Consider the following 53593-nt stretch of genomic DNA (forward strand, 5'->3'; position numbering starts at 1 on the left):
GGGGTGACGTAACCGGGGGCGCACTCGGCGTCAGTGAGGCGGTGAGGGCACAACTTTGGAGGCTTACCGGGGGGCGCGACTTTGGGTGGGGCTTAGTGGGAGGGGTGCCACTTTGGGTGGGGGTTGTTGGCGGGTTTGTCTCCGGGTGTTAACGCGCGGGACTGGTTGGGGCGATACAACGTGCGGTGTGCCGCGTAGGCACCGCAGACCACGCGACACTCGTGCGAGCGAGTAGCGCTTTCCAGAGGCCGCCCCGGGTGTCTTACCCCGGGGCGGTTCTTCATTTCCGGATCGGGACGTTCGGCGCGGGGCAATCAGGGCAGGGCGATGTACTTGGTGTTGAGGTACTCCTCGATGCCCTCGAAACCGCCCTCGCGACCGAAGCCGGACTCCTTGACCCCGCCGAAGGGTGCGGCCGGATCGGAGATGACGCCGCGATTGACCCCGACCATGCCGGTCTCCAGGCCCTCGGCAATGCGCAGCGCGCGATCCAGGCTCTGCGTGTAAACGTATGCGACCAGCCCGAATTCGGTGTCGTTGGCGGCGGCCAGGCCCTGTTCCTCGGTATCGAAGCCGATGATGGGCGCGACCGGGCCGAAGACCTCCTCGCGCAGGATGCGGGCCTGCGGCGGGAGGTCGGTGAGCACGGTGGCCGGGTAGAACCAGCCGGGGCCGCCGGGTGCCTTACCGCCCAATTCGACTCGCGCACCGGCGGATACGGCGTCCTCGACCAGTTCGGTGACGGTGTTCAGCTGATCCTCGTTGACCAGCGGGCCGAGGGTGGTCTCCGGTTCGGTGCCGGGGCCGAGCTTGTATTCGGCCATGGCGGCGACCAGTTTTCGGGTGAACTCCGCGCGCACCGAGTTCTGTACGTGGAAGCGATTGGCGGCCGTGCACGCCTCACCGCCGTTGCGGAGCTTGGCCAGTACCGCGCCCTGGACGGCGGCATCGATATCGGCATCGTCGAATACCACGAAGGGCGCGTTGCCGCCGAGCTCCATCGACGTGCGCAGCAATCCGTGCGCGGAGCTCTCCACGAGCTTCTTACCGACCGGAGTGGATCCGGTGAAGGTGAGCTTGCGCAATCGCGGATCATTCAGCAGCGGGGCGGTGACGGCACCGGAATGCGATGTCGTGATCACCGACAGCACCCCGTCGGGGAGTCCGGCGTCGCGGCAGAGCTGGGCCAGCAGCAGCATGGTGAGCGGGGTCTCACTCGCGGGCTTGACGATCATTGTGCAGCCGGCGGCCAGGGCGGGCCCGATCTTGCGGGTGCCCATGGCGAGCGGGAAGTTCCACGGCGTGATGGCCAGGCACGGACCGACCGGTTGTTTGGTAACCAGAATGCGACCGGTGCCCGCGGGGGCGGCCTGATACCGGCCGTGGATACGGGTGGCCTCCTCGCTGAACCAGCGGAAGAACTCCGCGCCGTAGCGGACCTCATTGCGGCTCTCGGGCAGCGCTTTACCCATTTCCAGGGTCATGAGGAGGGCGAACTCCTCGGCGCGGGCGGTGATGGCCTCGAAGACCGCGCGCAGGATCTCACCGCGTTCGCGGGCGGGGGTGGCGGCCCAGTCGGCCTGGACGGCGACGGCCGCGTCGAGGGCGCGCACCGCGTCTTCCGGAGTGGCGTCGGCGATTTCGACCAGGGTCTCCCCCGTGGCCGGATTGCGCACCGGGAAGGTCCCGCCCCCGGTGGCATCGACGGGTCCGCCGATCCACAGTCGCGTAGGTATGGAATCGAGTAGTTCGCGTTCTGACACCATGACCCGAGCCTAGGCTCTGTCCCTTTCGCCCACCCTGTGCTTCGCTCGGTTCAGGCCGTCTTCCTGCGCGTTCTGCCTCGAGATACCCGGGGTTACCTGCGCGTAGGAGGCGCTGGTTGTAACCTCGGCGAACGTGAGCAGCGACATCACCGCATCGGCGGCCTGGCGGAAACTGCACGACCATCATGCGTCCATCGCCGGGCGCCACCTGCGTGAATTCTTCGCGGAGGATCCCCAGCGCGGGCGTGAGTTGACCGTCGAGGTCGCCGACCTGCACATCGACTATTCCAAGCATCGCATCACCCGCGAGACGGTGGATCTGTTGATCGAGTTGGCCGATACCGCTGGCGTACAGCGGTATCGGGACGCCATGTTCGCGGGCGAGCACATCAACACCTCCGAGGATCGCGCGGTCGAGCATGTGGCGCTGCGGGTTCCGGCCGGGGAGGTCGTCATGGTGGACGGCACGGACGCGGGCGCGCAGGTGCACGAGGTGCTCGACCGGATGGGCGAATTCACCGATGCGGTGCGTTCGGGCGCGTGGCGCGGTGCCACCGGTGAGCGCATCAGCACGGTGGTGAATATCGGTATCGGTGGGTCGGATCTGGGTCCGGCCATGGTGTACCTGGCGCTGCGGCACTACGCCGATGCGGGCATCTCGGCGCGTTTCGTCTCGAATGTCGATCCGGCGGACCTGGTTTCGAAGCTGGCCGGGCTCGATCCGGCCACCACGCTGTTCATCGTGGCGTCCAAGACCTTCTCCACGCTGGAGACGCTCACCAATGCCACGGCCGCGCGGCGCTGGCTGGTCGCGGCGCTCGGCGAGGAGGCGGTGGCCAAACATTTCGTCGCGGTCTCCACTCACGCGCGACGGGTCGCGGATTTCGGTATCGACACCGCGAATATGTTCGGCTTCTGGGATTGGGTGGGCGGCCGGTACTCGGTGGATTCGGCCATCGGCCTGTCGGTCATGACGGTGATCGGCAAGGAGCGGTTCGCCGAATTCCTGGACGGTATGCACCGGGTGGACGAGCACTTCCGGACCGCGCCCTTGGCGCGGAACGCGCCGGTACTGCTCGGGCTGCTGGGCGTCTGGTACTCGAACTTCTTCGGCGCGCAGTCGCGGGCGGTGCTGCCGTATTCCAATGATCTGGCGCGGTTTCCGGCGTATCTGCAGCAGTTGACCATGGAGTCCAACGGCAAATCGGTGCGCTCGGACGGCACCCCGGTGACCACCTCGACGGGTGAGATCTTCTGGGGCGAGCCGGGAACCAATGGCCAGCACGCGTTCTATCAACTGCTGCACCAGGGTACGCGGCTGGTACCGGCCGATTTCATCGGATTCGCCCGTCCCACAGACGATCTGCCGACGCTGGACGGGTCGGGCAGCATGCACGACATCCTGATGAGCAATCTGTTCGCGCAGACCAAGGTGCTGGCCTTCGGCAAGACCGCGCAGGAGATCGCGGCCGAGGGCACCGATCCGAAGCTGGTGCCGCACAAGGTGATGCCGGGCAATCGGCCCTCCACCGCGATTCTGGCGCCGCGCTTGACGCCGTCGGTGCTCGGGCAGCTGATCGCGCTGTACGAACATCAGGTGTTCGTCGAGGGCGCGATCTGGGGTATCGACAGCTTCGACCAGTGGGGTGTGGAGCTGGGCAAGGTGCAGGCGCTGGCGCTGGAGCCGCTGCTCACCTCGGCCGAAGAGCCCGAGCCGCAGGATGATTCGTCCACCGACGAATTGATCCGCTGGTATCGGGAACGCCGCGCCTGATCAGCCGATGCGCAGGCGGGCCAGCTCCACCCGGTTGCTGACGCCCAGCTTCGGGAAGGCGCGGTAGAGGTGATGGCCGACGGTCTTGGGGCTGAGGAAGAGCTGGGCGGCGATCTCCTTGTTGGTGGCCCCGCCCGCGGCCAGCCGGACCACCTGTAGCTCCTGCGGGGTGAGCAGCGCCGCGACGTCGTTCTCGGGTTCGGGCACCGAACCCTCTCCGGCGGCGCGCAATTCGATGCGGGCGTGTTCGGCCCAGGGCGTCGCGCCGATGCGGTCGAAGGTCTCCAGGGCCTGGCGCAGGTGTACGCGGGCCTCGTTCATCCGGCGTTCGCGGCGCAGCCATTCGCCGTAGACGAGCGCGGTGCGCGCGTGATCGTAGCGGCGGTCGGCGATGAGATGCAGTTCGAGCGCCCGCGCGAGCATATCGCCGTCGCCGCGCAGCATGCCCTTACAGCTGAGCATGATGCCTTCGGCCCAGGGTGCGTCCAAAGCCGCTGCCCAGGTTTCGATCTCGGCCATGGCGGCCTCGGCGCGTTCGGGCTGGCGCAGTCGCGCCGCGGCCTCGATGAGATCCGAGAGCAGATCGAGCCAGTGTCCGCGGGCCTGTGGGGGCGCCCGGTGCAGCGCGTCGAGGCGGGCGAAAGCCTGTTCGTAGCGGCCGGTTCCCAGATCCAGCAGGGCCAGCGCCCATTCGCAGTGCGTGACGTCGATGGCATTGTGATCGCCCGGCGCGTTGCGCAGATTGCGTTCGGCGAGTTCGCGACAGCGCGGCTCGTTGCCCTGCACGGCGGCGATGAGCGCGAGCACCGCCTCGGCTCCGGCCACCCGGGACGGCTGTCCGATATCGGCGGCGATGCGGACGGTGGCGACGGCCATGAGTTCGGCCTCGCGCATGTGCCCGAGAATGAATTCGGCGGTGGCCAGCGTGCTTCCGATGGCCGGAAACCAGCCGATCATGCCGCGGTCGCGCGCCATATCGGCGAGTTCGGCCAAATGCTCACGCGCGATGGGCATATCGCCGATGAGCGCCGCCTGCAACGCGAAAGCCAATCGCACGGAGATCATTTCGAGTGGCACGTTCACGCTGAAGGTGACATTGGCGCGGATCACCGCGATGCCTTCGGCCAGTTCGCCCTCCAGCAGCGCCAGTCCCCCGCGCAGCGCGGCCTGCAGCGGTCCGGCGATATCGCGCGGCAGTTCGGAGAGTCGATCGTTGGTGGCCTGCACCGCGGCGATATCGCCCGAGGTCCAGGCGATTCGGCCGGCCTCGACGAAGAGCCAGGCGGCCCGCTCGGGTTCGATCTCGGCGACCTGCGCGGCGGCGTCCAGCATGAGCTGCTGTGCCTTGCGCAGTGATCCGTGCTCGAATTCGAGCAGTCCGCGGGTGCCGCCGATGCGCGCGTGTTCGCAGGGTCCGAGCGGGAGCAGTTCGGCGGCGTCGGCGAGGCGGCGCGCGCGTTCGGTATGCCCGGCTTGGGCCGCGGTCTCGACCGCCAGCACCAGTCGCCGGGCACGGTTGCCCGGGTCGGGGGTGAGGGTGGCGGCGCGCTCGAGCGCGATGGCGGCGGAGGCGTGCCCGGTGCGTTCGCGGGCCCGTTCGGCGGCGGATTCCAGTGCGGCGGCGACGGTTTCGTCGGGTCCGGTGCTGGCGGCGGCCAGATGCCAGGCGCTGCGGCTCGGATCGTCGGCGAGCACCTCGGCGATGGCGGCGTGTACCGCGAGCCGCTGGGTGAAGGAGGCGCCGTGGTAGGCGGCCGAGCGTTGCAGCGGATGCCGGAAGGTCACGGTCTGTCCGGTGACGGCCACCATGCCGGAGAGTTCGGCCTCGTCCAGTGCGGTCGCGGTGTAGCCGAGCAACTCCAGCGCGCGCAGCACCACGCTGAGATCACCGGTCTCCTCGGCCGCGACGACGAGCAGCGCGGTGCGCGTATGCGGGGTCTGCGCGGCGATCTGACGTTCGTAGCCGCCCTGCAACCGCAGCGGTAGCGGCAGCGGGGCGGCCGGTGAGGTGTCCCGGCGCATATTCGGGAATTCCATCAGCGCGAGCGGGTTTCCGGCGGCTTCGTTCAGCACCCGGTCGCGCTGGTCCGGGCTCAGGCCGGGGCTGGAGGCGGTGAGCAGGGCGACGGCGGCGGAGGCGTCCAGCGGTCCGAGTCGCAGTTCGGACAGCCCGCCGGGATCGAAGCCCTTGCGCCCGGCGAAAAGCATGACGATGCCCTCCGCGCCGAGCCGCCGGGCGGCGAAGCGCAGCACATCGGCGGAGGGCCGGTCCAGCCAGTGCGCATCGTCGATGAGGCACAGCACCGGTCCGTCGGCGGACAGCTCGGCGAGCAGGGTCAGGGTGGCGACGCCGATGAGGAAGCGGTCGGCCCCGTCCGCGGGGCAGAGTCCGAGGGCGCCGCCGAGCGCCCGGCGCTGCGGTTCGGGCAGCGTATCGAGGCGGTCCAGGGCGCTGCCGAGCAGCAGATGCAGTCCGGCGAAGGGCAATTCGGATTCGCTCTCGACGCCGGAGCAGCGAAGTATCCGCCAGTCGGCGGCCTGCGCCGCGGCGTATTGCAGCAGTGCGGATTTCCCCTCGCCCGCCTCGGCGGTGAGGGCCAGTGCGCCGCTGCGACCATGGCGCGCTGCGCGGAGCAGAGTTCCGATCTGCTGCACTTCGGAAACGCGACCGTACAGCACATGCGACAACCTATGCATCGCGCGACGAATCGGCAAACCCGATACGCGCGGAAATCGGACATAACCGTCAACGACGCCGATCGAGGGGAGCACCCGGAGCGGTCGGGCGGTGGGTCATCGCGTATGCCGCCGCAGCACGTCGTAGGCGCGCACCGCGTCCTCGGGGAAGACCAGGATGTGCAGTCGGTCGCGGGTGGCGCGATATCGGGGAGGGCGCGACCGACCGGTGGTGGCCCGGACGCCGTAGGCGTACAGGAGTTGGCGCACGGTGCGGGCGGCCCGTAGGTCCGGCACGGTGGCGGCGCGGACCAGCAGCCCGAATTCGCCGCTGTCGTGTTCGCGCCGCCACCATCCGATCATGGGTCTTCTCCCGCTGTCCCGCTTCGACATCCGAGCCTGTCGCGTGTCGAGGATCTCACGGTCGCCGCGGGTCTCCGAGTGTGAGGGAGCAGACATTCCCCGGGTGCGGGTGACCCGATCCGAATTACGTTGGGAGGCATGTTCTACGGCCGGTCGGAGGAATCGCTGCGAATCGGGGCGCTGCTGGACGGGGCCCGAGCGGCGCGCGGTGCCGCGCTGGTGCTGCTCGGCGAACCGGGTGCGGGCAAGTCGGCGCTGCTGGATCACACCGCCGAACAGGCGGGCTCCGATTGCCGGGTGCTGCGCTGCGCGGGGGTGGAGACCGAATCGGAATTGCCGTTCGCCGGATTGCAGATGCTGTTGCAGCCGGTGCTGGATCGGCTGGACGCGCTGGCGGATGCGCCGCGCAACGCGCTGCGCCGCGCCTTCGGGATGAGCGCGGAGCCCGCGGCCGATCGGTTCGCGGTCGGTATGGCGACCGTCGCGCTACTGGCCGAGTTGTCGGCCGCGGGTCCGGTGCTGTGCCTGATCGATGACGCGCAGTGGCTGGACACCCAGACGGTGGACGCACTGCTGTTCGCCGCGCACCGGATCGAGACCGAGGGCGCGGTGCTGTTGTTCGCCGCGCGCCCGCCCTTCGACACCGTGGCCGTGCCGTCGATCCCGCTGGCACCGCTCGATCCCGCGAATTCCCGTGCGCTGCTGTACGACCGGTTCCCGGAGCTGACCCTCGAGGTGCGCGATCGGGTGCTGGCCGAGGCGGACGGCAACCCCCTGGCCGTGGTCGAACTGCCCCGGATGGGCGTGGATTCGCGGCCGGTGGGCCCGCTGCCGCTGCCCGACCGGTTGATCAGCGGATATCGCAAACACATTGCGGCGCAGCCGGAGTCGGCGCGGGTTGCGCTGCTGGTCAGCGCGGCGGAGGAGACCGGATCGCCGGAGTTGATCCGCGCGGCGCTGGCGCGGCTGGGCTGGGATGAACGGGCATTGGCGGCCGCGGTGGAGTCGTGCATGATCACCGTCACCGATCGGGTGCTGTTCCGGCATCCGCTCAAGCGGGCCGCGGCCTACGAATTCGCCCCGTTCACCCAGCGATTGGCGGCGCACGCGGCGATCGCCGCTGCGCTGGTGGATGATCCGGATCGGCGGGCCTGGCATCTGGCCTTCGCCACCCCCGTCCCGGACGAGAGTGTCGCGGCCGCACTGGAGGCCGCGGCCGAGCGCGCGCTGTGGCGGGCCGCGCACGGCGCCGCCGCGACCGCCTACGAACGCGCGGCGCAGTTGTCGCCGGATCGAATCACAAAGGCCCGGCGCATGATTCAGGCGGTGAGCGCATTGGTCGACGCCGGACGGCCGGAGCAGGCGCTCACCCTCGCCGAGCGGATCGATCCCACGGTCGCCGAGGCCCTCGAGCGGGCGCGATTGCGAGATCTGCGGGCGCATATCGCCTTCGAGAGCGGGGCGCTCGGGGTGGCGTACACGCGCTGGCTGGGGGTGGCAGCCGAACTCGCCGCGACCGAACCGGAAGGCGCGGCACGGGCGCTGCTGGATGCCGCCCGCGCGGCCTGGACCGCCGGCGATCTACCGGGCGCGCAGGTGGCGCAGCAGCGCATGTCCGCACTGGCGCTGAGTGATTCGTGGCAGCCGCTGCTGGCCGCGGTGCGGGGCCCGAACCTGTTGTACGCCATGGAGTTGCGGCCGGGCATCGAACTGATTCGGGCGGGCGTGGCGGCGACCCGGGACACCCCGGATCCGGCCACGCGATTCCTGCTGGGCCTGCTCTGCTCGCTGACGGCGGATACCGAGCAGGCGCACGAACTGCTGACGGGGGTCGCCGCCGACTACACCGATCTGGGCATGGTCGGCCGCCTGCCCGCCGTCCTGGCCTCGCTCGGCACCCTGCGCATGCTGCTGGGCCGGTTCGAGGAGGCGGAGTCGATCTGCACCGAGGCCGCCCGCATCGCCGAAGGCTCCGGTCAGCCCAATCGGGTATCGCAGGCGGAGTCGATCCTGGCGGTGCTCGCGGCGGTGCGCGGTGATCAGGAGCGCTGCCGCGCGCTCGCCGATGTTCAGACGGCCGGTCCGGGGCGCGCGGAGAACACCATCGATTTCGCGCATCGCGAATGGGCGCTGTTGCTCTCGGATCTCGCGCAGGGCCGGTACGAGGCGGCGGTGCATCGCGGTGAGGCGCTCACGACCGGTCCGATCCGTCCGCTCGGTCAGTGGCCGCATCTGCTCGCGGACCGGGTCGAGGCGGCGCTGCGGTGGCGCGATCCGGGCCGCGCCACGGTTCCCCTGCAGCTCCTGCGCCGCTATGCCGAGGCCGCCGACACGCCCTGGACCACCGGGCTGCTGCTGCGCTGCGATGCCCAGATCACCGGTGACCCGGCCCTTTTCGAGCGGGCATTGATCGCGCACGATGACGCCGATCGTCCCTTCGACCACGCCCGCACCGCACTGCTCTACGGCGAGTGGCTGCGCCGTGAACGCCGCCTGCTCGATGCGAGGACCCAGCTGACCCGCGCCGCGAGCACCTTCGAAGCCCTGGGCGCGCACCCCTGGGCGGCTCGCGCGCACGCCGAATGCCGGGCCGCCGGTGATCCGCTGCGGCCGGACCGCGACGTCCCGGCCGCGGGCGATCCGGTGCGGCTGCTCACCCCCCAGGAACTCCAGGTGGTCCGGCTGGCAGCCCAGGGTGCGACTAATAACGAGATCGGCGCACAGCTGTGCCTCAGTCCCAAAACCGTCGGCCATCATCTCTACCGGGCCTTCCCCAAACTCGGGGTGCGCAGCCGGGTGGAATTGGCCCGCTTTCCGCTCGGCTGATCCGCCGGCCGCGCACCGGTAACCGGGGGCTCGCCGGGGTGCGGATCGTTGCGGCCGATAGGTTTTGAGGATGCTGTACGGCCGGATGAGGGAAGAACAGCGGGTCGGAGCGGTACTGGCCGAGGCCGGGCGGGGGCGAAGCGGGGTGCTGGCGGTGGTCGCCGGGCCCGGGGAGGGAAAGTCGGCGCTGCTGGCGCGGGCGGCGGAGCTGGTGGGGCCGCAGTGGCGGATTCTGCGCTATACGGGTGTGGAGACCGAGGCCGAATTGGCCTTCTCGGGTCTGCGGCAACTGCTGACGCCCGCGCTGGCGCTGCGCGATCTGCTGCCCGAGCCGCAGTGTCTGGCCCTGGGCGGAGCGCTCGGGTTGGCGCCCGCGGCGCATCCGGAGCGATTCCTGGTCGGACTGGCCACGCTGTCGCTGCTGGCGGAATTGTCGGCGCAGGGTCCTGTACTGGTGCTGGTGGATGATGCGCAATGGGTGGATCAACCCTCCATCGACGCATTGCTGTTCACCGCCCGCCGCCTCGAGAACGAGGGTGTGGCCATGCTTTTCGCGGGTCGCCCGGATTTCGCCGCGCCGGGTCTGCCGCAGCTGGTGCCCGCGCCGCTGGACGCCGAGGCGGCCCTGGCGCTGCTGGCCGATCGAATGCCGCAGTTGCCCATGGAGATTCGGGATCGGGTGATTGCGGAGTCGGCGGGTAATCCACTGGCCCTGCTGGAATTGCCCGGGATGAACCTGGATTCGCTGCCGGTGGGTCCCTTGGCGCTGTCGGATCGACTGCTGTCCGGGTACGAGGGGCATATCGAACACCTCTCGGCGGCGGCGCGGCTGGCGCTGCTGGTGGCGGCCGCCGAGGCCGATGAGGATCTGGGTGTGGTGCTGCGGGTGCTCGACGACCTGGGGATCGGTGCGGAGCCGCTCGCCGAGGCCGAGCGCAGCACCATGGTCTCGGTGATCGGCCAGTCGGTGGCGTTCCGGCATCCGCTGCTGCGCGCGGCCGCCTATCGCTGCGCCACCGATGCCCAGCGCATCGCGGTGCACACCGCGCTGGCACGGGCCTTGGTCGCCGATCCGGATCGCTACGCCTGGCATCTGGCCGCGGCCACCGTCGGCACGGACGAGACGGCCGCCGCCGCGTTGGAGGCCGCGGCCGAACGGGCCTGCGTGCGCACCGGGCACGGGGCCGCGGCGACCGCCTGGGAGCGTTCGGCGCAGCTCACCCCCGACCCCGCCGATCGCGCGCGCCGCTTGGTGGCCGCCGTCGAGACCGCCGCGGACGCGGGCCAATTCGCGCGGGCGCGGCGCCTGGCCGCACAGGCCCGCGAACTCACCTCCGATGCGGTGCACCGGGCCCGGCTGGCCAGCGTGCTCGCCCATATCGAGTTCGAGCACGGCTCCCCCGCCACCGCTCAGCGCCTGCTGCAGGAGGGTGCGGCCGAGACCGCGCTCGCCGATCCGAAGCGAGCCGGGGAGATGCTGCTGGACGCGGGCCGGGTGGCCTGGACCGTCGGCGATATGCCGGGCATGCGGGAGTCCCGGGCCATGCTCACCGAACTGCCCGCCAGCCCGGATCGGGACAGATTCCTGGGCGCGTACGAGGGCACGCTGGGTTTGATCGAACCCGATCCCTCGGCGGGAATCACCCTGCTGCGCGGCAATCTCAGTGTGCCGGAGCAGATTCGGCATCACGAACCGGCGGTGCGTTTCGTGCTGGCCACCCAGGCCATCGTGATCGGCGACGTGGCGGTGGCGCGCGAGATTCTGGCGGACCTCAGCGAAACCTGCCGCATCCAGGGCAGATTGGGCTGGCTGGCCCCGGTCGAACTGTGGTTGAGTTCGGTGGAGTTCCTGGCGGGTCGTTTCCGGGACGCGGAGCTGCTCGCGACCGAGGGCAGGCGGATCGCCGAGAATACCGATCAGCCCATCCGAATCTTCCACGCCGACAGCAATCTCGCGGTGCTGGCCGCCGTCCGGGGGGAGGAGCAGCGCAGCCGCGAACTGGCCGACGCGGCCTTCGCCCACCCCGATCTGACCTCCATCCATCGGGCCCAATTCGAGTGGGCGCTCACGCTTTCGGATATGGGGGCGGGTCGCTACGCCGCCGCCCTGGACCGGATGGACGAGCTGCTCACCATCCCCACGGCCCGGAATGCGCAGTGGCTCACGGTGCACGCCGATCGGGTGGAATGCGCCGTGCGCGTGAATCAGCCGGAGCGGGCGGCGGATTCGCTCGAGCACCTGCGCATCTGGTCGGCGGCACTGCGGGCGCCCTGGGCGCAGGCCCTGTGGTCGCGCTGTCTCGGACTGGTGCGCGGTGATCCCGAATTCCTCATTCGCGCACTGGATCTGCACGGCGAGCAGACGCGCTGGTTCGATCGCGCCCGCACGGGTCTGCTGTACGGCGAATGGTTGCGTCGTGAGCGCCGTACCGGGGACGCGCGCACCGAATTGCGGGAGGCGCTGGATATTTTCGAGCGTTTGGGCGCGCGGCCCTGGTCGCAGCGGGCGCGCGAGGAGTTGCGGGCCTCGGGCGCGGGTGCGATTCCGGAGGGTTCGCGCGGTCCGGCCGCCGACCTCACCCCGCAGGAATTGCAGGTGGCGCGGCTGGCCGCCACCGGTGCGACCAATAAGGAGATCGGCGCGAGCCTGTTCCTGTCGCCGAAAACCGTTGGGCACCACCTGTCCCGCAGCTTCCGCAAACTCGGGGTGTCGAGCCGGGTGGAGCTGGCCCGGCTGGAGTTGGAGTGAGGAACCGAGCCGGGAACATGCCCTACGCATGACCGGTGTAGGGCTTGCGGGTGGCGAGGCCGCCCCTGGACATACCGGTGCGCCGGAGCAGCCCGAAGATTTCCCGGGTGCCGACCACGAGTTTCAGCGGGCGCGCGCCGACCCGCTCCCGGTAGCGCGCGGCCGCGGCGCCGGTGCGCACCCCGCGCTTCGGGGTGTCGTCCGCGCGCACGAATTGGACGATGCCATCGTGGCGGCCGAGGCTGATCGACCGGTGGTGGTAGCCGAAGCGAAAAGGCTTGGGCTCCGCCCCGTTCAGCTGCCGGGCGATCGAATCCGCCACGTGCGCTCCGGCGGGAATCGCACTCTGGCAGGTGCCGTGCGGGCGGCCCCAGCGCTGGCGGATGGCCGCGGCATCGCCCGCGGCGTAGATGTCCGGATGGGTGCGCGACCGCAGACTCGGATCGGTCAGGACGAGTCCCCGTGCGTCCGTGCCGATTCCGGCCTCGGCGGCCAGCGTCGGTACCCGCATGCCGGTGGTCCAGAGGGTGATGGCGGAGGCCAGCAGTTCGGTGCCGTCCACTTCCACGGCGTCGGGAAGCACCTTGGACACCGTGCCGACCCGCACCGTGACGCCCAGCCGGTCGAAGGCCGCGCGCAGGTGGGCGCGCGCCTCGGTCCCCATCGTGGCGCCGGGCTCGTCCCGGCTGATCAGTGAGACCCGCAGTCCCGGATAGGCTTCCGCGATCTCGGTGGCGGTCTCGACCCCGGTGAGCCCGCCGCCGCAGACGGTGACCGGACCGCCGGCGGCGGCCAGTTCGGTGAGCCGCTGGGCCACGCGCGCGGCCTGCTGGACCGAATCGAGGGTGTACGCGTGCGCCTCGGCTCCCGGTACGACGCCGGTATCGGTGACGCTGCCCAGGGCGTAGACCAGGGTGTCATAGTTCAGCACCCGCCGCCGTCCGAGCGTCTCCACGGCCACCTGCCGGGTCTCCACATCGATGACCGTCGCTGTACCGCAGATGAATTCGACCCCGGTGCCCGCGAGCAGTTCCTCGATGCGGAAGTCGCCGATCCGCTGTCCGGCGGCGAGCTGATGCAGTCGCAGCCGTTCGGTGAAGCGGGGTGAGGGGTTGATCAGCGTGACGTGGACGTCCCGCCGGGCGCGCATCCTGCGGGCCAGCCGCACCGAGCTCAGCACGCCCGCGTATCCGCCGCCCAGCACGAGGATGTGGTGATTGATGCTCATGATCGGCTCCCTCTCATAGCGGTAAGGGCGGGCTCTCCTTCTCGCCGACTGCGGCTCAGCTTCGTACGCTAGGGCCCGGGAGCGCCCGGGGGTATCGGGTATCCGCCCTAATCCGGCAGGTCAGTCCCGATTCCGGCCGGGGCTACAACCGGGTGAGGCCCAGCGCGAGCGAGGCGGCGGCGAAGGCGAGGAACAGCACCGGGAAGGCGATATTGTGCAGCACCCGGGTGCGCAGGTGCACCGCCACGGCGCAGACGAAGAACAGGGTGAGCCCGGCCGCCGCGGCGACCCCGAGCGGGCGCGGGCCGAACAGTCCGGCGGTGAGCCCGAGCGCGCCCGCGCCCTTGAGTGCGCCCAGGTAGGGCAGCATTCGGACCGGGATCCGCACCTCGGTCATATTCTCGATGACGCTCTGCGCCCGCCGGAAATTGAGTACGGCCTCGGCGGCATTGGCCACGATGGTGATGAGCGTGACGACGATATAGACGACGAACATTTCGGATTCCCTGTCTCGGCGGTTGATTCCGGCTTGATCGCAAGCCTGGCGAATCCCGTCGAAACCCTCCAATACCTGTCGCCATAACCGATAGTTATGGAGGCGGCAGCGGTCGAATCCCGCTCGGGTGCCTGGGATTCCGGCCGCCTTCCCCGAAACCGGAACGCCCCCGGACGTCTCGGACGTCTCGGGGGCGTTCTGGTATTGGGCGCGGACCTACCCGGTGCGCGCGGGCAGCAGATTGCCCAGGGCCTCGTCCAGGGTCGGATAGCGGAAGCGGAATCCGCTGTGCCGCAGCACCTCCGAGGTCGCATGCCGTCCGGTCAGGCCGAGCGCGGGATCGGTGCGCAGCAGCACCGCGCCGAGGGTGAGCGCCACGGCCGGGGTCGGCGGCGACCAGGGGCGGCGCAGGTGACGGCGCAGCGCGGTCATGAGCTCGCTATTGCGAACCGGGAAGTCGGTCGCCGCCACCAGGATTCCGTTCGGCAGCGTCACCGTCGGATCCAGCCCGAGCGCCGCGCGCACGATGGCCAGCCAGTCGTCCCGGTGAATCCAGCTGAACCACTGCGTGCCCGGGCCGACGCTACCGCCGAGCCCCGCCTTGGTCAGCGCCACCAGGCGTTTCATCGCGGGCGCGTCCGGATCGAGCACGATGGAGGTGCGCAGGACGATCCGGTGCACGGCATTGGCCCCTTCGAACGCCTCCTCCCAGGGCCGGGCGACCCCGGTCATCTGCGGCAGTCCGGGATCGGGCAGGGCGGTGCCCTCGGTGCAGCGGATCTCACCCGCGTCGGCCCAGATGGCGGTGGTGCCGGCCTGTACCCAGTACTCGATCGGCCGGTCCAGGGTCTTGGACGCCTCCACCAGCGCACGGGTGGAATCGACTCGGCTGCTGCGCAATTCGGCGATATTGCGGGCGGTGGGGCGGCAGTCGACGAGTTTGCCCGCCAGATTGATCACCGCGGTCGGCCCCGGATTGCGCAGTGCGGTAACCCATTCGCCGCTCGTGCGGCCGTCCCATTCGAATTGGGCGTAGGGCAGTTCGGCCACCGCGCGCCGGGTGAGAATGCGCACCCGCTGCCCGCGGCAGGTGAGGTCCGCGGCGAGCGTGCGCCCGAGCGCACCGGTGCCGCCGGCGATCACGACGGTGAGAGCGTCCGCGGTGGGCCGCAGTCCGGCCAGGCGGGCCAGGCGCGCGAAACAGGTGTGCGCGTCGGTCTGCAGCAGCGCGCCGACCATCTTGCGCGCGACGGCGGCCGAGGCGCCGCCGAAGGTGAGGTGCTGCGATACCTCGGTGCCGCCGTCCCGCGGGGTGAGTGTCCACCGAATACGCATGGTGCCCGCGGGTTCGGGCTGTTCCAGGCCGATCTCGCGGTCGGGGACGAAGGTGGCGATGGTGAACGGTTTCGCGAAACGCCCGTGCACCGCCTCGTTCGCACGCCCGCGCGGCAGATAGTCACCGGTCGTGCCGATGCCCGGCGCGGCATGCAGGATCACCGAGGTGACGGCCGGATTCCACTCGGGCCACCGGGCCGGATCACCCAGTACGGCCCAGATCCGCTCGGGCGGGAGGGCGATCCACTGGCTGTACGTCGTTGTACGAGGCATACCCCGACGCTATAACCGCTGGAGTCCGGCGGGAAGCGTGGGCTTGGTCGCATCGGGGACTTGGCGCGTATCGGGGCATGGCGCGCGTCGGGGGATGGCGCGCGTCGGGGGATGGCGCGCGTCGGGGCTTGGCGCGTATCGGGGGCATGGCGTGTACCGGGAGCGGACGGACCGCGATCCCGTGCCCATGCGCGATCGCGGCCCGCCCGCCATTCAGGAGGTCGATGGGCCGCTCTCGACCCTAGGAAGGGTGGGCACCGGTCGGTATCGGGCGGATGCCCCCATTCGCGGAACACCTTTCGCGCACCGGTCGGCGACGCTGCCGCGAGGATCGGCCGGTCCATCGCGGAACCCCAATATCCTTGGAATAGAACATGTTCCAGAAAACCCGCCAGGTGCGGTTCGGCGAATCCGATCAGGCCACGAAGCCGCGCTCCAGGATGGCCTCGGTATCCACCCCGGTCGGCAGGGTGCCGAAGGCGATACCCCAGTCACCGCCGAACCGGGTGGCGCAGAAGGCATCCGCGACCGCCGGATGGCCGTGCCGCACCAGTTGCGAACCCTGCAGCACCAGGGCCATCAGCTCCACCACGCGCCGGGCGCGGTACTCGATATCGCTGAGATCGGTGAGCTCCTTGCCGATTCGGTCGATGGCGGTGTCCAGCGCCGCGTTCGCACCGCGCGCGAGGGCGACCTCGTCGAAGTAAGCCTGCACGGTCTCGGGCTGACGGGCCATGGCGCGCAACGCGTCCAGCGCCGCCACATTGCCCGAACCCTCCCAGATCGACATGAGCGGGGCCTCGCGGTACAGCCGCGGCAGCCCGGACTCCTCGACATAACCGTTGCCGCCCAGGCATTCCAGGGCTTCGGCGGCGTGCGCGGGCGCGCGCTTGCACACCCAGTACTTGGTGATGGCCAGGGCCATGCGCCGGAACGCGGCCTCGGATTCGTCACCGGCGGCGGCGCGATCGGTGGCGCCGGCCAGGCGCATCATGACCGTGGTCGCGGCCTCGGATTCGACGATCAGATCGGCCAGCACATTGCGCATGGCGGGCTGGTCGATCAGGTTGGCCCCGAACGCCTTTCGATGCCTTGCGTGATGCACCGCGTGGACTACGCCCGCGCGCATGCCGGTGGCCGAGCCGATCACACAGTCCAGCCGGGTCATATTGACCATCTCGATAATGGTCTTCACGCCCGCGCCCTCCGCGCCGACCAGCCAGCCGATGGCGTTCTCGTACTCGATCTCCGAGGAGGCGTTGGACTTGTTGCCCAATTTGTCCTTGAGCCGTTGCAGCCGCAGGGTATTGCGCGAACCGTCCGGCAGCACCCGCGGCAGCAGGAAGCAGGACAGGCCGCCGGGGGCCTGCGCCAGGGTCAGGAACATATCCGACATGGGCGCGGAGGTGAACCACTTGTGCCCGACGATCCGGTACGTGCCGTCGGAAAGCGGTGTGGCGGTGGTGGTATTGGCGCGGACGTCCGAGCCGCCCTGCTTCTCGGTCATCGACATTCCGGCGATGAGACCGGTCTTGGCCGAGGGCTCGCGCAGCCCGTAGTCGTAGACCCGCGAGGCGAGCAGCGGCTCGAATCGGGCCGACAATTCCGGATTGTGCCGCAGTGCGGGCACCACCGCGTAGGTCATGGAGATCGGGCACATATGCCCGGCATCGGCCAGGCCCCAGGTGTAGAACTTCGCCGCGCGCGCCACATGCGCACCCGAGCGCTCGTCCTGCCACGGCGAACCGTGCAGGCCATGTGTCACAGCGACATTCATCAGATCGTGCCAGTGCGGGTGGAACTCCACCTCGTCCACCCGATTGCCGAACCGGTCGTGGGTGTGCAGTACCGGCGGATACGCGTTCGCCAGCCGTCCCCACTCCTGCGCCTCGAATCCGCCCGCGAGGGCACCGAGTTCACGCACCTCGGCCTCGGCCCAGCCCGCGCCCTCGCGATGCAACCCCTCGATGAGCGCGGGATTGCGCGAGTTGTCGAACGGCACGATATCCGGGACCTGATTGAACACATCGTGGGTATGCATGCGGAACTCCTTATTCCTGAGGCACGCCGAGCGCGCGCAGCGCGAAGGCGACGAGTTCGGGCACCACCGATTCACTCTCCAACTGTTCGGCGAGCGGGCCGACCAGCACCTCGCCGATGGCCCCGACCAGTGCGGTGGCGGTGGTGCGCGGATCCTGCGGCGGCAGTTGCCCACCGGCCACCCCGTCGGCGATCGCGGTCTCGTAGATCTCCGCGAAGGCCCGCCGGAAGCGCAGCCGCTCGGTGTCGACGGCGGTGTCCACCGGCTCGGCGAGCAGCACATAGGCCAGTTTCGGATTCTTGAGCGCGCGCCCGGCGAAGGTCTCCACCGCGGCGGTGACCCGCTCGCGAGCGGTTTTCGGGGCCGTGTCGGCCGGGACCGGAACGTCGCCGAGTCGCGCGGAGTCGCCGGCGGCGGCCACGGCCGCCACCTCGCGGGTGACGACCTCACGGAAGACCGCGGTGACCAATTCGGCCTTGCCGCTGAAGGTTTTGTAGACGGTGCCGGTGGCCACCCCCGCCTCGGCGGCGACCGCGGCCATGGAGAGTCCGGCGTACCCGTCGCGGGAGAGCACGCTCATGGCGGCCCGCACGATCGAGCCGGCCTGGGCATCGAGGCGGGCCTGTACGGCGGGGGTTCGGCGGTAGGCCACGCAAGAAGTGAACCACTGATTCATTTCTTCGCGCAAGACCTGTCGTCCGCCCGTATGTACGGCGTATGGTCGAGCCCGTGAGCGTACGAGTCGAACGCAATGGCCCCGTGACCACCGTGATCCTGCATCGCCCCGAGGCCCGCAACGCGGTCGACGGACCCACCGCTCGCGCCCTGGCCGACGCCTTCCGCGACTTCGACGCCGATCCCGACGCGGCGGTCGCCGTGCTCTGGGGTGACGGCGGCACCTTCTGCGCGGGCGCGGATCTCAAGGGGCTCGGCACCGAACGCTCCAACCAGGTCACCGAGGACGGCGACGGGCCGATGGGACCCACCCGCATGGTCCTGTCCAAGCCGGTGATCGCGGCCGTCTCCGGTTACGCGGTGGCGGGCGGACTCGAACTCGCGCTCTGGTGCGATCTGCGAGTCGCGGAGCAGGACAGCACTTTCGGCGTCTTCTGCCGCCGCTGGGGGGTGCCGCTCATCGACGGCGGCACCGTGCGGCTGCCGCGCATCATCGGCACCGGGCGGGCCATGGATCTAATTCTCACCGGCCGCGCCGTCGACGCCGCCGAGGCGCTGCGGATCGGCCTGGTCACCCAGGTGGTACCGAGCGGCGAATCCCGCCGCGCCGCAGAGGAACTCGCACTCCAACTGGCCGCGCTGCCACAGACCTGCCTGCGCTCGGACCGCATGTCCGTGCTGGAACAGGACGGCCTGGACGAACGCACCGCCATCAATAATGAACTGCACCACGGCCTGAAGGCCCTCGCCGATGGCGCGCTGGACGGCGCGCGACGATTCGCCTCCGGCGCGGGCCGCCACGGCGAGGCGAGCTGACCGGCCTCTCTCCCGGAATTTCAGCGCGGGACGCCGGCCCGGGGTCCGCGTCACCCCGCTGCACCACCACGACCTCGCCGACCGCCGGGACACCGGCGAACCCGGTACGCTGCCCTGCAATGAATCGGCTGAGCGTGGTGGACGAAATGTTCCTGCGCGCGCATCGGGGTATGGGTACCCCGATCGCGTTGCAGGGACTGTGGCGTACCGCCGATCCGGTCGACCGGGCCCTGCTGGACCGGATTCACGAAGCCCTGCGCGTGGGCCCGCTGGGGCGGCGGGTGGTACGTTCCCGTGTCCCCGGAGCCCGGCCCCGCTGGCAGGAAACCGGGTGGGCACACCCGCCGGCGGTGACCGACCAGGCGATTCCCACTGCGGCACTACTGGATTGGGCGGATTCACAGGGCGACGACCTCGACCCCGAGACCGGTCCCGGTTGGCGACTCTCCGCGACCGAACTCGCCGAGGGCGGCTGTGTCATGTCCCTGACCTGCTCACACGCCCTGGCGGACGGTCGAGCGCTGACCCTGGCCATCGATCACGCCCTGACCGGCACCCCCTTGGCGGCACCCGTTGCCGGACATACGGATTGGGCGGACGCGCGCAAACAGTGGGCGACCGTACTCGGCGGCACCGCCCGCGCCCTGCGCCGCGGACTGCCACCGCGACCCACGCCACCGGTCGATCGAAAGATCATGTCCGCCCACGTATTGCCGGGACGAACGACCCGAAGCGCCATCGTGCAGGTGCCCGCCCGGGAATGGAACAGGGTGGCGGTCGCCCGCGACGGCACCGCCAACAGCCTCTTCGTCCACCTCATTGCGAATATGCTGTGGAACAGCGGATTCCAGGAACCGACCATCGTGGCCAGCCTGCCGGTCGACACCCGGGACGAACCGCGCGTCGACAATGACATGGCCATGACGGAGATCGCCATCACCCGCGAGGACACCCCCGCCAGCCTGCGCCGCAAAGCCCGCGCCGCCTACGAGCACCGCATGACCAGCCCCGGCGGCCTCCCGGAAGAACTTCTACAGGTCATCCCCGATCGCTGGGCGGCGGCCCTGGCCAAGGGCGCGGGTGAACGAGACATCCTGTGCTCCAATATCGGAACCCTGCCGGACTCGCTACTGACCCTGGGCCCGCACCCGTGCACCGGCGTGGCCGCGCGCGCCATCCACCCCGGCCTGCGCCCCGACCGACTCCCCCGCACCCGACTCTCCGGCTACCTCACCCGAATCGCCGACACCTACACCCTCTCGGTGGTCAGCCTGGACCCCGAGGCCGCCCACAGCCCCGGGCTGCTCACGAAACGAGCACTCGCCGACTTGGAGCTCACGGCACAGAGCTGGTGAACCCCCTTGCGGTTCAACGATTATCGGGATGCGTGACCTTCATCAGGGTGACCGGAGCATCCAGGCCACGAAAGTCGTCCGGGTTCACCGTGTACAGCGGGAGACCGTGAACCGAGGCAATCGCCGCGATTATCAAATCCACGCGGCGGGGCTTGGGATTTCGACCGGCGGCCAGCACCGAGGACACGATGTGGCCGTACCGGCGGGCGGCCCCGGTATCGAAGGCGAGCGGCTCGAACAGGGCTTCCGAGTTTTGGAGGCGTTCAATCCGCCGCGCGCGTTCGTCAGGATCATCGGTGTACTGCGGACCTGCCGCAAGTCGATTTTCTACAACACTGCTACACCTTTCCTACGGGGAGACGGACGCGCGGTCGGACTCACTCCGGAGTCGTCGCGAACGAGGACGAGCGAGTCCGAACATGTTCGGGGACTTCGATTCCCGGTTCCAGGTCGGCGGCAGGGACGGCGTCGTCCCAGACCTGACGCAGGGGCAGCACCCCGGCCCAGACGCCACCGGCGGCGATATCGGATTCCTCATCGCGCGGGCCGCCGGTGCGCATCTTCACCGATGCCTCGGTGAGGTCGAGGGCGAGCACCATGGTGGCCGCCATCTCCTTCTTGTTCGGCGACCGCACCGCATCCCATGAGCCCGGGGCCACGTGCTCGACGATGACCCGTAGCGCGTGCATGCGCTCCTCGGGATCGGTGAGTTCGACCGGTCTGGCGTGGATGACGGCCGAGCGGTAGTTCATCGAGAAGTGCATGGCGGAGCGGGCGTAGACCACACCGTCCAGGTGGGTGACCGCCACCGAGACCTCGCCGGTCATGGCGGCGCGCAGATTGCCCGCACCCGTGGAGCCGTGCAGGTACAGGGTGTCGCCCTCACGCCCGTAGGTGGTGGGGATGACGACCGGGCTGCCGCCGAGCACCACGCCGAGGTGGCACAGGAGTCCGGCGTCCAGGACCGCGTCCAATTCGGCGCGGTCGACGGCCCCCCGCTCCTTGTAGCGGGCGAGCGTGCTGCGGGGGGTGGGTGACAAGGGGGTCCGGGTCGCTTGCTCGGTCATATGACCAGCATTACGCGGGCAGTGGCATTCCTGAATAGCCAATTCGACGCAAGAATGAAAGACCACTTGCCCGAGATATCGGCCTGTTCCGCACTCGTTCATTCGGCGGTACCGGCAGCAGCGGTCGGATCGCACCGGAGGCTCGGGCCACCAACCACTCCCGGCGTCAGTTCCCCGGACAGCCTCGGCGAGCCCCGATCTCCGGCGACACCGAGCGACCGGACGCCCGGCGGCTCTCCGCTGACCGCAATGCGCAGTGCCGCCTTGGTTTTCGCGCTACGGCCGTGATGCGGACCTTCTCCCGATGCTCGGGCTGACAACCCGACCCCGGCACGCTAAGGTGTCCTCCGCGTCCGTAAAACGCTGCAAATTAATACGTTTCGGGTATCACTGGGGGATCGTTGATCGGCAAGATCGTCGCGGCAGCTCTCACCTCCGCCGCACTGTTGACCACGGCGACGGGCCTGTCCACCGCCGCACCGCTGGGCGTGACCCCGCTGCCGCGGCCGACCGGCCAATTCCAGGTCGGCACAACGACTCTGCATCTTCTCGACGCGGGCCGACCCGACCCCTTCCGGCCGGACCGGGCGCGCGAACTCATGGTCTCGGTCTTCTATCCCGCCACGGCCACCGAACTGTTCCCACGCGCGCACTACGTCTCCACGGTGCTGGTCCCGGAGCTGCAACGACAGCTGGGGATCGAATTGCCTGGGCTGCTGACCAATTCGTATGCCGACGCCCCCGCCGAACCGGAGAGTCGTTTCCCGGTGGTCCTGTACACGCCCGGGGCCGGGGTGTCCCGATTGCTGGGCACCGGCCTGGCCGAGGATCTCGCGAGTCGCGGATACATCGTGGTCACAGTGGATCACACCTACGAGGGCCCCGCGGTGGAGTTTCCGGGCGGGCGCACGGCCACGGCCGCACCCATGCCCGAGGGTTTCGTCCCCGCGGTCCGTAAGAAGTTCATCGCCGCCCGCCTGCTCGATATCGGGTTCGTCCTGGACTCGCTCACAAAACTGGCGGGCGGCGACAATCCGGACGCCGAGAAGCGCTGGCTCCCAGTCGGTCTCGCGGAGGCCCTGGACCTGAATCGGATCGGGATCGTCGGCCATTCGTCCGGTGGTTATGCCGCCGTCGAGGCCATTCACGACGATCCGCGCATCGGCGCGGCGGTCGATCTCGACGGGCAGATCGGGGTCGACGAGGAGTTCGGGCGGGCCGCCGTCGAGGGGGTCGATCGGCCGGTGCTGGTGCTGACCAGCCGCCAGATCGAGGAGGTGGGCGATGCGAATCCCTCGCTCGACGCCTTCTTCGCGCACGGAATCGGCTGGAAACGTCAACTCACCCTGGGTAATTCGGCACATTACGACTTCACCGACATGCCGTCGCTGGTGCCAGATGCCGTGCGGCCCGCCGCCAAGACCTACTTCGGGCCGATCGCGGCCCCGCGTGCGGCCGCCCTGACCGATACCTATGTGGCCGCGCTCTTCGACAAATTCCTCCGCGATGATCCGAACACCCCGCTCGATCACCCCGGCGCGGATCCGGAAATCACCACCCTGCGCTGACCGATTCCGGCCACCGCGAGTGGCAGGCTGTAGTGGCGCGAATTCCGAATCGAGGAGAGGCCACTTCGGTGACAGACGGCGGCAAAAACTGGGTGGTGGTGGAGGATCTGCCGCTGGCGATCGACCGTGCCGCGAGTGTGCCGCTGGCGGTTCAGGTGGCCGATGGGTTGCGCACCGCGGCGACCAGCGGCGCACTGCGCGGCGGCGATCGACTGCCGTCCTCGCGCGAGCTGGCGACCCGGCTGGGCGTGAGTCGCACCGTGGTCACCGCGGCCTACGACCAATTGCACGCCGAGGGCTGGCTCAGCGGCAGGCACGGCTCCGGGACCTACCTCACGGCCTCACCCGAACCAATCGCCGCGCAGGTCACCACCGCCCGGCGCGCCGATCCGGCGGTCGGCCTGCTGGATCTGGGCGCGGGCGCTCCCTGTATCGAGGTGATCGATCGGGCGGCCTGGCGGCGCGCCTGGCGTGCGGTCTCGGATCGAAACCCCCTGGTGCGCAAGGAGCGCGCCGGTGAACCCGATTACCGGGCGGCGGTGGCCGAACACCTGCTGCGCCACCGCGGACTCGGTCCGGGCAGTGGCAGCGTGGTGCTCGCCACCGCCGGAACCAGTTCGGCGGTCAGCGAACTCGCGGCGGCTCTGCTGCGCCCCGGCGATGTCGCCGCCATCGAGGACCCCGGATATTCGCGGGCCGCCGGAGCCTTCCAGACGGCGGGCGTACGCCTGGTCCCGGTACCGGTGGACGCCGACGGCCTGCGCGTGGACCAACTGCCCTTGGATACCAAAATGGTGTATTGCACACCCGCGCACCAGTTTCCGCTCGGCGCGCGAATGCCCGCCGCCCGCCGCGTCGAACTCGTCGAATTCGCCCGTCGCACCGGCGCGCTGGTCATCGAGGACGACTACGACGGCGAATTGCGTTATGACACCGCCCCTTTGCCCCTGCTCGCGGCTTTGGCCCCCGAACTCGTGGTCCACCTGGGCACCACCAGCAAAATCCTCTGCCCCACCCTCGGCGTGGGCTGGATGGTGGCCGCCCCGGCGGTGACCGACGCGGTGCTGAACCACCGCGAACTCACCGGCACCGGCCCCGCCCCGGCCGGACAGCAGGTGGTGGCCGAACTCGCCCGGCACGGCGATCTGGCCCGGCACCTGCGCCGCCTGCGCCGGGAGATGCCGCTGCGCCGCGCCCTGGTGATCGAGGAGCTGCGCGGGCGCGGCCTGACCGTCCGCGGTGACGATGCGGGCTCGCACCTGTTCGTACCGCTGGACTCGGCCCCGCGGGAGGAGGCCGCCGTCGCCGCGGCGGCCGAGGCCGGGGTCTACCTCGACGGCCTGGGCAGGTACACCCGCGGTCCCCGACACACCTTCGGGATAGCGCTGGGTTATGCCGCCCTGTCCAGGGCGGACCTGCCGGTCGCGGTGCGCTCGGCGGGGGAGGCCTTGGCACGGGTCGTACAGTGGACGCCATGAGCGAACAGGACATTCTCGCGCGCATCAAAACCCTGGTGGATCGTGAGCACGAGCTGCGTACCCAGAGCACGCAGGGCGAGATCGATCCCGAGGCCGAACGCCGTCAGCTCGCCGAGCTCGAGGTCGCCCTCGACCAGTGCTGGGACCTGCTGCGCCAGCGTCGCGCCCGGCTGGATCAGGGCCGCAACCCGGAGGAGGCGCAGGCGTCCTCCGCCCGTCAGGTCGAGGGCTACCTCCAGTAATCCCCGGCACGACTCCCCCGTCAGGGCGGCCGGATTTCTCGAACGGCGCGCCCGCGCACCCCGCTACCATCGGTTGATGGTGGCAATGACAGACATCACGACCGGGGACGGCATCGTCCGCGGTTCCCAGGGCCGCCGCGTATCACGCTGGCGGTCCATTCCTTTCGCCGCGCCCCCGGTGGGCGACCTGCGTTTCCGGGCTCCGCAGCCGGTGCAGCCGTGGACCGGGGTGCGCGATGCCACCGAATTCGGTTTCGCCGCAATGCAACACCGGCGCGGGGCACAGCTGGGTCCGCGGCGGCAGCAGCCCACCGGCGAGGACTGCCTGACCCTCAATATCACCGCGCCCAACACCCCATCCGCTACGCCGCGACCGGTCATGGTCTTCATTCACGGCGGCGGCTACTTCATCGGCACCTCCGCGCTCGGCCTGTACTCGGGTGCGCGGCTGGCGCTGCGCGGCGATGTGATCGTGGTGTCGATGAACTATCGGCTGGGCGCGTTCGGCTATGTCGACTTCAGCGAATTCTCCACGCCCGCACATCGATTCGAGGCGAATCTGGGGCTGCGCGATCAGGTGGCGGCGCTGGAGTGGGTGCGCCGCAATATCGCCGCGTTCGGCGGGGATCCGAACAATGTCACCATTTTCGGCGAATCCGCCGGTGCGCACGCGGTGCTCGCGCTCATGGCCGCGCCCGCCGCGGCCGGACTGTTCCACCGGGGTATCGCGCAGAGTCCGCCCGCGGACTGGGGGCCCTCGCACGCCGATGCCCGGCTCTTCGCGCGCCGCTGCCTGGACAAACTGGGCGCGAAGCCCGGTGACGAGGCGAACAGCCTGCTCACCGCGCGCTCCAATGATATTCGGCGCGCGGTGGATCGCGCGGTCAACGACGTCATGCGCGATCAGCCCGGCCTCTTCCCCGCCGCACCGCAGATCGACGGCGATTTCCTGCCGAAGCCGATCGTAGAGGCGTTCGCGGACGGCAGTGCGCATCCGGTGCCGCTGATCATCGGCACCAATCGCGATGAGGGCACGCTGTTCGTGCGCTTCGACGACACGCTGCCCACCACCCCCGAACGCATCCGCTGGGTGCTGAAGCAGGCGGGCGGCGATGCCGAATCCCGGGTCACCGCGGCCTATCCCGGTTTCCCGGACCGCAGGACCACGGTGCGCATGGGCGGTGATTTCACCTTCTGGCGACCCTCGCTCGCGGTGATGGAGGGGCACAGCCGCTACGCGCCGACCTACGCCTATCGCTTCGACTTCGCCCCGCGCGCGGTACAACTGGCAGGTTTCGGCGCGACGCACGCATTGGATCTGATCCCGGTGTTCGGCGCGACCGCCACACCGGTGGGCCGGGCGCTCACCGCGGCGGGCGGACAGCGCGGCTTCCGGGCGGTGTCGCGGCAGTTCCAGGACAATTGGCTGGCGTTCGCGCGCACCGGCGCACCGCTGTCGAATTGGCCCGCATACACCAAGGAACGGCGCTCGACCATGATCATCGACTACCCGTCCCGGGTGGAGAACGATCCGGAGCGGGCGAAACGCCTTGCCTGGCAGGGAGTTCACCCGCCCGCACTGGTGTAGCGGTACGTATCCCGGCCGAGGGGGAGTCGAATCTATTTGAGCAGCCGGGACATCCGGCGGTCGGCGAGAATCTTGCCGCCGGTCTGGCAGGTCGCGCAGTACTGGAAGGACTTGTCCGCGAAGGCGACTTCGCGCACGGTGTCCCCGCAGACCGGGCAGGGCATACCGGTGCGACCGTGCACCTGCATCCCGGATCGCTTCTCCCCCTTGAGCCGAGCCGCGTCCTGCCCGACCGAGCGCGCGATGGCGTCGGCGAGGATCGCACGCATGGTGGCGTACAACCGCGCCACCTGCTCCTGATCCAGGGTCGAGGAGTTCGCGAACGGCGAGAGCTTGGCGGTATGCAGAATCTCGTCCGAATAGGCGTTGCCGATGCCCGCGATCAGGGTCTGATCGGTGAGCGCGTTCTTGATCCGCTGCGTGGTGCCCTTCAGGATCTCCGCGAACTCCGGCTCGCCGACGACCATGGCATCGGGCCCGAGTCGGGCGATACTCGGCACCAGCTGCGGATCGGACACGATCCACACCGCCAGCCGCTTCTTGGTTCCCGCCTCGGTGAGATCGAAGGCGGGCGTATCGCCCTCCGGCGTGAAGAAGTGCACCCGCAGCGCCAGCGGGCCCTTGCCCGGTTTCGGGGGCGTCGCCGACGGATCGTCGAGCCACCGCAACCATCCGCCCCGGGACAGATGGGTGATCAACCACAGCCCGTCGCAGTTCAATCCGAGGTGTTTGCCCCAATGCCCCGCCCCGGTGACATCGCGCCCCGAGAGCGCGGTCGCGGGCGGATCGAAGGTCTTGAGCACACTCAGCGCCGCGACGTCGACCCGTCCCACCACCGCACCGACCGCATGCGCGCTCAAGAATTGCTCGAGCGCCACAATTTCGGGTAATTCCGGCACTCCCGCAGCCTACCGACCACCCCCGACAAGCGCGACCAGCCACGACGCGCCGATTGTCAGTGCGCGGCGTCCCGGCTTGCCGCGTCCAGGAGGGAGTCCAGCAGGCCTGGGAAGCGGTGGTCGAGGTCTTCGCGGCGCAGCGGTATGGGCCTGGCCACCGCCCGGCGACTGCTGGACGAGGGCGCGGCGGTCGTCATCACCGGCCGAAATCCGGGCTGCCGCAGCCGCTTCCACCCTCGCGGCCCGGGTGGGTACCGCCGAGGAGGTCGCGGCGGCCGTGGCATTCCTGACCTCGGGGAAGGCGGCCTATATCCGAGTCCTACCCGGTCGACAATGCCCAGGACCTGCTGATCGACGGCGGCATGACCACCGCCACCGCCGCACAACAGCTCTGACGCGATCAGAGCCCGGGGCGCAGCAGGTAGATGTCCATGATCCAGCCCTTGGCTTCCCGCAACGCGGCGCGGCGACGGATGATGCGGGACTCCACGATGCGCAGCGGGCCCTCGATGATCGCCTCATCGGGCATGCCCAGATACGCACCCCACCAGATGTGGACGTCATCACCCGGCACCTGTGTGAAGGAACAGTCGCCGTCCAACATCACCAGCGTGGATTGCCCTGCGGCCAAACCCTCTTCGCGCAGTCGGCGACCGGTGGTGATGTGCACCGGCTCACCGATCTCGTGCAGCACCATGCGATGCGCGGCGGCGAGCGCCTGCACACTGGTGATGCCCGGAATCACCTCGTAGTCGAAGGTGACGCGCCCGCGCTCGAGCACGCGTTCGACCACCCGCAGCGTGCTGTCGTACAGCGCGGGATCACCCCACACCAGAATCGCGCCCACGCCTTCGGTTTCCGCGAACGCCTGCTCCAGCAGGGCCGCACGCGCCTCATGCCAATCCTGCACGACACCCCGGTACGCGGCATCGGCCCCGGTGGCCGGGACGCTCCGATCGCGCGGCGGATCGAGCACCTCGACCACCCGGTGCGGCTGGTCGACATGCTCGGCCAGGATCCGCGCGCGGACATCGACGAGCTCCTGCTTCTCGGCGCCCTTGCCGATCAGGAAGAACACATCGGTCCGGCGCATGGCCTTGACGGCCTGCACCGTCACCTGATCCGGATCACCGGCACCGATTCCGATCACAGAGAGCATGCGCACAGCGCCACAGCATGCCAGGCCGGAAGGGTGTCGCGGCGCGGGGCGGCGGGTGCGTAAGCTTGCCAGGCGTGGACACCGCCCCTCGAGACCCCCAGAGCCAGGCCCCGCGCGACACTCAGTACGAGGATCTGCTGAGGCTGGTGCTGGAGTCGGGCACCCCGAAGGCGGATCGCACGGGGACCGGCACCCGCAGCATCTTCGGACATCAGCTGCGCTATGACCTCTCGCAGGGGTTTCCGCTGATCACCACCAAGAAGGTGCATCTCAAGTCGATCGTCTACGAGTTGCTGTGGTTCCTGCGCGGCGATTCGAACGTGAAATGGCTGCGGGACCACGGGGTCACCATCTGGGACGAATGGGCCGACGCCGACGGCGATCTGGGTCCGGTCTACGGCGTACAGTGGCGGTCCTGGCCGGCACCCGACGGCACCCATATCGATCAGATCTCACAGGTGCTGCAGACGCTGCGCACCGATCCCGATTCGCGCCGGATGATCGTGTCCGCCTGGAATGTGGCCGAATTGAATCGGATGGCGCTCGCACCGTGCCATGCCTTCTTCCAGTTCTATGTGGCGGACGGCAAACTCTCCTGCCAGCTGTATCAGCGCAGCGCGGATCTGTTTCTGGGCGTGCCGTTCAATATCGCGAGCTATGCGCTGCTGACGCAGATGGTCGCGCAGCAGACCGAGCTACTGCCCGGCGATTTCATCTGGACCGGTGGCGATGTGCATATCTACGACAATCACGTGGCGCAGGTGCGCGAACAGTTGACCCGCGAGCCGTACCCGTTCCCGACGCTGAATCTGCGGCCCGCCCCAACGCTCTTCGATTACGCGTACGAGGATGTGGAAATCCAGGATTACCAGCATCATCCGGCGATCAAGGCCGCGGTGGCCGTATGAGAACCATCGGGCTGATCTGGGCCCAGACCCCGGACGGGGTGATCGGTTTGGACAATGCCATTCCCTGGCGCGTTCCGGAGGATATGGCGCATTTCAAAGAGGTCACCTGGGGTCATCCGGTGGTGATGGGCAGGCGCACCTGGGATTCGCTGCCCGCGCGTTTCCGTCCCCTGGAGGGCCGTCGCAATATCGTGGTGACCCGGCAGGCGGACTGGTCCGCCGCGGGGGCGGAGCGGGCGGGCTCGGTCGAGGAGGCGCTCGAACTCAGCGGCCCCGGAACGGTCTGGGTCGCGGGCGGCGGCGAGATCTACCGTGCCGCAATGCCGTTCGCCACCGAGTTGATGGTCACCGAGGTGGACTCCGATATCGCCGGTGATTGCTACGCCGCGCCCATCGGCCCGGAGTGGGTCGCCGATGCGGCCCCGTGGCGAGAGTCCGCCAAGGGCCTGCGTTTCCGCTTCCGCCGTTATCTCCGCGAATCCGATAACGCGATGATTCCACTCCAGTAATTCCTGTGCACGAACGGCCCAATCTGCCGGTCGCCCGGTGAGTAGTCCGGCATACTCACGGATACTCCGGCGAAAGGCAGTCCATGGACAAGAAGTCGTTGACCGCGGTCGCCCGCCAGCAGCTCAAGCTGGCCGCGACCGCATCGAGCGGACGTAGTTCGCTCACCATCTACGGCGGTCACGCGCACAGCCTGCGCCAGACGGTGATCGCCATGACCGCGGGGCAGTCCCTCGCCGAGCACGAGAATCCGGGCGAGGCCACCATGGTGGTGCTCAGTGGTGTGCTGGCCCTCATCAGCGGCACCAATGAATGGAAGGGATCCGCCGGTGACCTGCTGGTGATCCCGAACGCGCGGCACAGTGTGAAGGCCATCGACGATGTGGCCTTCCTGCTCACCGTGGCGAAATAGCGGACACGGGCCTACCGGCCGACCGGTCTGACCAGTGTCCGTTCTAGGCTGGAGCGCATGGGTGAGCCGCAGCCGATTCTCGACCCGCTTACGCCCGCCGCGATCTTCCTCGTCGCGACCATAGACGAGGGTGGCGAGGCGGTGGTCCGCGATCTCCTCGCGGATCTGCCGGGATTACGCCGATCCGTGGGCTTCCGGATACCCGGGGCGGGGCTCGACTGCATAGCGAGCATCGGTTCCGCCGCCTGGGATCGTCTCTTCGCGGGGGCGAAACCCGCTGAGCTGCACGAGTTTCCGTCCTACATCGGCGAGCGTCACCAGGCCCCCGCCACCCCGGGCGATCTGCTTTTCCACATCAAATCGCAGAACCAGGACGCCTGTTTCGAATTGGCGATGGCACTGGCCGACCGCCTGTCCGGGGCGGCCACCATCGTCGATCAGACCGTCGGCTTCCGGTATTTCGAACAGCGCGATCTGCTCGGCTTCGTCGACGGCACCGAGAATCCCGAGGGCGCGCTCGCGGTCTCGGCGGCGCTGGTCGGTGACGAGGACGCCGAATTCGCCGGTGGCAGTTATGTGATCGTGCAGAAGTACCTGCACAACCTGGGTGATTGGAAGGCGCTCTCGATCGAGGAGCAGCAGCGCGTGATCGGGCGCACCAAGCTCGACGACTTCGAGCTCTCCGATGCCGACAAGCCCGCCAATTCCCATGTCGCGGTGAACGATCAGGACGACAACGGCACCATCCTGCGCGCCAATATGCCCTTCGGCAGCGTCAAGGACGGCGAGTTCGGCACCTACTATGTCGCGTACTCGGCCACGCCCGCGGTCACCGAGCTGATGCTCGAGCGTATGTTCCTGGGCACCGATGAGGCGGCCTACGACCGCATCCTGGATTTCTCCACGGCCGTCACCGGCACGTCGTTCTTCGCCCCGCCCCTGGGGTTCTTCGACGCACTGCCGGACGCACCCGCGCCGGCGGCCGCGCGAGTCCGGGAATCTCCGGCAACCAATGGTGTTGTCTCCCACGATGGTTCCCTCGGAATCGGCACGTTGAAAAGGAGCTAGAGCATGAACAACCTGCACCGGGAACTCGCGCCGATCACCTCCGCCGCCTGGACGGCGATCGAGGAGGAGGCGACCCGAACCTTCAAGCGGCACATCGCCGGTCGGCGCGTGGTCGATGTCTCCGGACCGCACGGCGCGGACTACTCCGCGGTGGGCGCGGGCCGCACCGCCCCCATCGCCGCACCCGCCGAGGGGGTACAGGCGCGCCAGCGCGTGGTGGTGCCGCTGGTGGAACTGCGAGTGCCGTTCACCCTGTCCCGCGATGAGCTCGACAATGTGGAGCGCGGGGCCAAGGACACCGATCTGGACGCGGTGAAGGAGGCGGCCAAGAAGGTCGCGTTCGCCGAGGATCGGGCCCTGTTCGAGGGATATCCGGCCGCCGGGATCGTCGGCATCCGCGCGAGCACCTCGTGCGAACCGGTGAAGCTGCCGGGCGATCCGAAGCTGGCTCCCGAGGCGGTCACCCAGGCCCTGAGCAAGCTGCGCCTGGCGGGCGTGGACGGACCGTATTCGGTCCTGCTCTCGGCCGATCTGTACACCGCGGTCAGCGAGACCTCCGATCACGGGCATCCGATCCGCACCCATATCGAACGACTGATCGACGGCGAGATCATCTGGGCCCCGGCCATCGACGGCGCGTTCGTCCTGTCCACCCGCGGTGGGGATTTCGATCTGCGGATCGGTCAGGACCTGTCCATCGGATACCTCTCGCACGATGCCGAATCGGTCCAGCTGTACTTCCAGGAATCGCTCACCTTCCTGGTCTACACCGCCGAGGCGGCCGTCGCCCTGGAGGCGTGAGAGCCGAGTGGAGCAGTGCCTTCCGCTGTGCTTGCGGGTACGGTGACCGCAGCACAGAGGCGGGAGGCGATTGTTCGATGGTGTGCGCGGAATGACCATGGTGCGGGCCGGTGTGGTGCCGGGGCGGCGGGCAGCCTGGTACGGCGCGGCCGGGGTGGTGGTGACGGCCGCGATCTGCGGTGGCATCGTCGGTGTTTTCGGGGTGAATCGGATCTTCACCGGATTGCTGCTGGGGATCGCGGCGGGGATCGCGCTGCTGTTTCTGCTCTTCGGCCTCGACGGCGTGGTGCTGACCGAGCAGGCGATTGTGCGGCGAACCCCCTGGGGTGCCGAGACTCTCGCCTGGGATCGGGTGGTGGCCGGTCGATTCGCGCTCGACGAGCACGCCCGCTGGTCGCTGGCACTGGATCTCAACGGCGGCGACGAGCCGCACGGGGAACTGGTACTGCTGTCCATCCCACCGGTGGTCAAACCCATCGCCAACGCCTACGACATGCGTAAACGCGAGCAGGTCAATGAGATTCGCGGCATGCTGCGCGGTAAGCGCATCCCGGTGACGGTGCTCCCGGAGATCGCGGACGCGCTGACCCGGCACTGGCGGCTGGCCCCGCCCACGCACGGCGACACCGCTCGGTAGGGTCGAGGCCGTGATTCGCACCGCGGCTCTGGCACATATCCGGGATCGTCGCCTGTTGCAGACCAGGTCCACCGGCAAGGATGTCTTCTATATGGCGGGTGGCAAAATCGATCCGGGCGAGACCCCGGTGTCGGCGCTGCACCGCGAGATTCACGAAGAGCTGGGCGTCGCCACCGTCGACGTGGCCGAACTCGGCGTCTTCGAGGCGCAGGCGTACGGGCACACGCCCGGCACCCGGCTGCATATGACCTGTTTCCTCGGTGAGCTCGCCGACGAGCCGCGCGCCAGCGGTGAGATCGCCGAACTGCGCTGGTTCACCCTCGCCGAATATCAGGCCATGGAGCATGTGGCCCCGGGCTCACTCCTGGTCTTTCAGCGGCTGCACGCCCTAGGCCTGATCGACGCCTGACCCGCCGTCCGCGGCATCGACGGCGGTCGGCGCGTCCGCCGCGCGGGAGGGAATCCGGGTGGCCGCGGCCAGACCGGCCAACAGGAAGAGGGCGGCCGCGAGCAGTGTGGTGCGGGTGGCATCGGTGAAAGCGCGGCAGAGCGCGTCCAGCACCGCCGCCGCCCCCTCGTGATCGCGAACGCCGGAGATGGCCCCTCCCGCGGATTCCCGGGTGGCGGTGGCGAGGGTGTCGGCCGCGCCCGCGGGCAGATCCTTCACCTCGTCCAGGCGGCGCGGCAGATCATGTCCGAGCGCCACCGAGAGCAGGGCGCCGACCAGTGCGATGCCGAAGGCCGAACCGACCTGCCGCACCGTGCTCTGAATGGCCGAGCCCTGGCCCGAATTCGCCGGTGGCACATCGGCGAGCACCGTTCCGGTCAATTGCGCCGAGGCCAAGCCCAGGCCGATGCCATAGACGATGAGCAGCACCGCCAGCCACCAGCCGGAGATGTGCGGGGTGACGAACAGCGCCACCAGCGCGATGGCGATGGCCTCCAGGGCCAGGCCGATCTGCACCACCCGCACCGGTCCGATCCCGCGCACGATGCCCTCGGCGATTCCGGCGGCGCAGAAAGCGCCCAGCGCCATTGCCGCGAGCACGTAACCCGCACCGAGCGTGGACAATCCGAGCACATTCACCATGAACAGCGGCAGCACGAACAACAGCCCGAATTCACCGAGCGCCACCGCGAACGCGGTGATATTGCCCCAGCGGAAACTCGGTATGCGGAACAGTTTCGGATCCAGCAGCGCCGAGCGCCCGATCAGATTTCGATGCGTCTCCCAGCGAATGAACAGCACCAGCGCCACCACACCCAGTGCGAGGAATACCGGAATGGGTGAGACCCAGGCGTTCTCGGACCAGCGCAAGCCCGCGATCGGGAACTCCCGCAGCGGTTTCCACCAGCCGTAGGTCTGTCCTTCGATGAGCGCGAATACCAGGAGCGCGAAACCGGCCGCGCTGAGCAGGAATCCGTCCACATCGAGTCCGGGCGCGGCCTTTCCCATCCGCGTCTCGGGCACGAACAGGAACAGTCCGATCAGCACGAGCACCCCGAGCGGGATATTGACCAGGAAGATCCACGGCCAGGTGTAGCTGGTGGTGAGCCAACCGCCGAGCAGCGGTCCGATGGCCGCCACGCCGGAGATGACCGACCCCCATACCGCGAAGGCGATGACCCGGTCCCGGCCCCGGAACAGGGCGTTCATGGTGGCCAGCGTGCCCGGCATCACCCCGGCAGCGCCGATGCCCTGCACGATCCGCCCCCACAGCAGCGGCCACGCGCCGGTCGCGGAGGCGGCGAGCACACTGCCCGCCAGGAAGACCAGCACGCCCAGGGCGAACAGATTGCGCCGCCCGAATCGGTCGCCGAGGCGTCCGCTGGTGATCAGCAGCGCGGCCAGCACCACCGCGTAGATACTGGTAACCCATTGCGCCTGAGTGAAATTCAGGCTCAACTGGTCGATGATGACCGGTAGCGAGACCGAGACGATGGTGCCGTCCAGCACCACCATGGAGAGCCCGAGCGCCAGCACTCCGAGCGTGAGCCATTTCTTGCGACCCAGATCCAGCTGCTCTTCTGTCATCCGTCGCTCCTGCCGCGCATGGGACAGCCGTCCGAAATAATCGGTTACTCGCAGTAGCCACACAGGTGCGGTTGGCCGCACACAAGTGTATGTGCAACCCCTTGGACATCAGCCCAAGGTGACGAGACGGTTACCTGAATGGAGAGAACATCCAGCTCTTGGCCATATTTCCACTCGGTTGACCTCTCGGCCGTAAGGCGCGGCGCGCGACCTGTCATTCAGTGCTGATTGTTTGCCCTCATGTTAAGGGGCCGACAGCACCTCCGAGCGGCGCGGTCGATCCCGGCCGGATCGCCCGGACCGAACCGGGACAGCCGATGTCCGAATCGGATACGTTTGAGGGCGTGTCGATGATGAAGGGTTCCAACGTTCCGGTGGCGGCATCCGCGGTACGGGTCGAGCTGGGGTGGCAATCGGGTCCAGGCGTTCCGGATGCCGATGCTTCGGCACTGCTGCTGTCCGGGGGGCGGGTGCGCTCGGACAGCGATTTCGTCTTCTACAACCAGCCGGCGCACGCCTCGGGCGCGGTGCGGCATGAGGGCAAGCGGCAGGGGCCACAGGTCACCGATGTGCTCGCGGTGAATCTCGCGCAGGTGGAACCACAGATCGAGACCATTGTCATCGCGGCCTCCGCCGACGGCGGCACCTTCGCCCAATTGCCCGGCCTGCACGTGCGTTTGGTCGATGCCGGAAGCGGCGCGGAGGTGGCGCGCTTCGACAGCACCGACGCCTCCTCCGAGACCGCCTTCGTACTGGGCGAGCTGTACCGCCGCCAGGGCGCGTGGAAGTTCCGCGCCGTCGGCCAGGGCTACGCGACCGGACTCGCCGGGCTCGCAAGCGATTTCGGCATCACCGTCGACGACGCCCCGGCCACGCAGACGGCCCGGCCGCCGCAGGGCGCGCCCGCCGCTCCGCCCGCGCAACCCACTCCCCCACCGGCGCAATCCTTCACCCCGCCGCCCGCCGCGCCGCCGCCGTATGGCGCGCCGCCGCAGGTCCCGCAGCCGAATTACGCCGTGCCGGGCCAGAATCCACCGCAGTTCGGCACGCCGGGGCAGTACCCGCCGCCGGGTGGCTACAACCCACAGCAGGGGCAATACCCGGATCCGGTCGGCCAGTACCCGCCCGGCGGACAACCGCAGGGTCAGTACCCGCCGCCCGCGGGGCAGTACCCGCCGGGTGGGCAGTATCCGCCGCCCGCGCAGTATCAGGATCCGGCGTATTCGCCCGCGCCCGACGGGTATTCGCCGCCGCAGCAGCCGTATCCCGCGCCGCCGAATCCGTATCAGTCCGGCGGGAATCAAATTCCGCCGTATTCACCGGGCGCGAATCAGCCGCCGCCGTATCAGCAGGGCGCGAATCCTGTTCCGCCGCAGCCGTTCGGGCAGACCCCGCCGCCCGGTGCGGCCGAGCCCAAGGTGAATCTGGGCAAGATCTCACTGACCAAGGAGACCCCGGCGGTCTCGCTGACCAAGCAGGGTGCGACCGGCGGCATTATGCGGGTCAACCTGAACTGGTCGGTGCCGGGCGCGTCGAGCGGGCTGTTCGGGCGCAAGCGTGGCGGCAATGGTGGGCTGGACCTGGATCTGTGCTGTTTCTGGGAGCTGACCGACGGTTCCAAGGGGTGCATCAGCCCGCTGGACACCATGGGCAGTCTGCACAAGGCCCCCTTCATCGAGCTGGATCAGGACGATCGCACCGGCGCGAGCCAGGGCGGTGAGAACCTGTCCATCAATCTCGATCACACCGCGCGGTTCCGCCGCATTCTGGTTTTCGCCTCGCTGTACGAGGGCGCGCAGGATTTCCGCGGCGTGCACGCCACCGCCACGCTGTACCCGCACAGCTCCCCGCCCATCGAGATGGAGGTCAGCGGCTGTGTCGACGACTCCCGCGAAATGGTGCTGGCCCTCATCGAGAATGTGAACGGCGAGTTGGTGGTTCGCCGCGAGGGTATCTTCGTGCGCCCGCCGGACGGCCACCGCTTCTGGGGCAAGATGGCCGTGGACCAGGCCTACCGCTGGGACCTGAAGTGGGGCACCTCCAAGGGCAAGTCCTAGCCGAGTTTCAGTGCGGCAGCTCGGGTTCGCGCCAGATCTTCCTGATACCCGAGCAGCCGCAGCATGGCGTCGGGGATGAGCTGGTCGGCGTACCGCGGCGGCGCGCCCTCGTCGGAGCGGATATTGATGACCGATTCGACGAGGCGGAACGGCAGCAGGTCCGCGCCGGGCACAGTGGGGTTCCCGGCCTCGGAAATGACGGCGGCGGCAAGGATTTCGTAATGTCGCCGCAGATCATCACGGCGTGCGCGGAACGCCGCGAACCGTTCACCGCGCAGCTCGGGTAGCAGGTAGAGCGCGCCCAGATTCCAGCGCGCGGCGCAGAGCTGGCTCACATCGAATCGCGCCAGGGCATAGAGGCGCACGGCGGCCGGTGCGTCGGACTCCGCCAGCCGTTCGGCGAGTTTCAATGGCGCGGTGATGGTTTCGCCGAGCAGGGCGTCGAGGATGTCGTCCTTGGATGCGAAGTGGTGGTACAGCGAGGCCTGCCGAATGCCGACGGCATCGGCGATGGCCCGGGTGGAGGTGCTGCCGTAACCATTGCCGGTGAACAGTTCGGCGGCGGCGTCGAGGATCTCGGCGCGCGGCGTCTGCCCTGCCCTGCGGCGGGGTTCCAGGCGGGGACGTCCAGGTCCGAGTTGGGTCACACGCTTCATTCTGTCCTACCGGACCGCGGTGATGTTTCTGTCACTCGATAGAAATCCGGGCAATGCAGAAGTTACGGCGGGCCATGATTCGGATACATCGGCGTCACCGGGCGAGCGATCGCGATTGAAAAACTTTCACTCGATAGATATTCACCGCTCGCGAAGGATTCGCCATGGTCGCCTCCGCCGATTCCATCGTCCAAAAAGACCCGACGAACAGCATCGATCCCGCCGCCGACAGCGCCGATCTGGCGCGCTTCGGCTATCAGCCCGTCCTGCACCGCAAGCTCGGCCGCTACGCCTCGTTCGCGGCGGGCTTCTCCTTCGTCTCCATCCTGACCACCATCTTCCAGTTCTTCGGCCTCGGTTACTCCTTCGGTGGCGCGGCCTTCTTCTGGACCTGGCCTATCGTGTTCGCGGGTCAGTTCCTGGTGGCGTTGAACTTCGCCGAACTGGCCGCGCGCTACCCGCTCTCGGGCTGCATCTACCAGTGGTCCCGGCAGCTGGCCGGCGCCGTGGTGGGCTGGTTCGCGGGCTGGATGATGATCATCGCGCAGATCGTCACCGCCGCCGCGGCGGCCATCGCCCTGCAGGTGGTGCTGCCCTCGATCTGGAGCGGCTTCCAGCTCATCGGCACCGACAGCGCGCTCACCTCGCATGACGGTGCGGTGAATGCCGTTGTGCTGGGCAGCATTCTGCTGGTGGTGACCACGGCGATCAATGTGGTCGGCATCGACTGGATGGCGCGGATCAATTCCCTCGGCGTGACCATCGAGATCGTCGGCGTGCTCGCGGTCATCGCGGTCTTCTTCACCCATGCCGATCGCGGTCCCAGCGTGGTCACCCAGACCGATCAGGCCGCACCGGGTTCGTACTGGGCCGCCTTCCTGGTCTCCGGACTGATGGCCGCCTACGTCATGGTCGGATTCGACTCCGCCGGTGAGCTTTCCGAGGAGACCAAGAATCCGCGCCAGGTCGCCCCGCGCACGATTCTGACCGCGCTTGCCGTCTCGGGCATCGGCGGCGGCCTGATTCTGCTGGGCGCGCTGATGGCCGCGCCGAGCCTGTCGGACGGCTCGCTGAGCAGTGGCGGACTCGCCTACGTGATCGAGACCAAGCTGGACAGCCCGGCGGGCAAGGTCGTCCTGGCCTGCGTGGCCTGCGCTATCACGGTGTGCACCTTGGCGATTCAGACCGCCGGTTCGCGGCTCATGTTCTCCATGGCGCGCGACGGCCGCCTGCCGTTCGCCGAGCGCCTGGCCACCGTGCATCCGCGTTTCGGCACCCCGGTACTACCCGCGGTGGTGATCGGCGCACTCGGTATCGGGCTGCTGCTGCTCAACCTCGGCAATGCCGCCATCTTCGCCACCCTGGCCGGCGTCTGCATCGTGACGCTCTACCTGGCGTACCTGCTGGTGACGGTGCCGCTGCTGATCCGCCGAATCAAGGGCTGGCCCGGCGACGACGCCACCACCGAGAACGGCAAGCTGCTGTTCGGCCTGCGCCGCTGGGGAATTCCGATCAACGCCCTCGCGGTGGTGTGGGGTATCGCCATGGCGGTGAACCTGGCCTGGCCGCGCGCCGAGGTCTACATCCCGACCGGTGGCGGCTGGTGGATGCAGTGGGCAGCACCGCTTTTCGTGCTGGCGACCCTCGCGGCGGGGGCACTGGTGTACCGGCTCATCACCCCGTCCCGCGCGGCGCCGAGCACCGAAGCGATCATCCAACCCGCCTGAACGACAACACCATCCGCCGCCGCACAGAGTCGAGCGGCGGCGTATGGAAGGAGTATCGATGACCAATACCGCAGACACCTCGAGCGCGCGGGCGCACGCCCGATCGCAGGCGGCCGCCGCGACCATCAGCGGACCTGAGTTGCCCGAAGGTATCGATCCGGCGAAAATCACGTTCGCACAGCGGATTCCATCCGGTGGGTATGCCAATGCGGTGCTCGCTCGGGGCACTCGGATGCGGATCTCCGATCCCCTGGGGGCGGCCTGTGCGCATCTGCTGCTGTTCCGCGCCGAATCACCGTGGGAGCGGCTCAATGTCGCCGATACCGTGAAGGTGCCGTGGCAGGCGTATCCGGCGGCGGGGCATCCGCTGCTCTCGGATCAGGGCCGGGTGCTGGCCACCGTGGTCGCCGATTCCTCCGGCAGGCACGACACCCTGTGTGGCACTTCGGCTTCCGCCCGGGATCGGCTGTGCATGGCGGGGGTCAAACAGGGGCTGGAGCCGCGCGATATCGCGCAGACCCTCTCATTCTTCCGCGGGGTGCGGGTGGAGTCGGACGGCGGGCTCACGCCCACCGGCAGTGCCGGACCGGGGACGGTCGTCGAACTGCTCATTCACCTGCCGGTCACGCTGCTCATCGCCAATGCCGAGCATCCCCTCGATGCCACGCCCACCACGGACCTGGATCTGGTGGCCTGGGCGGCTCCGCGGGACCTCGGTCAGCGGTTCAATACCGACCCGGAATACCTGCGCGCGGTGGAGAACACCGAAGCGGATTGGCAGGCACGCACTCTGGAGGCAATCGCATGATCACCGCATCCGGCACCCTGGTGCTCGACGAAACCGTTCCCGCCCGCGCGCCCTGGTCCACCGTGGTGCGGGCCGGTGACCGCCTGGAGATCATCGACCTGCACGGCAATCAGGCGGTGGACTGTCTGCTCTACGCCGCCGACGATCACACCGACCGCTACAGCGCGCAGGCCACCGTCGCCGCGCAGCGCAATATCTTCCTGACCACCGGTAGCGTCCTGCGCACGGATGCCGGGACCGCGCTCATGACGGTCATCGCGGACGAAGTCGGCAATCACGACACCGTCGCGGGGGCCTGCTCCCGGGAGTCCAATACGCTGCGCTACGGCCATCACACCCGGCACCAGCACGCCTGCGTCGAGAACTTCCTCGCCGAGGGCATGAGATGGGGCCTGGGTAAACGGGATCTGGTCTCGAATATCAACTGGTTCATGAACGTCCCGGTCGAGGCGGACGGCACCCTGGGCATTGTCGACGGACTGTCCGCGCCCGGGAAGAAGATCACCCTGCGCGCCGAGATCGACACCCTGGTGCTGGTCTCCAACTGCCCGCAGATCAACAACCCCTGCAATGGCTTCAACCCGACGCCGGTACGAATGGTGGTGACTCGATGACCCCACTCCTACCCGAAGTCGTCTCGGTGGCAACGGATTCCAGCGCCGCGATCGCCCCCGCCGGGGCCACCCGCGACACCGCGCCGACCGGGACGGCGGACATCGGCGCGGACGCACCGCATGACTCGACGGACGCACCGTCCCGGCAGGAAATCAGTTTTGCCACAGCGGCTTCCATGCGCGTGGAGCGGTCGGGCATGCAGACGACCGTGCAGGATTGGCCCGCGCGGATCGGGTACTGGCACGTGGGCGTGCCACCGTCCGGGCCGATGGATGATCTGTCGTTCCGGCTCGGCAATCGCGCGCTGGGGAATCCGGAGGGCGCGGCCGGGCTCGAATGCACGCTGGGCGGACCGGCGCTGCGGTTCGACGAGCCGACCTGGGTCTGCGTGACCGGTGCGCCGGTCCCGGTCACCGTGAACGGCGAGCCCGTGCGGCAGTGGCGCAGTGTGCTCGTCCCCGCCGGTGGCGTGCTGGATGTCGGCATGGTGCGCGGTCCCGGGATGCGCTGCTACATCCTGGTCGCGGGCGGTATCGACGTGCCCGAATATCTCGGCAGCCGTTCGACTTTCACGCTCGGCAAGTTCGGCGGCGGCACCGGTCGCGCCCTGGCGATCGGCGATCGGCTCGCCCTCGGCGGCCACGGCGGGTCCGAGTCCCGCGAGCCCGCGCGGGATATGTCCGGTGCCAAGGTGAGTGCCGGGGTACCGGGCGATGACCAACCGGTCTTCGCGCGGCGCTGGGAGCTGGCGGTCACCGAAGGCCCGCACGGGGCGCCGGAGTTCTTCACCCGCAATGACTTCGACACCATTATCGGCACCGACTACGAGGTCCATTTCAACTCCGATCGGACCGGTGTGCGGCTCATCGGACCGAAACCGCAGTGGGCGCGTCAGGACGGCGGCGAGGCCGGACTGCATCCGTCGAATATCCACGACACCGCGTATTCCGTTGGCGCACTGGACTTCACCGGCGACACCCCGATTCTGCTCGGACCGGACGGACCGAGTCTGGGCGGTTTCGTCTGCCCGGTCACCGTGGTGGCGGCCGATCGCTGGAAACTGGGTCAGCTCACCCCGGGCGACAAAGTGCGGTTCGTCCCCGTCCGCGCCGATCGCGCCGCCTCGCTGCGCGAACTGGGCGCCGCGCGCCGGGCCGCCTGGCCGGTGGTGCTCTCCTGCGGCGGTGACGGCGACGACGGCGTGCTGGCCCGGCGCGAGGGCAATGAGACCGCGGTGACCTACCGGCGCGCGGGCAATGACGGCATGCTCATCGAATACGGTGATATGACACTGGATTTGGAGCTGCGCGCCCGGGTGCACGCCCTGCACCAGGCGTTGCTGGAGCGTAAGGAACCCGGCGTCACCGAGCTCACCCCGGGCGTGCGCTCGCTACAGGTCCGCACCGATCCGGATCGCCTGCCCACCGCCAAACTGCTGGACCTGCTCGGCGAGGTGGAGGCCGAACTCCCGTCCGCGGAGGAACTGGTGGTCCCCAGTCGCACGGTCTCACTCCCGCTGTCCTGGGACGATCCCTCCACCCGCGAGGCCATCACCCGCTATATGCACGGTGTGCGCGCCGATGCCCCGTGGTGCCCGTGGAATATCGAATTCATCCGCCGGATGAACGGATTGGCCACCGTGGACGACGTTTTCGACACCGTGTTCGCCGCCGACTATCTGGTCCTCGGCCTCGGTGATGTGTACCTGGGCGCGCCGGTGGCCACCCCCACCGATCCGCGGCATCGCCTGGTCACCACCAAATACAATCCGGCCCGCACCTGGACCCCGGAGAATGCCGTCGGCATCGGCGGTGCGTACCTGTGCATCTACGGAATGGAGGGCCCCGGCGGCTACCAGTTCGTCGGCCGCACCACCCAGGTCTGGAACCATCGCTCCACCGGGCTCGGCGAAGATCCTTGGCTGCTGCGCTATTTCGACCGCATCAGCTGGTGTCCGGTGAGCGCGGAGGAACTCCTGGACCTGCGCGCCGATGTGGCGGCCGGGCGCGGGGAACTCCGCGCCCGGGACGGTGAGTTCAGGCTCGCCGACTACCGCCGCTTCCTCACCGACAATGCCGATTCCATCGAATCGTTCCGCGCCACCCAGGCGGAAGCCTTCAACGCGGAACGCAATTCCTGGCGGGCGGCGGGTGAACTCACCGAAACACCCTGAGCGGCCTCAGTTCTTGGTCCACACGATCGAGTACCGCCAGTAGAGATGACGGCGGTAGGTGGCGCCGGGGAGCATTCGGGACAGTTCGCGAATATCGGCGTAGGTGTGCGGGGGCGGCCACACGATCGGCGACGGATGCTCCCAGCGCTTGCGGGTGAACCGGAACCAGTTGTAGCCGATGCCCGCGACGATTTCGCGCGGGATATCCGCGGGCCAGTTCGGCATCGCCAGGCCCGTCAGGGCCAAAGTCCCACCGGGCCTGAGCAATTCGGCCATGCGGGTCAGGGCGGCGGCCGGGTCCATATGATGCAGCGTCGCCACCGAGACGATGCCGTCGAAGGACTCCGGCGCGAAGGGGTGGGTCAGGAAGTCCGCGCACACGTAGGCGATGTCCGCCGGACCCTGCGCGCGGGCCAGCTCGATACTCGGTTCATGCAGGTCTATGCCGGTGACGTGGTTGCTTCGCCGGCGCAGACGGCGACTGAGCATGCCTTCACCGCAGCCGACATCCAATACCGTGTCGGCGGCGGCGACCGCGTCGGCCAGCACGCCGTGATACTGGATATTGGTATTCCAGCGGTCGGCGTCCGGGGTTTCGGTCATGTTCCCGAGCCTAGCCGCGCGCGGTGCTCAGCCGGTGGTGTGCGTAGCCTCGGGGTTGGTGGTATCGCGGATGACGCGCAGGGCCGCGGTGAGGGTTTCGAGTTGTTCGGGATCGAACAGGCCGGTGAACCAGCGCTCCACGCCCTCGAGGTACGCGGGCAGTACGCGGGCCACCCGGGTCGCGCCCGCGGCGGTCAGGACGGTGTAGGCGCTGCGGCGGTCCGTCGGATCGGCCTCGCGGCGGACGAACCCATTGCGTTCGAGTCGATCCACCAGCCGGGTGACCCCGCTCGTCGAAAGATTGGTCTGCACCGCGAGATCGGTCATGCGCAGTTTGCGGCCGGGTGAACGACTCAGGCGCATAAGGGCATTCAGATCCAGTCCGGACAGCCCATTGCCCTTCCAGGTCGATTCGAGCCGGGCGATCAGACCGTCGTGCGCCTCGTAGAGCAGGCCGACCGCGGTCAGACGGGGGTCGTCGAAGAGATGCTTGGGATCCACGCTGAGCAGCGTAAACCAGATGACTGCATTGGGGATAGTTGACGCGCGGAACAACTCCGGTATGTTGTTGACGACGCAATAGTCCGCACAGCAACAAAATGGAGGGCATCATGACCACGCAGCGCTGGGTGGCCGGTTTCCGTGCACCGCTGGTGAATCCGGCCGAGGACTTCCGCCTGGCCGAGCCGCGCGCCTTCGCCGGGGAGACGCTGCGACAGATCGCGCGGGTGGCCGGCGCCGGATCGCGGCTGCGGGTGCGGCTGACCAATCGCTACTCCGCGCAGGAGCTGGTCATCGGCGGCGCGCGAATCGCGCTGGCCGAGAGCGGGTCGGAGATCGTGGCCGAGACCGATACCGTGCTGCGGTTCGCGGGCGCGGAACAGGTCCGAGTCCCCGCCGGGGCGGACCTGATCAGCGATCCCATCGCACTGCCGGTCGCCGCGGGCGATGAGCTGACGCTGAGCCTGTATCTGCCGGAGCAGACCGGGTTCGCGGCGTTCGCGCATCTGCCCGCGCAGCCCGGCTGGATCGCGACGGGCGATCGAACCGCCGAGGCCGCCTGGTCGCACGCCGAGGAGACCGGTTCGCGCTTCTTCCTCACCGGTATCGATGTGCTGACCGAGGCCGAGGCACCGGTGCTGGTCGCCTTCGGAGATTCGTGGTTCGAGGGCGTCGGCTCCACGCCGGGCGCGAATCGGCGTTCGGTGGATTGGCTCAACGCACAGCTGTCCACAGGCTGGGCGGTGAATCAGGGCATCGGCGGAAACCGGTTGGTCACCGACGTGGTCGGTGAGCACGGCCTGGCCCGGTTCGAGCGGGATGTGCTCGCGGTGCCCGGGGTGGCGGGCGTATGGGCCAATTTCGGCATCAATGATCTGATTGTGGGCGGCACGACCCCGGCCGCCGAACTCGTTGCCGGGTACGTCGAACTCGCCCGCCTGGCGCATGCGGCGGGGCTGCCGATCTACGCCAATACCGTCGGACCGTTCGCGGGGGTCATCTACCCGGGTTTGAATGTGGCGGAAGGGGTTCGGGTGCGCCGCGAGGTGAACGAGTGGCTGCGCACCACCGATGTCTTCGATGCCGTCTTCGATATCGCCGCGGCCGTACAGGATTCGGAGACCGGTGATTTCATTCGCGCGGAATTCGACAGCGGGGACGGACTGCACCTCAATGACGATGGTCATCGCGCCATGGCGGGGGCGGTGGATATCAACGCCCTCACCGCGCATCTCTGATCGCGGGGCTGATCCGGCGGCGATATCGCCGGTCCGGCCGGCCGTTTTCAGGATGGGGGCGGGCGATGCGGGGTGAGTAGCGGTGAATCTCCGTCCTGTTCAAGGGACGTGGCTGTTCAGCGGGGCTTTACCTCGGGCCGACGAGAGCTAGGCACGAAAGGCGTGTCCGACACGGTTCGGGCGGCACTTCGCACCGCGATCGCCGCTGGGGCGCGTGCTCGCGAAATCGAGTAGCTGACCGATGGCGGTCTGGAATCCATGGCCGACCCCGAACAGAGAGGTCAGGTGTGGCGCTGACCGCACGATTCCTCATCGACACCAGCGCCGCGGCACGCATGCGTCACACGGCCGTAGCCCGTGTTGGCCGCAGAACACCGCCTCGTCCCGATCCACTACGACGCAGACTTCGAAACCGTCTCTTCCGTAATAGATCTCAACCACCGCTGGGTTGTACCCCGAGGCAGTCTGGACTGAGGGTGATGTGCATGTAATGGCGCAGGGGTCTACTCGACGTTTACCTGCGCCATTACATGCACGTTGAGATCAGCCGATGATGCGGACCTCTTGGGGGGCCTCGTCGGTGGGGTCGCCAGCCGTGGTGAACCAGTGGGTTACCTCGCCTTCTTCGAGGTCGGCGGTCAGGTCCTCGGTGGGGAGGACCGACAGGGCGCCTGCGGTGGAGGAGGTGAGGAATTCGTCTACCGCGGGGAGGCCGAGGGTGGCCGTGGTGAATGTGGTCGATTCGTAGTCGATCTCATTGTCGGTGCGCAGGGTTGCCGCGCGGTCCAGGGCTTCGGCCTGGGTGAGGGTGGCCCAGGCGCCGGTGGCATCGCGGTAGATGAAGGCCGGGTCGGATTCGGTGAGGGGGCGGACCCGGTCGGTGTAGGTGACCGGGTGGGCGGGGCGGGCGGACAGGTCCGCCTGGACCTTCGGGTCGGCGGGGACCAGCCAGCGGACCGAGCTGGCCGCCGGTTCCTCGGCGATGCCGAAGTTGGCCCCGGCGGCGAGGATGTCGCCGAAGGACAGGCCCTCGGCGAACAGCACTGCGGCGCCGGCCTTCTGGATGGCCCAGACCGCGACGACCGCCTCCACCGAGCGCGGCAGGGCTACGGCGACGATGTCACCGGGGCCCGCACCGCGATCGATGAGCAGGCGCGCGAGCTGGGAGGAGCGGCGGTCCAGAACGTGGTACGCCAGCTCCTGACCCTTGTCGAGCAATGCCGGGGCCTGCGGATCCTCTTCCACCACCTCGGCGAGCACATTGGCCACGGTGCGAGCGCCGACGCGCGCCGGTTCCGCCGCCGAATCAGCCTGGGTCACAGAGCTTTCGGCGAGGATGCGGGCGCGTTCGCCGGCATCGAGGATATCGATGTCGCCGACCAGCGCGGACGGTTCACCCAGCAGCGCGTCCAGCACCCGGCTCAGGCGCGCGGCGAGGGTTTCGACCTCGTCGGCGGTGAAGCGGGTATCCAGGTAGCGCATGGAGATCTCGATGGTCTCGCTGGCCATGACCACCAGCGTCATCGGGTAGTGGGTGTCGTCGTTGATGCCGACGCCGTTCACCGACATACCGTCGATGGAGCTGGCGGCGGCGATGGCGTCCTTGTCGACCGGGTAGGACTCGAACACCACCAGGGTGTCGAATTCCGCTGCGGCACCGGCGAGTTGCTGGATCTCGGCCAGGCCGATGTAGTGGTGATCCAGCAGATCCGCCTGCTCGTGCTGCACCCGCTCGAGCATGCCGCCCACGGTGAGGCGGTCGTCGATGCGAATGCGCACGGGCACGGTGTTGATGAACAGACCCACCATGGATTCCACGCCCGCCAGATCGGCGGGGCGGCCGGAGACGGTCGCGCCGAACACGACATCGCCACGGCCGGTGAGCCTTCCGACCAGAATGGCCCACGCGGTCTGCACCAGGGTGTTCACGGTGACGCTGAGTTCCGCGGCCCGCTTGCTGAGCTGACGGGTGCGTTCGGCGTCGATTTCGAGCACATGCCGCCCGACCTCGTACTGCTCGTCCGCGCGTCCGGCGGGTGCGAGCTGGGTCGGCTCGGAGACGCCGGTGAGCGCACGCGCCCACGCCCGCAACGATTCCTGACGGTCCCGCCCGGCCAGCCAGGCCAGGTAGTTCCGATAGGACACCGCGCGCGGCAGTGCGGACAGATCACCGCGCACCGCGTACAGCACCAGCAGATCGCGCATGAGCAACGGCATGGACCAGCCGTCCACCAGGATGTGGTGGGTGGTGATCACCAGGTTGCACTGCTCGCCCGAGGTGCGGAACAGCGTGAACCGCATGAGCGGTGCGGCGGCCATGTCGAAATGCCGCGCCCGGTCGGCGTCGATGAGTTCGCGCATGCGCGGAACCCGTTCGCCCTCGGGCAGATCGGTGAGATCGACAATGCTCCACGGCGCTTCGACGCGATCCAGCACGACCTGGTGCGCCTGGCCCGCGGCATCGGTGACGAAGGCGGTCCGCAGGCTCGGGTAGCGGTCGACGATGGCCTGCGCGGCCCCGTGCAGCCGATCGGTGTCCACGGTGCCGTGCAGGTCGAGTACGGCCTGCATGGTGTAGACGTCGACGGCCTCACGGCTCTGCGACATCAGCGCCTGGAACAGCAGACCGGACTGCAGCGGCGACAGCGGCCACACCTCGGTCAGCGCCGGGTAGGCCCGCTCCCAGTTCTCGATATCGCCCTGGGTCACCTTGACCAGCGCCATATCCGACGGCGTATAGCCCCCGGCATCGGGCCGCTTGGCGTGTTCGGCCAGCGCGGTCAGCGCCGCCACGAACAGATCGGCGAACTCCTGTACCCGCTCGCGCGAGAGCAGTCCGGTCGGGAAGGCGAAGGCCGCGCCCAGCTGCGGGCCGTCCTCACCGTCGGTGACGATGGCATTGATATCGAGGGTCGCGTTGGCGGGCATATCGAGATCCATGTCCGCGTCCAGCTGACCCAGATCCGCGACCGGCACCCAGCCCAGCTCCGAAAGCTGTTCCGGCACTTCACCGGTGGAGACGCGACCCAGATAGTTGAAGCTGATCTGCCCGACACTGCGCAATTGCGGCGCGGTCTCGGCGTTCAGGTAGCGCAGCAGACCGAAGCCCAGTCCCTTGTCGGGCACCGAGAGCAACTGCTCCTTCACCGATTTGACGATGTCGCCCAGGGCTTTTCCACCCGCGAAGGCATCGTCGAGATCGGCTCCGGCCAGATCCAGCCGCACCGGGTAGGCGCTGGTGAACCAGCCGACCGTGCGCGAAAGATCCGCGCCCGGAACGACTTCCTCTTCACGACCGTGACCCTCGAGCTTGATCAGAGCGGCATCGTTGCCGTCGGCGCGCCAGCGCGCGACCGCCATGGCCAGCGCCGAGAGCAGACCGTCGTTCACGCCGCCGCGGTACCGGCCCGGAATCGAGGTGAGCACCGCATCGGTGACCGCCGCCGGAACCGTGACCTCCACGCGCTCGACCGTGGCGAAGGTGTCCACCGCCGGATCGAAGGCACGCGCACCCAGCAGCGGATCGGCGGTGCCGACCACGCCCTGCCAGAACGGCAGCTCCGCAACGCGTTCCGGCGCCGACGCCGCATCGACGAGGGCGTGCGCCCAGCGCCGCATGGAGGTGCCGTTGGCCGGGAGCGCCACCGGCTGACCGAAGGCCAGTTGCGACCACGCGACCGCGAAGTCCGGAATCAGAATGCGCCAGGAGACGCCGTCGACCACGAAGTGGTGCGCGGCGACGAGCAGCACATCCGGACGGCCTTCGCCGAAGGCGAACCAGACGAACCGCATCATGGCGGCATTGGCCGGATCCAGCTTGCCCAGTGCGGTATCGAGTTCGGCACTGGCGATCCGGGACAGCTCGGCATCGGAGATGTCCGCGGCCACGTCCACGCGGTGCACGAGGGCATCGACATCGACGCCGCCGCGCGGCAGGGCTTCGAATTCCCAACCGGCGCTTGCACTGCCGCGCAGTCGGGAGCGCAGCACATCGTGGTGGTCGAAGACCGCGGCCAGCGTGCCGACCAGGATCGAACGGTCGATATTGTCCGGCAGGCGCAGGGCCATGGACTGCGAGAACCGCTGGTACGTCGAACCACTCGACAGAATCGCCGTCATGATCGGCGTCAGCGGAATATCGCCGACCCCCCCACCGGGCAGTTCGGGCAGTCGCTGCTGCTCGTCATCCCCGCCCAGCACGGCGATTTCGGCCAGTCCGGCCACGCTGCGCTTCTCGAAGACCTCGCGCGGGCTGAACAGGATGCCGCGCGCCTTGGCCCGCGACACCAACTGGATCGACAGGATCGAGTCACCGCCGAGCGCGAAGAACGAATCATCCGCGCCGACCTGATCGACGCCGAGCACCTCGGCGAAGACCTCGGCGATGACGGCCTCGATATCACTGACCGGAGCCCGGAATTCGCGCGGTGCGAGCACCGGCGCGGGCAGCGCGCGACGATCCAGCTTGCCCGCCGGGGTGAGCGGAATCTGGTCCAGCACCGTAATCGCGGTGGGCACCATGTATTCCGGCAGTCGCGCGGCGGCGTGCTCGGTGAGCGCGGCGATATCGATGGCGGCACCGGCGACCGGCAGCACGTAGGCCGCCAGCATGGTGGTGCCGACTTCGGTCCGGTGACCCACGGTGACCGCGAAGTCCACGGATTCGTGTGCCGTGAGCGCCGCGTCGATCTCACCGAGTTCGATGCGGAAGCCGCGCACCTTGACCTGGAAGTCATTGCGGCCCACGTACTCCACGGCGGGAGCGCCCTTGGCATCGCGCGTCCAGCGCACCACGTCGCCGGTGCGGTACAGGCGTGTGCCCGGCTCGCCATACGGGTTGGCGACGAAGCGCTCGGCCGTCAGACCCGGACGCGCGTGGTAGCCGCGCGCCAATTGCGGTCCGGCCACGTACAGCTCGCCCGCGACGCCCTCGGCGACCGGCTGCAACCGGTGGTCGAGCACCAGCGCCCGCATACCACGCACCGGTCCACCGATGACGACCTTGTCACCCGGGTTCAGCGCATCGGAGATATTGGTGGCGATGGTGGCCTCGGTCGGACCGTAGGCATTGTGGAAACGCCGCGGCCCGGCACTGTTCACCGACCACTTGGCGACGAGATCGGCCGAGACCGCCTCACCACCGGCGATGATGACCTCCATACCGGCCAGCTGCGACGGCTCCAGCGAGGCCAGGACGGACGGTGTGATCAGACCGGCGGTGACCCGCTCGCGCGCGATCAGCTCACCCACTTCGTCACCGCCGTAGGTGCCCGGGGGCACCACCACGAGCGTGCCGCCCGCGCCCAGCGCCAGCAACAGCTCCAGAATGGAGGCGTCGAACGACGGCGAGGCGAAATGCAGGGCGCGCGAAGAGGAGTCGAGGCGGTAGCGCTCGACCTGCTCGGTCGCGAAGTTCGCCAGACCCGCGTGCGTGACGACGACGCCCTTGGGCAGACCCGTCGAGCCCGAGGTGTAGATGACGTAGGCGGCGTGGGCGGGCCGGATGACCCCCCATCGCTCGGCATCGGATACCGCGGCGGGCGAATGCGATTCGATCTCGGCGATGGTCAGCGGATCATCCAGGGAGATCCACCCGGCCAGGCTCGCCACCGGTGGCAGCGCCGCCAGTTCGGCATTGGTCGTCAGACCGAGCATGGCCCCGGAGTCCGAGATCATATGCGCGATGCGATCGGCCGGGTAGGCCGGATCGACCGGTACGAACGCCGCACCGGACTTGGCGACCGCCCACACCGCGAGCACGGATTCGAACGAACGCGGAATGGCCACGGCCACCCGCATATCCGGTCCGGCGCCGCGCTCGATGAGCATGCGCGCCAGACGCGAGGAGGCCGCGTCCAGCTCCGCGTAGCCGAGCACCTGACCGTCGAAGACCACGGCCTCGCCGACCGGGTTCGCGGCCACCGCGGCGGCCATGATCTCGGGCAGGGTTTTGGGCTCGACCGCCGGAGCGCCGTTGCGGGACAGCAGATCCGCGCGTTCGGCGGCCGACAGCAGTTGCAGATCGCCGACCGGCAGCTGCGGCCGCGCGGTGATCTGCTCCAGCAGGCGGGTGAAGCGCTGCGCGAACTTCTGCACCGTGGCGTCGTCGAACAGGTCACGGGCGTAGGCGAATTCGGCGTACATGCCCTCGCCCGCGGTTCCGGCCTCGGTAATGGTCAGCGACAGATCGAATTTCGCGGTGTCGTTCTCGAAATCGACGGCGGCGACCCGCAATCCGGGCAGCTCGAAGGTGCTGTCCGGCAGGTTCTCGAAGGACAGCACCACCTGGAACAGCGGGTGGCGCGCGGTCGAGCGCTCCGGATTGAGCAGCTCCACCAGCCGCTCGAACGGGATGTCGGCGTGCGCGAACGCGCCCAGATCGGCATCCCTGGCGCGCGAGAGCAGTTGCGCGAAGGTCAGTTCCGGATCCACCTCGGTGCGCAGCACCAGGGTGTTGACGAACATGCCGATCACATTGTCGAGCTCGGCCTCACCGCGACCCGCGATCGGCGTACCGATGGCGATGTCCTCGGTGCCGGACAGGCGCGAGAGGAATACCGCGAGCGCGGCGTGCACCACCATGAACATGGTGGCGTTCTGCTCGCGGGCGATGGCCTGGAGACCACGGTGCAGTCCGGCCCCGATCGGGAAGTGCACCTTGCCGCCGCGGAAGGACTGCGCGTTGGGGCGCGGTCGATCCGAGGGCAGGTTGAGCTCGTCCGGCAGGTCCGCGAGGGTGGTCCGCCAGTACTCGGCCTGGCCGGAGATGAGGCTCTCGGGATCCTGTTCGGAGCCGAGCACCGCACGCTGCCAGATCGAGTAGTCGGCGTACTGCACCGGCATGGGCGCCCAGCCCGGCTGCACCCCGGCGGCCCGGGAGGCGTACGCGATCATCACATCGCGGGTGAGCGGGCCCATGGACCAGCCGTCCGCGCTGATGTGGTGCGCGACGAAGACCAGCACATGTTCGATGACCGGCTGCGGCGGCTCCACCCGGACGGCGCCCAGGGCACTGGCCGCCTGCGCACCGACCGCGCGCAGGGTGGCGGCCTCGAAGGCATCGGCCACATCCAGCACCACGGATTCGTGCGCACCGAGCTCCTCGGCGACCGGTGCGGTCTCGACGCGGAACAGCTTGGCCCGCAACGGGACCTCGGTGGTCACATCGAAGCCGGTGGAGATGAGCTCCGCGATCCGATCGCGCACCGCTTCGGCGCCGACCTCGATCGGGGTCAGGTCCGGGGTCGCCTGTGCGGCGGTCACGATGACCTGGGAGGCCGCACCGTCCACCTGCGGGTAGACGGTGCGCAGGGTTTCGTGGCGCGCGATCACATCGGCGACGGCCTGTTGCAGGGCCTCGGTATCCAGTTCGCCGGTGAGACGGACCGCGACGGGGATGTTGTAGGCCGCCGAGGTGGTGTCGAACTGGTTGAGGAACCACATGCGCTGCTGCGCGAGGGACAGCGGCACCGAGGCGGGACGCTGCTGCGCGACCAGCGGCTGCCGATCGCCGCTGCCCGCGTGCGACTCCAGCTTGGCGGCGAGTCCGGCGACGGTGGACGCCTCGAACAGGGTCCGAACCGGGACACGAGCATCCAGAGCCGCACCGAGTCGCGCCGCGACCTGCGTGGCCAGCAGCGAATTACCGCCCAGGGCGAAGAAGTCGTCGTCCGCACCCACGCGCTCGGTCCCCAGCACCTCGGTGAACACGCCCGCCACGATCTCCTCGATCGGGGTGGACGGCGCACGGAACGCCGTGGTCTCGAACTCCGGCTCGGGCAACGCCTTTCGATCCAACTTGCCATTCACATTGAGCGGCAGCGCGTCCAGGACCACGAACGCCGAAGGCACCATGTACGACGGCAGACCCGCCGACAGCACCGCCCGGACATGCGAAACCTCAACACCCGCGGCGAGATCGGACGGCACCAGGTAGGCCACCAGACGATCGCCGGTGCGCTGATCGGACTTGGCCAGTACCGCGACCTGCGCGATCTCCGCCATGGCCAGCAGCGCCGCCTCGATCTCCCCCAGCTCGATACGGAAACCGCGGATCTTCACCTGGAAGTCCGTGCGACCCCGATACTCCAACTCGCCATGCGCATTCCAGGCCACCAGGTCACCGGTGCGGTACATACGCTCACCGGCGGCGAAGGGATTGGCCACGAACCGATCCGCGGTCAGGTCGCTACGACCGAAGTAGCCGCGCGCCAGCTGCGCACCCGCGAGGTAGAGCTCGCCAGAGACGCCCGGTGCGACCGGGTGCAGGCGGGAGTCCAGGACGTAGACCTGGCTGTTCCATTCGGGCAGGCCGATGGAGACCGAACCCTTGTCGGCGTCGGTGACCAGGTGGCTGGTGATGGAGACGGCCGCTTCGGTCGGGCCGTACAGGTTGAACAGCTGCGCCGAAGGATTCGCCGTACGGAAGCGCTGCGCCACGGACGCGGGCAGCGCCTCACCGATAGCCAGCACA

Annotated in this window: 40 protein-coding genes; 22 read left to right on the forward strand and 18 right to left on the reverse strand. The window is 68.8% G+C overall.

Annotated features, from left to right (window positions below):
• Positions 1–314: 314 nt before the first annotated feature.
• Complete coding sequence (locus tag NA10_RS27090; protein WP_067572890.1) at positions 315–1766, reverse strand: NAD-dependent succinate-semialdehyde dehydrogenase; 1452 nt, start codon at positions 1764–1766, stop codon at positions 315–317.
• A 133-nt stretch (positions 1767–1899) separates the two neighbouring features.
• Between NA10_RS27090 and pgi the strand changes: the two genes are divergently transcribed.
• On the forward strand, positions 1900–3540 hold the full coding sequence (pgi, locus tag NA10_RS27095; protein ID WP_067572892.1) for a glucose-6-phosphate isomerase: 1641 nt from the start codon (positions 1900–1902) through the stop codon (positions 3538–3540).
• On the opposite strand, the gene NA10_RS27100 is transcribed toward pgi, so the two are convergent.
• The gene (locus NA10_RS27100) at positions 3541–6219 is read right to left on the reverse strand and encodes a helix-turn-helix transcriptional regulator (protein WP_169812652.1); all 2679 of its coding nucleotides are present in this window, start codon (positions 6217–6219) and stop codon (positions 3541–3543) included.
• 114 nt (positions 6220–6333) lie between these two features.
• Entirely contained in the window at positions 6334–6579 is a 246-nt protein-coding gene (locus NA10_RS27105; protein WP_067572896.1) for a hypothetical protein, read from the reverse strand.
• A 138-nt stretch (positions 6580–6717) separates the two neighbouring features.
• On the opposite strand from NA10_RS27105, the gene NA10_RS27110 reads away from it, so the two are divergent.
• Together NA10_RS27110 and NA10_RS27115 are read left to right on the forward strand one after the other, a co-directional pair.
• Positions 6718–9405, forward strand: coding sequence for a helix-turn-helix transcriptional regulator (locus NA10_RS27110; protein WP_067572898.1), 2688 nt, complete (start codon positions 6718–6720; stop codon positions 9403–9405).
• An 85-nt stretch (positions 9406–9490) separates the two neighbouring features.
• Positions 9491–12154 carry a helix-turn-helix transcriptional regulator gene (locus NA10_RS27115; RefSeq protein WP_169812653.1) on the forward strand — a complete coding sequence of 888 codons (2664 nt, stop codon included), beginning with the start codon at positions 9491–9493 and terminating at the stop codon, positions 12152–12154.
• 22 nt (positions 12155–12176) lie between these two features.
• On the opposite strand, the gene NA10_RS27120 is transcribed toward NA10_RS27115, so the two are convergent.
• From NA10_RS27120 to NA10_RS27140, 5 genes are all read right to left on the reverse strand, one after another.
• On the reverse strand, positions 12177–13382 hold the full coding sequence (locus NA10_RS27120) for an NAD(P)/FAD-dependent oxidoreductase (protein WP_067572902.1): 1206 nt from the start codon (positions 13380–13382) through the stop codon (positions 12177–12179).
• Positions 13383–13524: 142 nt separating this feature from the next.
• On the reverse strand, positions 13525–13878 hold the full coding sequence (locus NA10_RS27125; protein WP_067572904.1) for a DoxX family protein: 354 nt from the start codon (positions 13876–13878) through the stop codon (positions 13525–13527).
• Between the two features lie 216 nt (positions 13879–14094).
• Complete coding sequence (locus NA10_RS27130) at positions 14095–15486, reverse strand: DUF1731 domain-containing protein (protein ID WP_084515289.1); 1392 nt, start codon at positions 15484–15486, stop codon at positions 14095–14097.
• A gap of 415 nt (positions 15487–15901) precedes the next feature.
• A complete protein-coding gene (locus tag NA10_RS27135) occupies positions 15902–17527 on the reverse strand; it encodes an acyl-CoA dehydrogenase family protein (protein WP_067572906.1) in 1626 nt (541 codons plus the stop codon).
• A gap of 10 nt (positions 17528–17537) precedes the next feature.
• Complete coding sequence (locus NA10_RS27140) at positions 17538–18179, reverse strand: TetR/AcrR family transcriptional regulator (RefSeq protein ID WP_067572954.1); 642 nt, start codon at positions 18177–18179, stop codon at positions 17538–17540.
• Between the two features lie 65 nt (positions 18180–18244).
• Between NA10_RS27140 and NA10_RS27145 the strand changes: the two genes are divergently transcribed.
• Both NA10_RS27145 and NA10_RS27150 read left to right on the forward strand, forming a co-directional pair.
• Positions 18245–19018 carry a crotonase/enoyl-CoA hydratase family protein gene (locus NA10_RS27145; protein ID WP_067572908.1) on the forward strand — a complete coding sequence of 258 codons (774 nt, stop codon included), beginning with the start codon at positions 18245–18247 and terminating at the stop codon, positions 19016–19018.
• 119 nt (positions 19019–19137) lie between these two features.
• Entirely contained in the window at positions 19138–20373 is a 1236-nt protein-coding gene (locus NA10_RS27150; RefSeq protein WP_067572910.1) for a hypothetical protein, read from the forward strand.
• A gap of 13 nt (positions 20374–20386) precedes the next feature.
• Here the strand turns inward: NA10_RS27150 and NA10_RS37120 are convergent, their stop codons facing one another.
• Positions 20387–20560, reverse strand: a complete 174-nt coding sequence (locus NA10_RS37120) for a PIN domain-containing protein (RefSeq protein WP_157556765.1) — start codon at positions 20558–20560, stop codon at positions 20387–20389.
• A gap of 190 nt (positions 20561–20750) precedes the next feature.
• Positions 20751–21440 carry a pyridoxamine 5'-phosphate oxidase family protein gene (locus NA10_RS27155; RefSeq protein ID WP_067572912.1) on the reverse strand — a complete coding sequence of 230 codons (690 nt, stop codon included), beginning with the start codon at positions 21438–21440 and terminating at the stop codon, positions 20751–20753.
• A 401-nt stretch (positions 21441–21841) separates the two neighbouring features.
• Here NA10_RS27155 and NA10_RS27160 point away from each other — a divergent pair, with 401 nt between their 5' ends.
• The 4 genes from NA10_RS27160 (at position 21842) to NA10_RS27175 (ending at position 26316) form a co-directional block, all read left to right on the forward strand.
• Positions 21842–23008: an alpha/beta hydrolase family protein gene (locus tag NA10_RS27160; RefSeq protein WP_084515290.1), complete on the forward strand. Its 1167-nt coding sequence runs from the start codon at positions 21842–21844 to the stop codon at positions 23006–23008.
• A gap of 68 nt (positions 23009–23076) precedes the next feature.
• Positions 23077–24486 carry a MocR-like pyridoxine biosynthesis transcription factor PdxR gene (pdxR, locus tag NA10_RS27165; RefSeq protein WP_245677928.1) on the forward strand — a complete coding sequence of 470 codons (1410 nt, stop codon included), beginning with the start codon at positions 23077–23079 and terminating at the stop codon, positions 24484–24486.
• Positions 24483–24728, forward strand: a complete 246-nt coding sequence (locus NA10_RS27170; protein ID WP_067572960.1) for a DUF2630 family protein — start codon at positions 24483–24485, stop codon at positions 24726–24728. Before pdxR ends, NA10_RS27170 begins: the two co-directional genes overlap by 4 nt.
• Positions 24729–24804: 76 nt before the next feature.
• Positions 24805–26316, forward strand: a complete 1512-nt coding sequence (locus tag NA10_RS27175) for a carboxylesterase/lipase family protein (RefSeq protein WP_067572914.1) — start codon at positions 24805–24807, stop codon at positions 26314–26316.
• 32 nt (positions 26317–26348) lie between these two features.
• On the opposite strand, the gene NA10_RS27180 is transcribed toward NA10_RS27175, so the two are convergent.
• From NA10_RS27180 to cobF, 3 genes are all read right to left on the reverse strand, one after another.
• A complete protein-coding gene (locus NA10_RS27180) occupies positions 26349–27215 on the reverse strand; it encodes an Fpg/Nei family DNA glycosylase (protein ID WP_067572916.1) in 867 nt (288 codons plus the stop codon).
• Between the two features lie 56 nt (positions 27216–27271).
• Positions 27272–27415: a hypothetical protein gene (locus NA10_RS38285; RefSeq protein WP_218021596.1), complete on the reverse strand. Its 144-nt coding sequence runs from the start codon at positions 27413–27415 to the stop codon at positions 27272–27274.
• 200 nt (positions 27416–27615) lie between these two features.
• Positions 27616–28380, reverse strand: a complete 765-nt coding sequence (gene cobF, locus NA10_RS27185) for a precorrin-6A synthase (deacetylating) (RefSeq protein ID WP_067572919.1) — start codon at positions 28378–28380, stop codon at positions 27616–27618.
• 68 nt (positions 28381–28448) lie between these two features.
• On the opposite strand from cobF, the gene NA10_RS27190 reads away from it, so the two are divergent.
• The 7 genes from NA10_RS27190 (at position 28449) to NA10_RS27220 (ending at position 33116) form a co-directional block, all read left to right on the forward strand.
• Positions 28449–29282: a thymidylate synthase gene (locus tag NA10_RS27190; RefSeq protein ID WP_067572921.1), complete on the forward strand. Its 834-nt coding sequence runs from the start codon at positions 28449–28451 to the stop codon at positions 29280–29282.
• A complete protein-coding gene (locus NA10_RS27195; RefSeq protein WP_067572923.1) occupies positions 29279–29791 on the forward strand; it encodes a dihydrofolate reductase in 513 nt (170 codons plus the stop codon). The genes NA10_RS27190 and NA10_RS27195 overlap by 4 nt, the downstream gene beginning before the upstream one ends.
• Positions 29792–29874: 83 nt before the next feature.
• Positions 29875–30201, forward strand: a complete 327-nt coding sequence (locus NA10_RS27200; RefSeq protein ID WP_067572925.1) for a cupin domain-containing protein — start codon at positions 29875–29877, stop codon at positions 30199–30201.
• A 57-nt stretch (positions 30202–30258) separates the two neighbouring features.
• Entirely contained in the window at positions 30259–31269 is a 1011-nt protein-coding gene (locus NA10_RS27205) for a Dyp-type peroxidase (protein ID WP_067572927.1), read from the forward strand.
• A gap of 3 nt (positions 31270–31272) precedes the next feature.
• Complete coding sequence (locus tag NA10_RS27210) at positions 31273–32070, forward strand: family 1 encapsulin nanocompartment shell protein (RefSeq protein ID WP_067572929.1); 798 nt, start codon at positions 31273–31275, stop codon at positions 32068–32070.
• Positions 32071–32161: 91 nt separating this feature from the next.
• Positions 32162–32707: a hypothetical protein gene (locus NA10_RS27215; RefSeq protein WP_067572931.1), complete on the forward strand. Its 546-nt coding sequence runs from the start codon at positions 32162–32164 to the stop codon at positions 32705–32707.
• 10 nt (positions 32708–32717) lie between these two features.
• On the forward strand, positions 32718–33116 hold the full coding sequence (locus tag NA10_RS27220) for an NUDIX hydrolase (RefSeq protein ID WP_067572933.1): 399 nt from the start codon (positions 32718–32720) through the stop codon (positions 33114–33116).
• Here NA10_RS27220 and NA10_RS27225 read toward each other — a convergent pair.
• Entirely contained in the window at positions 33096–34742 is a 1647-nt protein-coding gene (locus NA10_RS27225) for an MFS transporter (RefSeq protein WP_067572935.1), read from the reverse strand. The two genes, NA10_RS27220 and NA10_RS27225, sit on opposite strands and share 21 nt — an antisense overlap.
• A 350-nt stretch (positions 34743–35092) precedes the next feature.
• Between NA10_RS27225 and NA10_RS38925 the strand changes: the two genes are divergently transcribed.
• Positions 35093–36799 (forward strand): TerD family protein, encoded by a 1707-nt coding sequence (locus tag NA10_RS38925; RefSeq protein WP_084515293.1) that lies wholly within the window; start codon positions 35093–35095, stop codon positions 36797–36799.
• On the opposite strand, the gene NA10_RS27235 is transcribed toward NA10_RS38925, so the two are convergent.
• Positions 36796–37455: a TetR/AcrR family transcriptional regulator gene (locus NA10_RS27235; protein WP_067572937.1), complete on the reverse strand. Its 660-nt coding sequence runs from the start codon at positions 37453–37455 to the stop codon at positions 36796–36798. The genes NA10_RS38925 and NA10_RS27235 overlap by 4 nt on opposite strands.
• A gap of 164 nt (positions 37456–37619) precedes the next feature.
• On the opposite strand from NA10_RS27235, the gene NA10_RS27240 reads away from it, so the two are divergent.
• The 4 genes from NA10_RS27240 to NA10_RS27255 all read left to right on the forward strand — a co-directional run bounded on the left by NA10_RS27240 (position 37620) and on the right by NA10_RS27255 (position 42778).
• Entirely contained in the window at positions 37620–39182 is a 1563-nt protein-coding gene (locus NA10_RS27240) for an amino acid permease (protein ID WP_067572939.1), read from the forward strand.
• Between the two features lie 58 nt (positions 39183–39240).
• Positions 39241–39990, forward strand: a complete 750-nt coding sequence (locus NA10_RS27245; protein ID WP_067572942.1) for a DUF1989 domain-containing protein — start codon at positions 39241–39243, stop codon at positions 39988–39990.
• A complete protein-coding gene (locus NA10_RS27250) occupies positions 39987–40604 on the forward strand; it encodes an urea amidolyase associated protein UAAP2 (RefSeq protein WP_067572944.1) in 618 nt (205 codons plus the stop codon). The genes NA10_RS27245 and NA10_RS27250 overlap by 4 nt, the downstream gene beginning before the upstream one ends.
• 176 nt (positions 40605–40780) lie before the next feature.
• On the forward strand, positions 40781–42778 hold the full coding sequence (locus tag NA10_RS27255) for a 5-oxoprolinase/urea amidolyase family protein (RefSeq protein ID WP_067572963.1): 1998 nt from the start codon (positions 40781–40783) through the stop codon (positions 42776–42778).
• 6 nt (positions 42779–42784) lie between these two features.
• On the opposite strand, the gene NA10_RS27260 is transcribed toward NA10_RS27255, so the two are convergent.
• Positions 42785–43381 carry a class I SAM-dependent methyltransferase gene (locus tag NA10_RS27260; RefSeq protein WP_067572946.1) on the reverse strand — a complete coding sequence of 199 codons (597 nt, stop codon included), beginning with the start codon at positions 43379–43381 and terminating at the stop codon, positions 42785–42787.
• Positions 43382–43408: 27 nt separating this feature from the next.
• Positions 43409–43882 (reverse strand): MarR family winged helix-turn-helix transcriptional regulator, encoded by a 474-nt coding sequence (locus NA10_RS27265; protein WP_067572948.1) that lies wholly within the window; start codon positions 43880–43882, stop codon positions 43409–43411.
• Positions 43883–43992: 110 nt separating this feature from the next.
• On the opposite strand from NA10_RS27265, the gene NA10_RS27270 reads away from it, so the two are divergent.
• Complete coding sequence (locus NA10_RS27270) at positions 43993–45120, forward strand: GDSL-type esterase/lipase family protein (RefSeq protein ID WP_067572965.1); 1128 nt, start codon at positions 43993–43995, stop codon at positions 45118–45120.
• Positions 45121–45663: 543 nt separating this feature from the next.
• Here NA10_RS27270 and NA10_RS27275 read toward each other — a convergent pair.
• On the reverse strand, positions 45664–53593 hold a 7930-nt coding region (locus NA10_RS27275), incomplete at its 5' end, for a non-ribosomal peptide synthetase (protein ID WP_157556766.1).

It is taken from the genome of Nocardia acidivorans NBRC 108247, assembly GCF_001625085.1.
Classification (GTDB): domain Bacteria; phylum Actinomycetota; class Actinomycetes; order Mycobacteriales; family Mycobacteriaceae; genus Nocardia; species Nocardia acidivorans.

Coding starts and splice junctions, on each gene's coding strand:
- NA10_RS27090 (WP_067572890.1), bottom strand. CDS start 1,766: ATGGTGTCAGAACGCGAACTACTCGATTCCATACCTACGCGACTGTGG.
- NA10_RS27105 (WP_067572896.1), bottom strand. CDS start 6,579: ATGATCGGATGGTGGCGGCGCGAACACGACAGCGGCGAATTCGGGCTG.
- NA10_RS27110 (WP_067572898.1), top strand. CDS start 6,718: ATGTTCTACGGCCGGTCGGAGGAATCGCTGCGAATCGGGGCGCTGCTG.
- NA10_RS27115 (WP_169812653.1), top strand. CDS start 9,491: ATGAGGGAAGAACAGCGGGTCGGAGCGGTACTGGCCGAGGCCGGGCGG.
- NA10_RS27120 (WP_067572902.1), bottom strand. CDS start 13,382: ATGAGCATCAATCACCACATCCTCGTGCTGGGCGGCGGATACGCGGGC.
- NA10_RS27125 (WP_067572904.1), bottom strand. CDS start 13,878: ATGTTCGTCGTCTATATCGTCGTCACGCTCATCACCATCGTGGCCAAT.
- NA10_RS27130 (WP_084515289.1), bottom strand. CDS start 15,486: ATGCCTCGTACAACGACGTACAGCCAGTGGATCGCCCTCCCGCCCGAG.
- NA10_RS27135 (WP_067572906.1), bottom strand. CDS start 17,527: ATGCATACCCACGATGTGTTCAATCAGGTCCCGGATATCGTGCCGTTC.
- NA10_RS27145 (WP_067572908.1), top strand. CDS start 18,245: ATGGTCGAGCCCGTGAGCGTACGAGTCGAACGCAATGGCCCCGTGACC.
- NA10_RS27150 (WP_067572910.1), top strand. CDS start 19,138: ATGAATCGGCTGAGCGTGGTGGACGAAATGTTCCTGCGCGCGCATCGG.
- NA10_RS27155 (WP_067572912.1), bottom strand. CDS start 21,440: ATGACCGAGCAAGCGACCCGGACCCCCTTGTCACCCACCCCCCGCAGC.
- NA10_RS27170 (WP_067572960.1), top strand. CDS start 24,483: ATGAGCGAACAGGACATTCTCGCGCGCATCAAAACCCTGGTGGATCGT.
- NA10_RS27175 (WP_067572914.1), top strand. CDS start 24,805: ATGGTGGCAATGACAGACATCACGACCGGGGACGGCATCGTCCGCGGT.
- NA10_RS27195 (WP_067572923.1), top strand. CDS start 29,279: ATGAGAACCATCGGGCTGATCTGGGCCCAGACCCCGGACGGGGTGATC.
- NA10_RS27200 (WP_067572925.1), top strand. CDS start 29,875: ATGGACAAGAAGTCGTTGACCGCGGTCGCCCGCCAGCAGCTCAAGCTG.
- NA10_RS27205 (WP_067572927.1), top strand. CDS start 30,259: ATGGGTGAGCCGCAGCCGATTCTCGACCCGCTTACGCCCGCCGCGATC.
- NA10_RS27210 (WP_067572929.1), top strand. CDS start 31,273: ATGAACAACCTGCACCGGGAACTCGCGCCGATCACCTCCGCCGCCTGG.
- NA10_RS27215 (WP_067572931.1), top strand. CDS start 32,162: ATGACCATGGTGCGGGCCGGTGTGGTGCCGGGGCGGCGGGCAGCCTGG.
- NA10_RS27225 (WP_067572935.1), bottom strand. CDS start 34,742: ATGACAGAAGAGCAGCTGGATCTGGGTCGCAAGAAATGGCTCACGCTC.
- NA10_RS38925 (WP_084515293.1), top strand. CDS start 35,093: ATGATGAAGGGTTCCAACGTTCCGGTGGCGGCATCCGCGGTACGGGTC.
- NA10_RS27235 (WP_067572937.1), bottom strand. CDS start 37,455: ATGAAGCGTGTGACCCAACTCGGACCTGGACGTCCCCGCCTGGAACCC.
- NA10_RS27240 (WP_067572939.1), top strand. CDS start 37,620: ATGGTCGCCTCCGCCGATTCCATCGTCCAAAAAGACCCGACGAACAGC.
- NA10_RS27245 (WP_067572942.1), top strand. CDS start 39,241: ATGACCAATACCGCAGACACCTCGAGCGCGCGGGCGCACGCCCGATCG.
- NA10_RS27250 (WP_067572944.1), top strand. CDS start 39,987: ATGATCACCGCATCCGGCACCCTGGTGCTCGACGAAACCGTTCCCGCC.
- NA10_RS27255 (WP_067572963.1), top strand. CDS start 40,781: ATGCGCGTGGAGCGGTCGGGCATGCAGACGACCGTGCAGGATTGGCCC.
- NA10_RS27260 (WP_067572946.1), bottom strand. CDS start 43,381: ATGACCGAAACCCCGGACGCCGACCGCTGGAATACCAATATCCAGTAT.
- NA10_RS27270 (WP_067572965.1), top strand. CDS start 43,993: ATGACCACGCAGCGCTGGGTGGCCGGTTTCCGTGCACCGCTGGTGAAT.